General features: G+C 69.8%; 45 protein-coding genes and 4 pseudogenes (2 of these 49 only partly in view). 23 read left to right on the forward strand and 26 right to left on the reverse strand.

The genetic code is table 11. The features are described 5' to 3' along the window. The 6 genes in view from ACZ7SW_RS29055 to ACZ7SW_RS29080 are tightly spaced (at most 55 nt apart) and all read left to right on the forward strand, a layout consistent with a single transcriptional unit that may run on beyond the window. On the forward strand, nt 1-1,610 hold the 3' portion of the coding sequence (locus tag ACZ7SW_RS29055) for a long-chain fatty acid--CoA ligase (RefSeq protein ID WP_470233537.1). It extends 52 nt beyond the left edge of the window; the window shows 1,610 of its 1,662 coding nt (coding positions 53-1,662); its start codon lies off the left edge, out of view; it ends in the stop codon at nt 1,608-1,610. Nucleotides 1,611-1,665: 55 nt separating this feature from the next. After that, nucleotides 1,666-1,986, forward strand: coding sequence for a hypothetical protein (locus tag ACZ7SW_RS29060; RefSeq protein WP_470233538.1), 321 nt, complete (start codon nt 1,666-1,668; stop codon nt 1,984-1,986). Further along, entirely contained in the window at nt 1,973-3,043 is a 1,071-nt protein-coding gene (locus ACZ7SW_RS29065; RefSeq protein WP_470233539.1) for an alpha/beta fold hydrolase, read from the forward strand. Before ACZ7SW_RS29060 ends, ACZ7SW_RS29065 begins: the two co-directional genes overlap by 14 nt. Nucleotides 3,044-3,088: 45 nt before the next feature. Next, entirely contained in the window at nt 3,089-4,642 is a 1,554-nt protein-coding gene (locus ACZ7SW_RS29070) for an AMP-binding protein (RefSeq protein ID WP_470233540.1), read from the forward strand. Between the two features lie 53 nt (nt 4,643-4,695). Beyond that, nucleotides 4,696-4,995 (forward strand): hypothetical protein, encoded by a 300-nt coding sequence (locus tag ACZ7SW_RS29075; protein WP_470233541.1) that lies wholly within the window; start codon nt 4,696-4,698, stop codon nt 4,993-4,995. Next, entirely contained in the window at nt 4,992-5,798 is an 807-nt protein-coding gene (locus ACZ7SW_RS29080; protein WP_470233542.1) for an alpha/beta fold hydrolase, read from the forward strand. The genes ACZ7SW_RS29075 and ACZ7SW_RS29080 overlap by 4 nt, the downstream gene beginning before the upstream one ends. Here ACZ7SW_RS29080 and ACZ7SW_RS29085 read toward each other — a convergent pair. Further along, complete coding sequence (locus ACZ7SW_RS29085) at nt 5,749-6,420, reverse strand: TetR/AcrR family transcriptional regulator (protein WP_470233543.1); 672 nt, start codon at nt 6,418-6,420, stop codon at nt 5,749-5,751. The two genes, ACZ7SW_RS29080 and ACZ7SW_RS29085, sit on opposite strands and share 50 nt — an antisense overlap. Before the next feature lie 148 nt (nt 6,421-6,568). Here ACZ7SW_RS29085 and ACZ7SW_RS29090 point away from each other — a divergent pair, with 148 nt between their 5' ends. Continuing rightward, nucleotides 6,569-7,378, forward strand: coding sequence for an enoyl-CoA hydratase/isomerase family protein (locus tag ACZ7SW_RS29090; protein WP_470233544.1), 810 nt, complete (start codon nt 6,569-6,571; stop codon nt 7,376-7,378). A 13-nt stretch (nt 7,379-7,391) separates the two neighbouring features. On the opposite strand, the gene ACZ7SW_RS29095 is transcribed toward ACZ7SW_RS29090, so the two are convergent. Beyond that, the gene (locus ACZ7SW_RS29095) at nt 7,392-8,027 is read right to left on the reverse strand and encodes a TetR/AcrR family transcriptional regulator (protein WP_470233545.1); all 636 of its coding nucleotides are present in this window, start codon (nt 8,025-8,027) and stop codon (nt 7,392-7,394) included. Nucleotides 8,028-8,177: 150 nt separating this feature from the next. Here ACZ7SW_RS29095 and ACZ7SW_RS29100 point away from each other — a divergent pair, with 150 nt between their 5' ends. Continuing rightward, nucleotides 8,178-8,936, forward strand: a complete 759-nt coding sequence (locus ACZ7SW_RS29100) for an SDR family NAD(P)-dependent oxidoreductase (RefSeq protein ID WP_470233546.1) — start codon at nt 8,178-8,180, stop codon at nt 8,934-8,936. 539 nt (nt 8,937-9,475) lie between these two features. Here ACZ7SW_RS29100 and ACZ7SW_RS29105 read toward each other — a convergent pair. Beyond that, the gene (locus ACZ7SW_RS29105; RefSeq protein ID WP_470233547.1) at nt 9,476-10,237 is read right to left on the reverse strand and encodes an SDR family NAD(P)-dependent oxidoreductase; all 762 of its coding nucleotides are present in this window, start codon (nt 10,235-10,237) and stop codon (nt 9,476-9,478) included. Nucleotides 10,238-10,379: 142 nt separating this feature from the next. Here ACZ7SW_RS29105 and ACZ7SW_RS29110 point away from each other — a divergent pair, with 142 nt between their 5' ends. The 8 genes from ACZ7SW_RS29110 to ACZ7SW_RS29145 are packed head-to-tail and all read left to right on the forward strand — an operon-like array spanning nt 10,380 to nt 18,516. After that, on the forward strand, nt 10,380-11,555 hold the full coding sequence (locus ACZ7SW_RS29110) for a thiolase family protein (RefSeq protein WP_470233548.1): 1,176 nt from the start codon (nt 10,380-10,382) through the stop codon (nt 11,553-11,555). Nucleotide 11,556: 1 nt separating this feature from the next. Beyond that, nucleotides 11,557-12,735, forward strand: a complete 1,179-nt coding sequence (locus ACZ7SW_RS29115; protein WP_470233549.1) for an acyl-CoA dehydrogenase family protein — start codon at nt 11,557-11,559, stop codon at nt 12,733-12,735. Next, nucleotides 12,732-13,535: a crotonase/enoyl-CoA hydratase family protein gene (locus ACZ7SW_RS29120; RefSeq protein ID WP_470233550.1), complete on the forward strand. Its 804-nt coding sequence runs from the start codon at nt 12,732-12,734 to the stop codon at nt 13,533-13,535. The genes ACZ7SW_RS29115 and ACZ7SW_RS29120 overlap by 4 nt, the downstream gene beginning before the upstream one ends. Continuing rightward, nucleotides 13,532-14,692, forward strand: a complete 1,161-nt coding sequence (locus tag ACZ7SW_RS29125) for a thiolase family protein (RefSeq protein WP_470233551.1) — start codon at nt 13,532-13,534, stop codon at nt 14,690-14,692. The genes ACZ7SW_RS29120 and ACZ7SW_RS29125 overlap by 4 nt, the downstream gene beginning before the upstream one ends. Further along, complete coding sequence (locus ACZ7SW_RS29130; RefSeq protein ID WP_470233552.1) at nt 14,689-15,105, forward strand: Zn-ribbon domain-containing OB-fold protein; 417 nt, start codon at nt 14,689-14,691, stop codon at nt 15,103-15,105. Before ACZ7SW_RS29125 ends, ACZ7SW_RS29130 begins: the two co-directional genes overlap by 4 nt. After that, nucleotides 15,102-16,280: a CaiB/BaiF CoA transferase family protein gene (locus tag ACZ7SW_RS29135; RefSeq protein ID WP_470233553.1), complete on the forward strand. Its 1,179-nt coding sequence runs from the start codon at nt 15,102-15,104 to the stop codon at nt 16,278-16,280. Before ACZ7SW_RS29130 ends, ACZ7SW_RS29135 begins: the two co-directional genes overlap by 4 nt. A gap of 5 nt (nt 16,281-16,285) precedes the next feature. Further along, nucleotides 16,286-17,467 (forward strand): acyl-CoA dehydrogenase family protein, encoded by a 1,182-nt coding sequence (locus ACZ7SW_RS29140; RefSeq protein WP_470233554.1) that lies wholly within the window; start codon nt 16,286-16,288, stop codon nt 17,465-17,467. Beyond that, the gene (locus ACZ7SW_RS29145; protein ID WP_470233555.1) at nt 17,464-18,516 is read left to right on the forward strand and encodes a phosphotransferase family protein; all 1,053 of its coding nucleotides are present in this window, start codon (nt 17,464-17,466) and stop codon (nt 18,514-18,516) included. The genes ACZ7SW_RS29140 and ACZ7SW_RS29145 overlap by 4 nt, the downstream gene beginning before the upstream one ends. A 483-nt stretch (nt 18,517-18,999) precedes the next feature. Here the strand turns inward: ACZ7SW_RS29145 and ACZ7SW_RS29150 are convergent, their stop codons facing one another. Both ACZ7SW_RS29150 and ACZ7SW_RS29155 read right to left on the reverse strand, forming a co-directional pair. Further along, nucleotides 19,000-19,722: an enoyl-CoA hydratase/isomerase family protein gene (locus ACZ7SW_RS29150; protein WP_470233556.1), complete on the reverse strand. Its 723-nt coding sequence runs from the start codon at nt 19,720-19,722 to the stop codon at nt 19,000-19,002. Nucleotides 19,723-19,820: 98 nt separating this feature from the next. Continuing rightward, nucleotides 19,821-20,678, reverse strand: a complete 858-nt coding sequence (locus ACZ7SW_RS29155; protein WP_470233557.1) for an SMP-30/gluconolactonase/LRE family protein — start codon at nt 20,676-20,678, stop codon at nt 19,821-19,823. 685 nt (nt 20,679-21,363) lie between these two features. On the opposite strand from ACZ7SW_RS29155, the gene ACZ7SW_RS29160 reads away from it, so the two are divergent. After that, nucleotides 21,364-22,344 carry an IS3 family transposase gene (locus ACZ7SW_RS29160; protein WP_470233558.1) on the forward strand — a complete coding sequence of 327 codons (981 nt, stop codon included), beginning with the start codon at nt 21,364-21,366 and terminating at the stop codon, nt 22,342-22,344. Nucleotides 22,345-22,403: 59 nt separating this feature from the next. Here the strand turns inward: ACZ7SW_RS29160 and ACZ7SW_RS29165 are convergent, their stop codons facing one another. From ACZ7SW_RS29165 to ACZ7SW_RS29220, 12 genes and pseudogenes are all read right to left on the reverse strand, one after another. Next, nucleotides 22,404-22,748 carry a hypothetical protein gene (locus ACZ7SW_RS29165; RefSeq protein WP_470233559.1) on the reverse strand — a complete coding sequence of 115 codons (345 nt, stop codon included), beginning with the start codon at nt 22,746-22,748 and terminating at the stop codon, nt 22,404-22,406. A 158-nt stretch (nt 22,749-22,906) separates the two neighbouring features. Further along, nucleotides 22,907-24,382, reverse strand: coding sequence for a CoA transferase (locus tag ACZ7SW_RS29170; protein WP_470233560.1), 1,476 nt, complete (start codon nt 24,380-24,382; stop codon nt 22,907-22,909). 225 nt (nt 24,383-24,607) lie between these two features. Then, the gene (locus tag ACZ7SW_RS29175; RefSeq protein ID WP_470233561.1) at nt 24,608-26,092 is read right to left on the reverse strand and encodes a UbiD family decarboxylase domain-containing protein; all 1,485 of its coding nucleotides are present in this window, start codon (nt 26,090-26,092) and stop codon (nt 24,608-24,610) included. A 130-nt stretch (nt 26,093-26,222) separates the two neighbouring features. After that, a complete protein-coding gene (locus ACZ7SW_RS29180) occupies nt 26,223-27,353 on the reverse strand; it encodes an LLM class flavin-dependent oxidoreductase (protein ID WP_470233562.1) in 1,131 nt (376 codons plus the stop codon). Between the two features lie 244 nt (nt 27,354-27,597). After that, nucleotides 27,598-28,170, reverse strand: coding sequence for a UbiX family flavin prenyltransferase (locus tag ACZ7SW_RS29185; protein WP_470233563.1), 573 nt, complete (start codon nt 28,168-28,170; stop codon nt 27,598-27,600). Beyond that, nucleotides 28,167-28,565 (reverse strand): hypothetical protein, encoded by a 399-nt coding sequence (locus ACZ7SW_RS29190; RefSeq protein ID WP_470233564.1) that lies wholly within the window; start codon nt 28,563-28,565, stop codon nt 28,167-28,169. Before ACZ7SW_RS29190 ends, ACZ7SW_RS29185 begins: the two co-directional genes overlap by 4 nt. A gap of 775 nt (nt 28,566-29,340) precedes the next feature. Next, nucleotides 29,341-29,478 carry a hypothetical protein gene (locus ACZ7SW_RS29195; RefSeq protein ID WP_470233565.1) on the reverse strand — a complete coding sequence of 46 codons (138 nt, stop codon included), beginning with the start codon at nt 29,476-29,478 and terminating at the stop codon, nt 29,341-29,343. Between the two features lie 9 nt (nt 29,479-29,487). Beyond that, entirely contained in the window at nt 29,488-29,610 is a 123-nt protein-coding gene (locus tag ACZ7SW_RS29200; RefSeq protein ID WP_470233566.1) for a hypothetical protein, read from the reverse strand. Between the two features lie 383 nt (nt 29,611-29,993). Continuing rightward, nucleotides 29,994-30,362: pseudogene (locus ACZ7SW_RS29205) on the reverse strand (M20/M25/M40 family metallo-hydrolase); the annotation flags it as partial. Between the two features lie 935 nt (nt 30,363-31,297). Beyond that, nucleotides 31,298-32,433: pseudogene (locus ACZ7SW_RS29210) on the reverse strand (APC family permease); the annotation flags it as partial. Between the two features lie 200 nt (nt 32,434-32,633). Beyond that, nucleotides 32,634-33,602, reverse strand: coding sequence for a cutinase family protein (locus ACZ7SW_RS29215; RefSeq protein WP_470233567.1), 969 nt, complete (start codon nt 33,600-33,602; stop codon nt 32,634-32,636). Nucleotides 33,603-33,764: 162 nt separating this feature from the next. After that, nucleotides 33,765-36,596, reverse strand: coding sequence for an AfsR/SARP family transcriptional regulator (locus tag ACZ7SW_RS29220; RefSeq protein WP_470233568.1), 2,832 nt, complete (start codon nt 36,594-36,596; stop codon nt 33,765-33,767). A 1,017-nt stretch (nt 36,597-37,613) separates the two neighbouring features. Between ACZ7SW_RS29220 and ACZ7SW_RS29225 the strand changes: the two are divergent. Continuing rightward, nucleotides 37,614-38,699: pseudogene (locus ACZ7SW_RS29225) on the forward strand (AMP-binding protein). Between the two features lie 267 nt (nt 38,700-38,966). On the opposite strand, the gene ACZ7SW_RS29230 reads toward ACZ7SW_RS29225, so the two are convergent. Together ACZ7SW_RS29230 and ACZ7SW_RS29235 are read right to left on the reverse strand one after the other, a co-directional pair. Further along, the gene (locus ACZ7SW_RS29230) at nt 38,967-40,409 is read right to left on the reverse strand and encodes an MFS transporter (protein ID WP_470233569.1); all 1,443 of its coding nucleotides are present in this window, start codon (nt 40,407-40,409) and stop codon (nt 38,967-38,969) included. Nucleotides 40,410-40,420: 11 nt separating this feature from the next. Next, nucleotides 40,421-41,626, reverse strand: a complete 1,206-nt coding sequence (locus tag ACZ7SW_RS29235; RefSeq protein WP_470233570.1) for a M20 metallopeptidase family protein — start codon at nt 41,624-41,626, stop codon at nt 40,421-40,423. Between the two features lie 98 nt (nt 41,627-41,724). Between ACZ7SW_RS29235 and ACZ7SW_RS29240 the strand changes: the two genes are divergently transcribed. Then, nucleotides 41,725-42,765: an Lrp/AsnC family transcriptional regulator gene (locus ACZ7SW_RS29240; protein ID WP_470233571.1), complete on the forward strand. Its 1,041-nt coding sequence runs from the start codon at nt 41,725-41,727 to the stop codon at nt 42,763-42,765. Between the two features lie 573 nt (nt 42,766-43,338). Then, nucleotides 43,339-44,028 (forward strand): annotated as a pseudogene (locus ACZ7SW_RS29245) (superoxide dismutase). Between the two features lie 323 nt (nt 44,029-44,351). On the opposite strand, the gene ACZ7SW_RS29250 reads toward ACZ7SW_RS29245, so the two are convergent. Continuing rightward, nucleotides 44,352-44,813, reverse strand: coding sequence for an acyl-CoA thioesterase (locus ACZ7SW_RS29250; RefSeq protein ID WP_470233572.1), 462 nt, complete (start codon nt 44,811-44,813; stop codon nt 44,352-44,354). 410 nt (nt 44,814-45,223) lie between these two features. Between ACZ7SW_RS29250 and ACZ7SW_RS29255 the strand changes: the two genes are divergently transcribed. Next, nucleotides 45,224-45,877 (forward strand): response regulator transcription factor, encoded by a 654-nt coding sequence (locus ACZ7SW_RS29255; protein ID WP_470233573.1) that lies wholly within the window; start codon nt 45,224-45,226, stop codon nt 45,875-45,877. Nucleotides 45,878-46,029: 152 nt separating this feature from the next. After that, the gene (locus ACZ7SW_RS29260) at nt 46,030-48,354 is read left to right on the forward strand and encodes a LuxR C-terminal-related transcriptional regulator (protein WP_470233574.1); all 2,325 of its coding nucleotides are present in this window, start codon (nt 46,030-46,032) and stop codon (nt 48,352-48,354) included. A gap of 26 nt (nt 48,355-48,380) precedes the next feature. Here ACZ7SW_RS29260 and ACZ7SW_RS29265 read toward each other — a convergent pair whose 3' ends face one another. Further along, nucleotides 48,381-49,562, reverse strand: coding sequence for a saccharopine dehydrogenase family protein (locus ACZ7SW_RS29265; RefSeq protein ID WP_470233575.1), 1,182 nt, complete (start codon nt 49,560-49,562; stop codon nt 48,381-48,383). Nucleotides 49,563-49,864: 302 nt separating this feature from the next. On the opposite strand from ACZ7SW_RS29265, the gene ACZ7SW_RS29270 reads away from it, so the two are divergent. Further along, the gene (locus ACZ7SW_RS29270; protein ID WP_470233576.1) at nt 49,865-51,604 is read left to right on the forward strand and encodes an MFS transporter; all 1,740 of its coding nucleotides are present in this window, start codon (nt 49,865-49,867) and stop codon (nt 51,602-51,604) included. A gap of 61 nt (nt 51,605-51,665) precedes the next feature. On the opposite strand, the gene ACZ7SW_RS29275 is transcribed toward ACZ7SW_RS29270, so the two are convergent. The 5 genes from ACZ7SW_RS29275 to ACZ7SW_RS29295 form a co-directional block, all read right to left on the reverse strand. Further along, entirely contained in the window at nt 51,666-52,853 is a 1,188-nt protein-coding gene (locus tag ACZ7SW_RS29275; RefSeq protein ID WP_470233577.1) for a saccharopine dehydrogenase family protein, read from the reverse strand. After that, nucleotides 52,846-54,183: an NAD(P)/FAD-dependent oxidoreductase gene (locus ACZ7SW_RS29280; RefSeq protein ID WP_470233643.1), complete on the reverse strand. Its 1,338-nt coding sequence runs from the start codon at nt 54,181-54,183 to the stop codon at nt 52,846-52,848. Before ACZ7SW_RS29280 ends, ACZ7SW_RS29275 begins: the two co-directional genes overlap by 8 nt. Nucleotides 54,184-54,220: 37 nt before the next feature. Continuing rightward, entirely contained in the window at nt 54,221-55,420 is a 1,200-nt protein-coding gene (locus ACZ7SW_RS29285; RefSeq protein ID WP_470233578.1) for a saccharopine dehydrogenase family protein, read from the reverse strand. A gap of 135 nt (nt 55,421-55,555) precedes the next feature. Then, on the reverse strand, nt 55,556-56,662 hold the full coding sequence (locus ACZ7SW_RS29290) for an NDMA-dependent alcohol dehydrogenase (RefSeq protein ID WP_470233579.1): 1,107 nt from the start codon (nt 56,660-56,662) through the stop codon (nt 55,556-55,558). A 184-nt stretch (nt 56,663-56,846) separates the two neighbouring features. Then, nucleotides 56,847-57,671, reverse strand: partial view of an NAD(P)-dependent oxidoreductase gene (locus ACZ7SW_RS29295; protein WP_470233580.1) — the 3' portion only. 69 nt of this gene lie beyond the right edge of the window; the window shows 825 of its 894 coding nt (coding positions 70-894); the start codon falls outside the window, past its right edge; the stop codon is at nt 56,847-56,849.

Here is a 57,671-nt window from a genome sequence, read left to right on the forward strand (position 1 = left end):
ACGGTCAGCGCTGGCACGCCGATCGTCAGGTGATCACCTGGTCGGAGTCCGGGGAGCACCGGCGCACCGCGTTCTCCGAGGTGGCGGCCCGCGCCGCGCGGCTGGCCCACGGCCTTGCCGGACTGGGGATCACCGGCGACCAGCGAGTCGGCACCTACCAATGGAACAACCAGGAGCACCTCGAGGCCTACCTCGCGGTGCCGGCGATGGGCGCGGTGCTGCACACCGCGAACATCCGCCTGTTCCCCGACCAGCTGGCGTACACGATCAACGGCGCCAAGGACCGGGTCATGATCGTGGACGCGTCGCTCGCCGCCCAGTTCGCGCCGCTGCTGCCGGAACTGCCGACAGTTCACACCGTCGTGGTCAACGGCGCCGTCGACCATGCTCTCTTCGAAGGCTCCGGCCGGCGAGTGGTCGCCTACGGCGATCTCATCGCGGACCGCCCGGATGCCTACGAGTGGGCGGATGTCGACGAGCGTGACGCCGCGACTATCTGCTACACGACGGGAACCACGGGCAACCCCAAGGGGGTCGCCTACAGCCACCGTTCGATCCTCATCCACTCGCTGTCTTCGTGCACGCAGAACGCGCTGCGGATCGGGTTCGAGGACCGGATGCTGATCTGCGTCCCGATGTTCCACGCCAATGCCTGGGGCTACCCGTTCACGGCCTGGTGGCACGGAGCCGACATGGTGCTGCTCGACCGATTCCTGAAGCCCGACACCATCGCGAGCGCTGTCGAGCAGGAGCGCGTCTCCTTCGCCAACGGTGTGCCGACGGTGTGGAACGACGTGCTCCAGCTGGTGCGACGCGAACCCCATCGTGATCTCTCCTCGCTGCGCATGGTGGTCGTCGGGGGAGCGGCGGTCACCCCGTCGCTGCTGGAGTCCTTCGACCGCGAGGTCGGCGCGCCCATCGTGCAGGGCTACGGCATGACTGAGACCTCGCCGCTGGTGAGCGTCGCCCTGTCTCCCCGCGGTGCGGCGAAGCACGAAGAGCTCTCGGCCCGGCTCTCCCAAGGCCGGGTCGTGGCCGGTGTCGACGTGCGGCTCGTCGAGCCGGACACGCTCGAGCAGCTGCCGGCCGACGGCGAGACCGTCGGGGAGATCTTGCTGCGCGGGCCTTGGATTTCCGGCAGCTACCTCGGCGACGAGGGACCGGACAAGTTCCACGAGGGCTGGTTGCGCACCGGCGATCTGGGCACGCTGGACCCGCACGGCTGCCTCCGGCTGACCGACCGGGCAAAGGACGTCATCAAGTCGGGCGGCGAGTGGATCTCCTCGGTCGAGCTGGAGGGCGTGCTGCTCGGCCACCCGGAGATCGCCGCGGTCACCGTGATCGGGATCCCCGACTCGCGGTGGGACGAACGACCGTGCGCGGTCGTCGTACCCGCCGAGGGCGCGGACCCGGATCCGGAGGCGTTGCGCGCCTGGCTGGTCGGGAAGGTCGCTCGCTGGTGGATCCCGGAGTACTGGGCGTTCCTCGACGCGCTTCCGCTCACCAGCGTCGGGAAGATCGACAAGAAGACGCTGCGCGTCCGCCGCCGGCACGGCGACCTCGCCGTCGCCCGTCAGACCTCGGCTCTCCCGGCCTCGGCCGGCGCGTGACCGCCGAGGCAGGCGATCAGTCAGTGAATGCGGCGAACCCACCAGGAGGCGTGCGATGGCAAGGAAACAGCAGCCGCTGCTCGTGAAGGGCGTCGGTCTCGTCGACGCCGTCATCAGGCCGAAGCTCACCAGCATCGCGCAGAGCGAGGTCGTGGGCCTCAGCATCGCGGTCGGGGTGCGCGTGCGGCGCGGCCTGATGGCCCGCGCCGAGCGGCTGTCCCGGCACGCGCTGCACGCGGTCAACCTGCCGGCGGGCAGCGACGTGCGGCGTCTGCTGGCGCAAGTCGCACTGGTGGAACGCGAGGTTCGCGAACTCGGGAAGACCGTCGACGAGGTCAAGGCGCTCTCCGAGGGCGAGCGCGATGAGCGGGAGTGAACCGCGGGGGCTCCGACGGCTGGCCCTCGACGGTTCCCGTGCCCTGAGGAGGCGCGCGATCAACACGTTGCGCCACCTCAGCGACGCCCCGGTCGACGACGTGGCGTGCACGCCGCGGGAAGCGGTGTGGGCCCGCGACACCGTCACGCTGTACCGCTACCAGGGCGGCGGCCTCGAACGGCGTCCTCCCGTCGTTCTCGTGATGTCGCTGGTCACCCGGGCGCACGTCTTCGACCTGCGCCCGGGCAGCAGCCTGGTCGAGGACCTGCTGGCGGCCGGTTTCGACGTCTTCCTCCTGGACTGGGGCGTGCCGTCGGCCGCCGAAGCCGGCAACGGACTGTCCGCCTACTGCGACGAGTACCTCCCGCTGGCGGCCCGCGCGGCCCTCGGAATCTCGGGCGAGGACCGAACGCACCTGCTCGGGTACTGCCTCGGCGGCGTGCTCGCGATGCTCGCCGTCGCCGGCCGCCCGGACCTGCCGATCCGCAGCCTCGTCCTCCTCGCCACTCCTCTCGACTTCACCCGGATGCCTCCGTTGCCGACGATGTTCGGTCCCGGCCGCCTGGAACCCGAGATGGTGTTCGACGACACCGGCAACGTTCCCGCCTCGGCGGTCAAGGACATCTTCTCCCTGGTCCAGCCGACCGCGAAGCTCACCACCGCGGCCAGCAGGTGGGCCAGCACCGGCGACGACGAGGCCACCCGTGCGCACCAGGCGCTGATCGGCTGGTCGAACGAGCACATCCCGTTCCCCGGCGCGGCGTTCGCCGACATGGTGCACCTGCTGCTGCGGGAGTCACGGCTGGTCTCGGGGCGCGTCCCGGTCGGCGGCCGGGAGGTGGACCTGCGCGGGATTCGGTGCCCGGTGCTGAACGTGGTGGGGGACCAGGACGCGCTCGTGCCTCCCGAAGCGAATGCCGTCATCGAGGAAGCGCTGGCCGGCGTCGCCCTCGACAGCATCCACCTCCCGGCCGGGCACGCCGGCCTGTTCGTGGGCCGGTCGGCGCGCAAGAACTGCGTCCCCTCGATCGTCTCCTGGCTGGCGGCGCGGGACTGAACCCGCCGCGTCCGGCGAGTACAGCGGAAAGTGAGGAATGAGACCGTGAACGTCCTTCACCAGGCGCGGGACTGGAGCGTCGTCCTGCGCGCCAGCACCGTCCCGTTCGAGCGTCCGGACCGGCTGGCCCGAGCGATGCTCGCCTCCCGGTCCTACGGTTCGTCGGCGCTGGGCGCCGTCGCCGCGGCATCGGCCCGCTACCCGGAGGCAACGGCCCTGATCGCGGGAGAGGAGCGGCTCACTTACCGGGAGCTGTGGCGGTCGGCGACGGCACTCGCGCACCTGCTGCGGGACGAAGGCCTCAGCGAGGCAAGCCGCGTGGGAGTGCTCTGCCGCAACGGTCCGCCGTTCGTCCGGGCGATGCTCGCCGTGTCGATGATCGGCGCCGACCTGGTTCTGCTGAACACCGGGATGGCAGGTCCTCAGCTCGCGGACGTCATCAGGGCCGAAGATCTCGCCCTCGTCGTCCACGACGACGAGTTCGCCGGCGGCGTCGCGCTGGCGGGTGTACCCGGTCTCGGCTCCGGAAGCGCTCGCCACCGCGCGGGATCCGTCGAGGAGCTTCCGCCGCCGCCCCGCAACAGCAGGTTCGTCGTCCTGACCTCCGGCACGACCGGCCGTCCCAAGGGCGCGATCCGGTCTGCCGAGGGAAACGTGTCCGGCGTCGCCGCGCTGCTCGCCCGCATCCCGCTGCGGGCGCGGGACACCGTCGTGCTGCCCGCGCCGTTTTTCCACGCCTGGGGCCTGGGCACGCTGCTGATCAGCCTGTCCCTGTCGGGCACGATCGTCACGCGGGCGGAGTTCGACGCGGAGAAGACGCTGATCGACATCGCCGCCTGCCGCGCCGACGCGCTCGTGGTCGTGCCGGCGATGCTGCAGCGGATCTGCGACCTCGAGCCGTCCCTTCCTGGCGGGCACGACGCGCGATCGCTGCGGATCATCGCCTCCGGCGGCTCCGCACTGCCGGCCCGCGTCGTCGGGCAGGCTCTCGAACGGTTCGGCCCGGTCCTTTACAACACCTACGGGTCCACCGAGGTCTCGACAGCCACTGTCGCGGTGCCGGCCGATCTGCGGGTCGCGCCCTCGACGGCGGGCCGGCCCGCTCCCGGCGTGCGCGTCGAGGTGGTCGACTCGCTCGGAGACCCGGTGCCCGCGGGGGAGACCGGCCGCATCGTCGTCGGGAACAAGGACCGTTTCGTCTCCTACACCAACGGCGCCGCCAAGGAGGTCGTCCGCGGCCTCGTCGTCACCGGCGACCTGGGCCATTTCGACCGCAAAGGCCGGTTGTTCGTCGACGGCCGGGAGGACGACATGATCGTCTCCGGCGGCGAGAACGTCTATCCGATCGAGGTGGAGGACCTCCTCGGCGCCCACCCCGACGTGGCCGAGGCAGTCGTGGTCGGCGTTCCCGACGAGCGCTTCGGCCAGGCGCTCAAGGCCTTCGTCGTGCTCAAGCCGCAGCGGTCGGCCGAACCCGAATCGCTTCGCGCTTTCGTGCGGGAGCGTCTCGCGAACTACAAGGTCCCGCGCACGGTCGAGCTCGTCGACGAGTTGCCGCGCACCGCCACCGGCAAGGTCCTGCGGCGGGAACTGCGATGAGACCGGACCTCGCGGTTCGAACCGCCAGTCAGCGAGACGAGGAGCAGCACCCCGTGAACTTCCCTGATCCGCGTGCCGGCGGGGCCGCCCGGGCATTCGCGGCCGGCGCCCGCGTCGTCGCGAGGCAGGCCGGCCGTACTCCCTTCGCCGCCGCGGTCGCGGCGGGAATCTCGGCCGAGGCGTTCGTCCGAAAGGCTGTCGCCCAGCACCAGGCCCGCGTGGCGCGTTGGTGCGGTGTCGCGTCCCGGCAGGAGGTTCTCCGGCTTCGCGAACTCGTCCGTGCGCTGGAGCACCGCCTGGAGCAGCTCGACGCGCAAGGGGCCGGGTCCGAGCCCGAAGAGGGAGCCAGATGAACACTACGCACATCCACTGGCATGCCGGCGGTCGCGGTGACGAGGTCGTGCTGCTGATCAACGGGTGGAGCGCCAGCGGGCTGGTCTGGCCGAGAGCCTGGCTGGACCGGCTGGAGGCGCGGTTCCGCGTGATCCGTCCGGACAACCGCGGCAGCGGCTGGTCGCGCACCGCGCCGCGACCGTTCTCGGTCGGGACGATGGCCGACGACGCCTACGCGGTGCTGCGCTCGGCCGGAGCCGCCCGAGCCCGGGTGCTCGGGCTCTCGATGGGCGGGATGATCGCGCAGGAGTTCGCCGTGCGCTACCCGGACGCTGTCGACGCTCTGGTGCTGGCCGGCACCCGCCCGCCTGCTCCGCGGGCCCGGATCGGCGATCTCGCCTTGGTCACGAGCGCCCTGCGCGGCCCGGTCGGGGAAGAGACGGCCGCCGGCTATTTCCGGCGTGTCTGGGGCAGCTTCACCGCACCCGGCTTCGCCGCGGCCCGCCCCGGCGTGCTGGAGGAGATCGTCGCTCAGATCATGCGCAGGCCCACCCCTCGTCGTGGCGTGCTCGACCAGGTCCGCGCGATGTCTTCCTGGCACGGAGCCGGACGGCTGGCGCACATCAGCGCCCCGACCACCGTGCTGCACGGCGAACTGGACCCGTTGATCCCGGTGGCCAACGGGCGGGCACTGAGCGCCCTGGTCCCCGGATCTCGTTACGTTGAGTTGCCGGGGGTGGGGCACCTCGTGCCGCACGAGGCCGGACAAGCCCTCATCGACGCGCTCGGGCGCGCCGGCGCGGCGCGGCCGGCTTCCGGGTGACAGCGGCGGCGCCGACGAGGTTCAGCGCGGTGTCGACGTACGCCTCCGCGATCTCCTCCGGAGCGGACGGCCCGCCCGGGCGGTACCAGTCGGTGATCGCGAGCAGCATGCCGAGCAGGGCACGCGCGGTGAAGCGGCTGTCCTGGTGGGCGAAGACGCCCTCCTCGGCGCCGCGGTCGAGCACGGCCACGAGGCGGTCGTAGACGCGGTCCCGCTTGGCGACGTAGGACTTGCGGCCCTCCGCGCCGAGGAACCGGTACTCGGGGTGGAGGGACGCGAGATCGCGCCGATAGGTCGTGTGGAGCGCCACGACGGTCACGAAATTGACGAACTGCTGCCGGACGTCGTCCCCGGCCTCGGCGAGCCCCGCCTCGACATGCGCCGTGACGTCGTTCATCGCGATGTCGAGAAGGGCGATCAGGATGCCCTCTTTGTTGCCGTGGTGGTAGTAGAGCGCGGGCATGGTCAGGTTCGCGCGCTTGGCGATGTCGCGCACCACCGTGCCGTGGTAACCCTTGTCCTGGAACGCGTCTAGCGCGGCCTCGAGGATCGGAGTGAGAGACAGGTCGTCGTACCGGCCCCACCACTCCGTCGGCGGTGCTTCGGTCTCCTGCGCGGACATAGGTCTCCCCGGGGAACTGAGCGAACGCTCCATCAGACTAACGCAGTCTACCCGCGTCGGCACACGCTCGTCGGCTCGTCCTTGCGGGACGCCGCGGAACCGTTAGGCTATATCTAACGATCGCTATATTCACTGCGCGGAGGATTTCATGACTGATCGCTCAGCCGGGACAGGGTCGCCCGCGGCCGGTCCGGTGCTCGTCGGCCGGGACGGCCACGTCTTGACCGTGACCATCAACCGCCCGCACCGCAAGAACGCGCTCGACGCCGAGACGTTCGCCGGTCTGCACGAGGCGTTCGGCAACGCGGCACGCGACGAGTCGGTGCGCGTCGTCGTCCTCGCCGGGGCAGGCGGCGACTTCTGCGCCGGCGCCGACCTCGCCGGTCCTCCGGCGACGGATCACCCGCTGCATCGGATGCGCTGGTACGCGGAGATCGCCGAGACGCTGAGCCATTTGCCGCAGCCGACCATCGCCAAGGTCGAGGGCGTTGCCGTCGGGGCCGGGTGCAACCTCGCGCTCGGGTGCGACTTCGTGGCGGCCTCCACGACCGCGCGGTTTTCGCAGATCTTCGCGCGGCGCGGCCTCTCGCTCGACTTCGGCGGCTCCTGGCTGCTGCCGCGCACGGTCGGTCTCCTGCAAGCGAAGCGGCTCGCACTGCTGGGCGAGATCGTCGACGCCGGGGAGGCGTTGCGCATCGGCCTGGCGACCTGGGTGAAGCCGCCGGAGGAGATCGACGAGTTCGTCGCCGGACTGGCCGGCCGCCTCGCGTCCGGTCCGCCGGTCGCGCTGGCGCAGTCCAAGGCCCTCCTGAACGAGGCGAGCAGCCAGACGCTGCGCGAGGCGCTGGAGAGCGAGGCGCGGGCGCAGCTGGTCAACCTCGCGACCGACGCGCCCGCGGCGAAGCGGGCCTTCCTCGACAAAGCCGAACCCGCCTTCGAGGGGACTTGGCAGCTCTGACCGCGGCCGTCCGCTAGCGTCCGGGCGTCGTCCGGGCGCCGGCGAGGAGCAGGGCCGCGGCGACGTACTCTTCCGCGATCCCCTCCGGAGCGTGCGGCCCGTCCGGCCGGTGCCAGTCGGCGATCGCCTGCAGCATGCCGAGCATGGCCCGGGCTGTGAACCGGACGTCCTGTTCGCGGAAGACGCCGTCGCCGACGCCGGTCGCGAGGACGTCGACCAGCGAGACGGTCAGCTCGGCGCGCTTGGTCAGATAGCGCCGGCGCCGCTCGGCGCCCAGGAAGCGATGCTCGGGGTGCAGTTTCGCCAGCCGCTGGCGGTGCGTCATGTGCATGACGACCGCAGTGGTCAGGTTGGCGAGCTTCGCGTGCGCGGACCGCCCGGCGGCGTCGAGCCCGCCGCGGACGTGCGAGAGGACGTCGTCCATCGCGATGTCGAGGAGAGCCATCAGGATGCCCTCCTTGTTGCCGTGGTGGTAATAGAGCGCGGGCATGGACAGGCCGGCCCGGTTGGCGATGTCGCGCACGGCGGTGCCGTGGTAGCCCTGCTCCTGAATGGAGTCCAGGGCGGCTTCGAGGATCGGCGTGAGAGCGAGGTCCTCGTACCGGTCCCAGCGATCCGCCGGCAGCACGTTCGTTGGTCGCGTGGACACGGGGGCCTCCCGGGGCTGCGGAGCACGCGTCCCGGCGCCTGGCGGGACGGCGACGCGGAATCCTTCCCTCCGCGGTCGCGAGGACATAGTCTATAGCGAACGTTAAATCAGTCGACTCGGCGAGTCGTCAACAGGAGACAGGGAACGGCCATGAACATCGAAGGCAAGAGCGCACTGGTGACCGGCGGCGCGTCCGGACTCGGCCTCGCGACCGTGGGACGGCTGGCCGCGGCGGGCGCGCGGGTGGTGGCGATCGACCTGCCCGGTGCGGACACCGCCGCGCTCGACGCGCTCGGGGACCGGGTCGAGTTCGCCGCCGCCGACGTGACGAGCGAGGAGGCGGTGGAGGCCGCGGCGGAACTCGCCAACGAGCGCGGCGACCTGGCGGTCGCGGTGAACTGCGCCGGCATCGGCAACGCCGTCAAGACGGTCGGCAAGGCGGGCCCGTTCCCGCTGGCCGACTTCGGCCGGATCGTGCAGGTGAACCTCATCGGCACGTTCAACGTCATCCGGTTGGCCGCCGCCGCGATGGCGGCGAACGAGCCCGCCGGCGCGGAGCGCGGCGTCATCGTCAACACGGCATCGGTCGCCGCCTTCGACGGCCAGGTCGGGCAGGCCGCCTATTCGGCGTCGAAGGGCGGGGTGGTCGGCCTGACCCTGCCGGTCGCGCGCGACCTCGCGCAGTTCAAGATCCGCGTGATGACCATCGCGCCCGGGTTGTTCGAGACTCCGCTGCTCGGCTCGCTGCCCGAGGACGTGCGCGCCTCCCTCGGCGCCCAGGTGCCGCACCCGAGCCGGCTCGGCTCGCCGGACGAGTACGCGAGGCTGGCGATGGCGATCATCGACAACCCGATGCTCAACGGAGAGACGATCCGCCTCGACGGGGCGATCCGGATGGCCCCGCGATGACCTCCGGAGCGGCTGGTCCGCCGCGCCGGCCGCGGGCCTCCGCCGGTTCCTGAGCGGTCTTGCCGGGCGGGTGCCGCGTCAGCCTCGGCCGGACGCGACCGCCGCTCGCGCCGTGTCCCGGGGATCCGGCGCCGAGCTTGCGCGCGATCGTGCGGATCGTCTCGAACTCGTTCGGGCGTCCGCCGGGAGCCACCGGCTCGGCTGCCGCCCTGACCGTGCGCTCACGCAGCTCCTCGAAGGCGTGACCGCCCTTCCGCGGTACGGCAGGGGCCCGTTTCCCGGCCGCCGCCGTACCGGCGGGGTCCTGATCCGCGGCCCTCAGCGGGAACTTAAGCCGCGTCGAGTCAGCCCGCTGACTGTCCACAAGAGACGCCGCTGCCGCCGAAATGCCCGATTGCTCACCATCTGGCCGCATCTTCACGTCCGTGAGGGGAACCCTGAGGGCATCAGATTCCCTCAGGGTTCCCCTCACGGACGACAACCCTGCTCCCGCCGCCCGCTGGACCCCCAGCGCCGCCTCAAGTTCCTGGCATTGGCCCTCAGAGGGCCGCCATGCCCCCGTCGACGAGCAGGCTGGTGCCGGTGACGTAGGACGACGCGGGCGAGGCGAGGAACAGGAGGGCGGCGTCGAGTTCGGGCTGCTCGCCGAACCTGCCGAGCATGCTTTCGGTCGCGACCATGTCCCGCAGCACCTGGTCGTCGCCCTCGGTCATCTCGCTGGCGAAGTAGCCGGGGCACAGGGCGTTCACGCGGATGCCCTTGCGGCCCGACCACTGCTGCGCCAGGTCGCGGGTGAGGCCGAGCACGCCGGCCTTGCTCGCGGCGTAGGACGCCTGGGGGAAGCGCGGCGCGATGTGGCCGAGGACGCTCGCGACGTTCACGATCGACGAACCGGCGGGCATGCGGCCCGCGCAGGCGCGGGCCATCCAGAAGCAGCCGCCGAGGTTCACGTCGATCACCGCGGCGAACGACTCGGGCGTCTCCCGGGAAGCCGGGACGGCGCCGCCGATCCCGGCGTTGTTGACCAGCACGTCGACCCGGCCGAACTCCGCGACCGCGGCGCGCACGGCCTCCTCGCACTGGCGCGGATCGCTCACGTCGGTGGCATGCGTGGCCACACGGCGGCCCGAGTCCCGAAGCTCCGCCGCGAGCGCGTCGAGGCGGTCGGCGCGCCGGGCGAGCAGGACCAGGTCCGCTCCCGCGGCCGCGAGTGCCCGGGCGAAGCCGGCGCCGAGGCCGGAGCTGGCTCCCGTGACGACAACGACCTTGCCGTCGAGGCGAAAGCGGCTCAAGGGATCCACGGGAACTCCTTCGGGTCGGGCGGGGGGTTGCTTGACGTGACGACGGGTGCGCTGCTAAATCTACTTAGCGAGCGTTAGGTAAGCAAGGTGCGGAAGCAGAGCATTCGACCCTGCTCGCTCACCTCCAGGAAGGAACCCCGGCATGACCACCGCCGTGATCGTCGACCTCGTCCGCACCGCGTCCGGCAAGGGAAAGCCCGGCGGGGCGCTGTCCGGCGTCCACCCGGCCGACCTGCTCGCCGGCGTGCTCGACGCGCTCATCGCGCGGACCGGCGTCGACCCCGCGCTCGTCGACGACGTGATCGCGGGCTGTGTCGGCCAGGCGGGCGACCAGGCGCTCAACATCGGCCGCACCGCACTGCTCAAGGCAGGCTTCCCGGTTTCGGTTCCCGCCGCCACCATCGACCGGCAGTGCGGCTCCAGCCAGCAGGCGGTTCATTTCGCGGCGCAAGGCGTCATCGCCGGCGCCTACGACATCGCCATCGCCTGCGGCGTCGAGTCGATGAGCCGGGTGCCGATGGGCGCCGCGGCCGCCGGCGGCGACCCGCACGGTCCGCTGGCGGCGCGGTTCGCCAGCCTTCCGCACCAGGGAATCGGCGCCGAGGTGATCGCGGCGCGCTGGAAGATCGGCCGCGACGAGCTCGACGAGTACGCCGCGCGGTCGCACCAGCGGGCTGCCGCGGCAGCGGCCGAAGGGCTCTTCGACAGCGAGATCGTCCCGGTCGTCCTTCCCGACGGGAGCCTGCACACCGTCGACGAGACCGTGCGCGCCATGACCTCCGCCGAGGGGCTCGCCGCCCTGCCCGCGGCCTTCCGCACAGAGGAGTTCTCGGCGCGCTACCCCGAGATCGGCTGGGTGATCACCCCTGGCAACTCCTCGCCGCTCACCGACGGCGCCTCGGCGGCGCTCATCATGAGCGAGGAGAAAGCAGCCCGGCTCGGCCTCGCCCCGCGCGCCCGCCTGCACAGCTTCGCGGTCGTCGGTTCAGACCCCGAGATCATGCTCACCGGCCCGATCCCGGCGACCCGCAAGATCCTCGAGCGATCCGGGCTCTCGCTCGACGACATCGACGCGTTCGAGGTCAACGAGGCCTTCGCGCCGGTCCCGATGGCCTGGGCGGCCGAGTTCGGCGCCGACCCGGCCAAGCTGAACCCGCGCGGCGGCGCCATCGCGCTGGGGCACCCGCTCGGCGGTTCCGGCACCCGCTTGCTGACGACGCTGGTCAACCATCTGGAGGCCACCGGAGGCCGCTACGGCCTGCAGACCATGTGCGAGGGCGCGGGCATGGCCAACGCGACCGTCATCGAGAGGCTCTGACATGACTGATCTGTACGCCCGTCGCGCGCTCTTCGACGGGGAGCACGAGTCGTTCCGGGCCGCCGTGCGCGAGTTCCTCGCCCGCGAGGTGATCCCGTACGTCGAGGAGTGGGAGGAGGCCGGCGGCATTCCGCGCTCCGTCTGGGCGCGCGCGGGGGAGAAGGACCTGCTCGCGTTCCCCGTGCCGGAGGAGCACGGCGGATCCGGCGTGGACGACTTCCGGTTCCGGACGGCGATGATCGAGGAGTTCGCCCGCGCCGGTGCGGCGTCGCTCGCGGCGGGCTTCTCCGTCCACACGGACGTCCTCCTCCCGTACTTCGTCGATCTCGCCACGCCCGAGCAGGCCAAACGCTGGCTGCCGAAGCTGGCGTCCGGGGAGCACATCAGCGCCATCGCGATGACCGAGCCGGGCACCGGGTCCGACCTTCAAGGAATCCGCACCACCGCGCGCCGGGCCGGCGACGGCTGGGTTCTCAACGGCTCGAAGACGTTCATCAGCAACGGCATCAACGCCGACGTCGTGATCGTCGTCGCCCGGACCAGCGCGGACTCCTCCGCCGGGAGCCGAGCGTTCAGTCTTTTCGTCGTCGAGGACGGAATGCCCGGGTTCACTCGCGGCCGGCGGCTCAAGAAGGTCGGGCTGAAAGCCCAGGACACCGCCGAGCTCAGCTTCGACGACGTGCGGCTCGGGCCGGATTCGTTGCTGGGCAAGGAGGGCGAGGGGCTCTACGCGCTCATGTCCCACCTGCCGCTCGAGCGGCTCAGCATCGCCGTCACCGCCTGCGCCGGCACTCGCGCCGCCTTGGCCTGGACGCTCGGCTACGTCCGCCAGCGCAGGGCGTTCGGGAAGGAGATCGCCGAGTTCCAGAACACCCAGTTCGCCGTGGCCGAGATGGTCACCGAACTGGAGATCACCCAGGCCTACGTGGACGACGCGGTCCTGAGGCTCAACCGGGGCGAGCTGTCGGCGGTCGACGCGGCCAAGGCGAAGTGGTGGGCCACCGAGATGCACAAACGGACCGTCGACCGGTGCGTTCAGCTGCACGGCGGCTACGGGTACATGCTCGAATACCCGATCGCCCGCGCCTACGCCGACACCCGGGTCACCACCATTTTCGGAGGGACTACCGAAATCATGAAAACCATCATCGCCCGCGACGTCCTGGGGCGGCGCCGATGAGCGCCGAACCCGCCGCGCGGTACGAGGTGCGCGAGGGCGTCGGCGTCATCACGTTCAATCGTCCGCATGCGCTCAACGCGGTGAACGCGGCTCTCTCGACCGCGGTCGGCGACGCGCTCGAGGCCGCCGCCGCCGATCCGGAGGTGCGTGCCGTCGTCGTGACCGGCACCGGCCGGGCCTTCTGCGCCGGGGCCGACCTCAAGGAGATCGCCCGGAATCGCCCGATCCACGCCGCCGGAAATCCCGAGTGGGGCTTCGCGGGCCTCGTCCGGCACTGGATCGACAAACCGGTCATCGCCGCGGTGAACGGTTTCGCGATGGGAGGCGGCGCCGAGATCGCGCTCGCCTGCGATCTGGTCGTCGCCGCCGATACGGCCGCGTTCGGCCTGCCCGAGGTCAAACGCGGACTGCTCGCCGCCGCGGGCGGTGTCGTCCGTCTCCAGCGGCAACTGCCGATCAAGCGCGCTCTCGAGCTCGCCCTGACCGGCGACGGCGTCGACGCGCGGACCGCGGAAGCCTGGGGGCTGGTGAACAAGGTCGTCCCGGCCGGGGCGGTTCTCGACGAGTCGCTCGCCTTGGCGCGGCGGATCGCCGCGAACGCGCCGTTGTCGGTCCAGCACACCAAGCGGATGATCCACCGCACCGCCACCGGCCCCTCGGACTGGAACCCCGAGTGGGCGGGCGAGGATCCGTGGCAGGTCAACGCGGCGGCCGCGCGGGCGGTCTTCGACAGCGAGGACGCGCTGGAGGGTCCGCGTGCCTTCGCCGAAAAGCGCGATCCGAAGTGGGCCGGAAAGTGACCGCGTCCGCCATCGTCGGGCTGGGGATGTCCGAACTCGGCAAGGTCTACGGCCAGAGCACCGAGGAACTGGCGGTCACCGCGATCCACCGGGCCGCGGCCGACGCCGGCCTCGACCTCGGGCAGGTCGACGGGCTCCTGGTGAGTTCGGGCGTCAAACAGGAGCTGAATCCTCAGCTGGCAGGCGCTCTCGGCATGTCCGAGCTGTCGTTGCTGGCCTCGGTCAACACCTACGGGGCCAGCGCGGGCGTGATGGTTGGCGCCGCCGCGCGGGCGATCGCCGACGGCGTAGCGAGCGTCGTGGTGTGCGTTTTCGCCGATACGCCGCTGCGCCAGGACCGCCGTGCCGGCACCGCGTGGACTGCCTCCGCCCAGGAGCTCACCGGCTTCCGCGGCGCGCAGACCGCGAGCGGCGCGGTCACGCCGAACATTCTCTACGCGATGGCGGCGCGCCGGCACATGGAGGCCTACGGCACCACCTCGCGGCAACTCGGCGAGATCGCCGTCGGCCAGCGTGCCTGGGCGACGGAGAACCCGCTGGCCCAGATGCGGGAACCGATGACCCTCGCGGACCACCAGTCCTCGCCGTGGATCGCCGACCCGCTGCGGCGGCTCGACTGCTGTCTGGTCAGCAACGGCGCCGTCGCCGTGGTGGTGACTTCGCGCGAGCGAGCGGCGGACCTGCCGCGGCCGCCGGTGCATGTGTGGGGCTACGGGCAGGCGCACCGCCCGCGCCGCCTGGCCGCCGGGTCAGGCTGGGGCATCGAGACGCCCGCGGTCGTTTCGGGCCGGCAGGCGCTTAAAGCCGCCGGCGTCACCGTCGGCGACATCGACTTCCTCGAACTCTACGACTGCTACACCTACACCGTGCTGGTCACGCTCGAGGACTACGGCTTCTGCGCCAAGGGGGAAGGCGGGGCGTTCGTCGAGGGCGGACGGCTCGCCCCGGGAGGCGATTTGCCCTGCAACACCGGGGGCGGCCAGCTGTCGTCGTACTACATGTGGGGATTCACCCCGCTGAGCGAGGCGGTCATCCAGCTCCGGGGAGCCGGCGGCTCCCGCCAGGTCGCTCGCAACGACCTGGCGATGGTCAGCGGCAACGGCGGGATCCTCGAATACCACTCCACGCTCGTCCTCGGTCGGGAGGCCCGCTCGTGAACCCGTTTCCCGTCCCGGTGCGGCGCGGCGCGGACAGTGCCGAGTTCTTCGACTTCGCTGCCCGGGGCGTGCTGCTTCTGCGCCGCTGCGCCGTCTGCTCCGGCGTTCGAGGGCCCCAGGAGCGGTTCTGCCCGGCTTGCCACGCTGCCGAGCACGTCGCCGTCGCCGCCCGCGGCACCGGTCGCTTGATCAGCTGGTGCGTCGTCCACCGCTCACCCGTTCCAGGCATTGAACCGCCGTACACGGCGGCGGTTGTCGAGTGCGACGAAGGTCCCTGGGTTTTCGTCCGCCTGCTCGGCGCCGAAGGGGCGGCCCTGCGCGCCGGAACGCCGGTCGAACTGGTCACCGCGCGCACCGGGGACGACGGGGAAACGATCGTGGCCGCGCGCCCCGCGCGGGCGGTGGCACAGTGAGCGGTCCGCTGCACGGAGTGCGGGTTCTCGAGGTGGGCGGGATCGGTCCGGGGCCGTTCGCGGGCATGCTGCTGGCCGATCTCGGCGCGGAGGTGATCCGGATCGACCGCCCCGGAGGCATCGACTCCGGGTCGCACCGCGTCCTGCTGCGCGGGCGGCGCTCGCTCGTCCTCGACCTGAAGCACGAGACGGCGCGCGACCTCGTGCTGCGGCTCGCCGCGACCAGCGACGCCCTCGTCGAAGGTTTCCGCCCGGGCGTCATGGAGCGCCTCGGACTCGGGCCGGACGACGTGCTGCCGCACAATCCGCGGCTGGTCTACGGCCGGATGACCGGCTGGGGACAGGACGGCCCGCTGTCCGCCGCCGCCGGGCACGACATCAACTACATCGCCGTGGCCGGCGCCCTTGAGCCGCTCGCCGGGGCGGACCTGGCCCCCAGCCCGCCCCACAACATGCTGGGCGACTTCGGCGGCGGCGGGATGCTGCTCGCCTGCGGAGTGCTCGCAGCGCTCCTGCACGCCCGCGAGAGCGGCGCCGGGCAGGTAGTCGACGCGGCCATCGTCGACGGCACCGCACTCCTGACCGCGATGCTGCACTCGATGCGGGCCATGGGCGACTGGCCCGGGCCGCGCAGAGAGAACCTCCTGGACGGCGGTGCGCCGTTCTACGGTGTCTACGAGACTGCCGACGGCGCCTGGATCGCGGTCGGCGCCATCGAGCCCCAGTTCTACGCGCAGCTCCTCGACGGACTCGGCCTGGCCGACGAGTTCGGCGCCGTCGAACAAGGGGACCGGTCGCGCTGGCCCGAGCTCCGGCAGCGGTTCGCCGAACGCGTCCGGCAGCGCACCCGTACGGACTGGATGGCGGTGTTCGAGGGCACCGATGCCTGCGTCAGCCCGGTGATCGCGCCTGACGACGTCCTGGCGCACCCGCACCTCGCGGCGCGCGGCACCTATGTCGAGGAGGACGGACTGGTGCAGCCTGCGCCGGCTCCCCGCTTCGGCGCGACGCCGCTCGGTCCGCCGGCCCCCGCGCCCGCCCCCGGGGACGACAGCAGGGCCGTCCTCGCCGAGCTCGGCTTGGCAGCCGAGGAGATCGACCGGCTCCTCGCCGACGGAGTCTTCGGCGTCCCGGCTCCCGATCGGGCCGGAACTCCCGCGTACAAGGAGCAGTGAACACGATGGCCGACCACGACACCGACCTGGCCGCGCGCGTCCGGGCGTTCATCCGGGAATCCGTGCTGGGCGCGGACGACGAGTTCGACGGAGACATCGAGGCCGCCGGGGGAGAGGCGACGCGGCTGCGGCTCCAGGGGCTGGCCCGCGAGGCCGGGCTGCTCACGCCGCACGGGCCGCGCGAGTACGGCGGTCTCGGACTGTCGATGGCTGAGCGCGCCCCGGTCTTCGAGGAAGCCGGCTATTCCCTCTTCGGCCCGATGGCGCTCAACGTCAACGCCCCCGACGAGGGCAATGTCCACCTGCTCGAGCGCATCGCCTCGGCGGACCAGCGCGAGCGCTACCTCAAGCCGCTCACGCGAGCGGAAGTGCGTTCCGCGTTCGCGATGACCGAGCCGGCGCCGGGCGCCGGGGCGGACCCGTCGGCGCTGCGCACGACGGCGAGCCGGGCGGACGGCGGCTGGGTGATCAACGGCCGCAAGCACTTCATCACCGGAGCGGACGGCGCGGGGTTCTTCATCGTCTTCGCCCGCACCAGCGGCGAGCCCGGCGACAACGGCGGCGCCACGATGTTCCTCGCCCCCGCGCGGCGCGAGGGCATCACCCTGGTCCGGCACCTGCGCACGACCGACCGCTCCATGCTCGGCGGCCACTGCGAACTGCTCTTCGAGGACCTCTTCGTTCCCGACGAGGATGTCCTGGGCGAGGTCGACGAGGGCTTCCGGTACGTGCAGGTCAGGCTCGGCCCCGCCCGGATGACGCACGTCATGCGCTGGACCGGCGCCGCCCGCCGGGCCCACGAGGCCGCGGTCCGGTACGCGGCGGAGCGCAGTGCGTTCGGAGGCAGGCTCGCCGGCCTCGGCATGGCGCAGCAACTGATCGCCGACAACGAGATCGACCTCGCCGCGACCCGCGCCCTGCTGCGGGAAGCGTGTGCCGAACTCGACGCCGGAGGCAAGGGCGCCAAGATCACCTCCATCACCAAGACCTTCGCGGCAGAGGCGCTCAACAGGGTCGCGGACCGGGCCACCCAGCTCTGCGGCGGCATGGGACTCTCCGCCGATCTCCCGGTCGCCCGGATCGCGCGCGAACTCCGGGCGTTCCGGATCTACGACGGGCCGTCGGAGGTGCACCGCTGGTCGCTGGCCAAGCGCGCGGTGCGCGACCTCGAGAGGACGGTCCGGTGAACGCTCCGCCAGTCGCACCAGCGCAGCTGACCGAGATCGAACTGGCGCGCGTCGCGTCCGTCCTCGCCGGTGCCGGCGAGGCGCCGCGCGGCGACCTGGAGTCGCGTCTCATCGCCGGCGGGCGTTCGAACCTGACCTTCCGCATCAGCGACGGCGACGCGTCCTGGGTGCTGCGGACGCCGCCCCGGGCCGGCCGCACGCCGTCGGCGCACGACGTGGCCCGGGAGCACCGGGTGACCGCTGCCCTCGCGGGCACCGGGGTGCCGGTGGCCCGCGCAGTGGCGCTGTGCGAGGACGATTCGCTGATCGGCGGCCCGTTCGCGATCGCCGAGTACGTCGAAGGGCGCGCGATCCAGACCCGGCACGAGCTGGCCGCCCTGGACGACGACGCCGTGCGGGGAACCGTCGACGACCTGCTGCGCACGCTCGCCGCGCTGCACCGCGTCGACCACGCCGCGATCGGGCTGGAGCGGTTCGGACGGCCGGACGGCTACGCCCGGCGCCAGGTCGACCGCTGGTCACGGCAGTGGGAGCTGATCGGCGACCCCGCGCTCGGTCCGCTGGCGAAAGAGGTGGCCGCCGGCCTTCGCGCTCGCCTGCCCCGCCAGACGGCCTCCGGAATCGTGCACGGAGACTTCCGCATCGACAACACCCTGCTCAGGGTCGAGGCCGGCGTCCCGCGGGTGGCGGCTGTCGTCGACTGGGAACTCTCCACGATCGGCGATCCGGTCGCGGACGTCGCGATGATGTGCGGCTACCGCGCCCCCGCGTTCGACCTGATCGTCGGTTCCGCGAGCGCGTGGACCAGCGACCGGATCCCCGGCGTCGACCGGCTCGCCGCGCGCTACGAGGAACTGGGCGGCGTCGTGCTGGCGGAGTGGGATCGCCACCTCGCGATCGCGTATTTCAAGATCGCGGTCATCGCGGCCGGCATCGCGGCGCGGACCCGGGCCGGGGCCGCCTCCGGACCTGGCTTCGACACCGCCGGGGAGGCGGTGGAGCCCTATCTCGAACTCGCCCGCGCCGCGAGCGATGGCGAGCGCGGTTAGCGACTGGCCCGGCGGATCGTCCGGCCGTTCCGGACGGCGTGGTCGCGGGCGCTGCCCACGACCGCGACACTGCCGGTCGTGGTCGCCGGCATCGGGACTCGCTGCCAGCGGGCTTTGACTCGGTGGCACTGGCCCGCGCCCGCCGCGCGTGTCAGGCGAACCGCGCGGCGCCAGTTTCGGCTTGCCGCGCACCTGTTGTTCGGTGCGTCGCGACAGGAACAGGGCCGTGGACGCGTTCATGACGCTGATCGAGGCGGCCAGTCCGCAGCCGAGGACGAAGACCGCATACCGCGCGATCGCGTGCGCGATCCCCGCGGGCAAGAACGACACGCACCGCGGATCGACAACGAAGCTCAGGTCCGGGGAGCCCGGTCCGAGGCGACAGTCGCGCCCGTTCGCCGGGTCAGCTCGCGGCACCGCAAGGGAGAAGCCGGCGGCGATCTCCCGAGCTTCCAGCGTCTTTCGCCTTCGGACCGTACGGGATCAGCGCGCAGAGCGGCGTTCGTGCGCGTCCTCGGGCACGCCGTACGGCATGGAGCGTTCGTGGCCGAGTGCGTCCTGCCGGTGCCTGTCGTGCCGATCGCGCATGAGCGCTTTGACGATGCGGTTGCTGTCACGGGAGTTCGTGCTGATTTCCGCGGCGAGAGCGGTGACCGCGTCGTCGAACCGGTCCTCGGGGACGACCTGGTCGACGAGCCCGATCCGGAGCGCCTCCGCGGCGGTGACCCGCCTGGCGGTGAAGGAAAGCAACTTGGCCTGGGCGGTGCCGATCCGTTCCGGCAGCCGCACTGACATCCCCCACACCGGGACCAGCCCCCGCTCGCTGTGCGTGTCCGCCAGTTGAGCGCCCTCGCCGGCGACGATCAGATCGCAGCCGAGGGCGAGCTCCAGTCCGCCGGTCAGGCAGTAGCCGCGGATCGCGGCGACCACCGGCTGCGGCAGCCGCTCGAGCGCGTCGACGGTCTCGGCCTCGAACGACGGATCGTACGGAACGGTGTTCAGCGCGGCGAGGTCGTGGCCGGCGCAGAAAGCCCGGCCGGCTCCGGTGAGCACCACGCAGCCGACTGACGGGTCCCGCGCGATGTCGTCGACGTGCCGGCGCAACGCGTGGAAAACGTCGGGATTGAGCGCGTTGAGCTTGTCCGGACGGTTCAGCGTCAGCGTGGCGACGCCGTCGGAGTCCGAACGGAGGACGAGGTCTGTCATGGAGAGGCACCTCAATCGACTTGTGGAGACTGAGCGATCGACAGATACGGCCGCTGGTGCAGGGACCGGGCCGGCCCTGGCGAGAGCGGGAGGCTCGTTCACGGCCGCCCGCGGCGACCGACGTCCGCTTTCGCCAGCACCGAAGAGGAGATGCCGTCGTGGAACTGCTCCGCGGTCGTGGTGGTGCAGGCCAGGTACAGCGTGTCGAGTCCCGCGCCGCCGAACGCGCAGGTCACCGCCCAAGCTCCGGTCACGGGCACGACGTCCGTGATCTCGCCGCCTTCGACGACCCGGTAGAACCCGCTGTCGGCTTCAAGCGAGAGCGCGTTGCCGAACCACAGCCCGCCGTCCGCGTCGAGCGCGACCCCGTCAGGGTGCAGCGACTCGTCGAGTTGTGCCCAGATCCGGTGATTCGAGACGGAGCCGTCGGGCGCCAGGTCGAAGGCGCTGATTCGATGGCCCCACGTCTCCGCTACCAGCAGCACCGACTCCGGGGTGATGGCCATTCCGTTGGGGAACAACAGTTCGCCCTCGACCGGATCGACTCCGCCGTCCGGCCGTACGTGCGCGATCCGCGTCGGCTTGGGGTCCTCCTCGCCCACCGCGAAGCCGAAGTTGCCGACGTAAGCGTGTCCTGTCGGCGAGACCACCATGTCGTTGCCCAGGCCGCCGGCGACCGCGCTGAAATCCGCGTGCAGCGTGACGGCGCCCTCGCGGTCGATCCGGCGCACCGTCGTGTCGGCCTGCGAGACGACGAGGATCGAATCGTCGCCGAGGAACCCCAGCCCGGAGGGCGCTCCCGCGATCTGAGCCACCGCCCGCCAGGACCCGTCGGCGGAGAACCTCTTGACTTCCTTGGTGAAGAAGTCGCTGGCCCACACGCTGCCGTCGTGCCAGCGCAGGCCTTCCAGGAAACAGTGTCCTTCGGAGAACGTTTCGAGCTGATGCCGTTTCATCGTTCGCTCCAATCCGCGACGACGTCCGCCGTCGCGCCGGTCATCCGTGATGCGCGGGAGCGGGCGGAGGCCCGGCACGATGGTGCCGGGCGCTGTCCCGCTGAGGCGCCGCGGGCATGCTCCCTGGGGCACCCGTCGCCGGGCTGCCGTCCTGTGCCCGGTCGCTTAGTTCCCGCACGCGAGGTACCGGAAGCGGCAGGTCCGGCGCCGCCTTCGGGATTCGGTGCCGCTGCGACGCCGACCCTTCTTCTCCTGGCTGCCAAAGCCGCTTGGCGGTCGGCACCCGCACACGGCTCCTTGTCGGTATTCCGAGCCTGACGGTATATAGCTATCGCTAGATAATCAACCGTCGGCCGATCGCGCTCGGGTTCGCGGATCACTCTGCTGGCCAGTTGTGCCCGGGAAGCAGCCATGCCTTCGGGTTCCCGCTCAGGGCCTCGTGCACGCCGGGCGGCACGACGAGGTGATCTGGCCGGATTCGCGGTCCGGGTCTGCCGGCCTCAAGCTGCGTCGCGGCGCTGACACTGGATCGCAATGCCTATTCAGCGGTCAGCACAAGGGTGCGGGGCAGGGGCCAGGCCTCCTGAACCATCGAGGGCCGCCAGCAGGAAAGCCATCCCCGCTCCGCGCCCGCACACCCCGATCATTCCGGACAGCCAGGGGCACGCCTGGAAGGCAGTTCGGCATGACAGTCCGTAACGAGGTCCGCGCCTGGCCGGCCGGGCTTTGGTCGCCCGCGGCCGATCTGAGCGCGTTCCGGGAGACCGCCGTCGAGGCGGGCTGCTGGAGCCGCCAGTGGTTCAGTCGTGAGCTGTCAGTGGCCGACGCGCAGGTCGTGGGGAGGAGTTCGACCCCATCAAGCGAGCAGCGACGGGCCGAGCTGGACGCGGCGGTCGCCGAGGCGTTCGACGCCGCGCATGGCCTGCACGGCTCTCCGCGTATTCTCGTCGATTTACGCGCTGCCGGGTGGACGGTGAGCGAGAAGACGGTGGCGAAGTCGATGGCCCGCCAGGGATTGGTCGCACGCCCCAAGAAGCGGCGGAAGAACCTGGCCCGGCCGGACAAACGGGCGGTGCCGTTCCCGGATCTGGTGAAACGGGACTTCACCGCGCTGGCGCCGAGCATAAAGTGGGTAGGCGACATGACCGAAATCCTCACCGACGAGAGCAAACTCTGCCTCTCGACCGCGATCGACCTGTTCTCCCGCCGGCTGCTCGGCTACTCCACCAGTAGTCACCCGGACGCCGAACTCGCTGGTGAGACCATCAAGATGGCCGTCGCCGCGCGTGGCGGGAAGGACCGGGTGGCCGGAGTGATCTTCCACTCCGACCGCGGGTCGACCTACACCGCGCATACCTTCACCGTGCTCTGCGACAAGCTCGACATTCGGCAATCGATGGGTCGGACCGGGTCGTGTTTCGACAACGCCGCGGCAGAATCGTTCTTCTCAACATTGGAACACGAAGTACTCTCCCGGCATAATTTCAAACCCGGAAAGAAGCGCAGCAGACTATTGTTAAACGGGTCGTCGACCTCTATAATCGACGACGTCGCCTCAGTTCCTGTGGCATGCAGTCCCCGATCGACTACGAGACCGCCGCGGCCAACCGAGCCGCATAGAGGAGTCCTCCACGATTCGGGGGGAAGCTGCACAAAGCACTATTAGCCAAGCGGGCGGTCCGAGGCTCGGCTTCCTGTATTCGTCGGAGCGACCGCGCGGACAGTTCACGAAGTACGCCGCACCGCTCCATCGCAGCAGAAGCCGAGCCGATCGAGCAACGTGCGCTTGCCCTGCCGCGACGTCGCCATCGAGCGGACCCCTATCAGATCGATGTCCGGCTTCCCCATCCGAGCACAGGTACCTGCCGCCGGAAGCAGGACGCGGCCTGTTACCGCGGCGCGCAGCTCGACGGCGTCGAGGAACTCGTCCCGATCCCGCGGCCCGAGTCCCACCGCGTCCGCGACCAACGATGCCCGTTCGCAGTTCTGCTGCCGGGCAAGGAGGAGCGCATCGCAGATTCCGATGATCTCTCGGCCCGGCACACCGTCAGCACGCAGTCGATCTTCCATCGTCTCCCTGATCGGCTCGACGTAGCGCCACCATCGCCGGACTATGCCGCGCTCCCGCGGAGGTCAGCGATGACACCCGCGGCTTCGGCGTACCCCGGCCCGGTGGCGATGAGCATGCCACCAAGGCTCTGCACCAGCAGGCCGCGCGGATCGACCGTTCACAGCCACTCCGGTTCCCCATAGCCGATGGGGGAGACGATCGGGCCACCGCCGGGGATTTCCCATCGGCTCGGAGTCTTCGAGAAGGTGATGCCTGGCTGAAGGTGCACCTGCTTGCCGTAGCCCCCGCGGAATTCGAAGGTTCGAACCGGGTTGGCCTGATGGTCGGGGTGTTTGACCGCATCGCGCAGGTAGGCGTTGTCGAACAGTCCGAGCTGCGAATACCACATCGAGAACCGCGCCAGGGAGGTTCGGACGTGGTAGCTGCCGCCGTGTTCGGCCCGCAGTTTCAGGGCCGCCAGGACGCCTGCGGCGGTGAGGTATCCGGCGAGGTAGTCGTTGAGGACCACGGTCGGCGGAAGTTTCGGAGCGTGGGGGGTGCCTTCCAGACTCATGTAGCCGGTGCAGGCGTTGGCGTCGGGGTCGAAGGCTCCGCGGTCGAACCACGGCCCGTCCCAGCCGAATCCGCGCAGTGACGTGTAGATGATCCCGGGCCGCAGTTCGGCAGCCTCCTCCGCCGAGAGCCCGAACTGGGCGATTCTGCGGCCGCGGTAGTTCTCCACGAACACGTCCGCGGACCGGAGCAAGTCCTTGGCTCGGTCACGGTCCTCGGCGCGGTTCAGATTCGACCAGGCGCTGCGGAAGCCGAGCCGGCAGTCCAGCACAGCTCCCGGTCGTTCCTCGAAGTCCGGCCCGTAAAGATCGAGGACCTGTGCGCCCTGTTCGGCGAGAGTGCGGGCGGTGATCGGGCCGGCGATGACGTGGGCCATGGTGAGCACCTTCAACCCGGACAGCGGCCGGTCTGGCCGCGGCAGCGGGGGCAGCTCGGGGTCGGAGTCTCCGATCTTGACGATCTCGATCATCGGAACCTCAGCGAGGTGGCCGCCCTGAGGGTGTGCGTACCATTCCTCAGGCGTCAGGCACGGCGCTCCGATCATGCCGCGCTCGGCCACCACCGCGTCGAGTTCATCGGCATCCCAAGTCGAGAAGGCTTGCCCGACAGCGGCTTTCGTGAAGTCGCAACGCAGCAATCCCAGCCAATCGGTGACCATCTTCGGGTAGATCGCCGTCGGCATGTACCAGCGCTCTCCCTTGGTCGGGTAGACCGCCATCCCCAGGGGATTCTCGAACATGGCCTTGAAGTACGGGTATCCCGCCACGGTCGGCGAGAAGTACGTCTGGGGGAAGATCTGGGTGACCGCATCGCGCAGGTCGACCGACAGATCCTGGGCTGGCCCGCCCATCATCCGGTACAGGATCTGGGTTCCGACGGCTGGCGCCATCATGCCCATCGCCATGATGGCGCCGAGGCGGTGTTTGCTCGGCAGGATCGGATCCTCGCCGGTGAACGCGACCTGGCCTCCCGTGTCCCGGATGTCCAGGCCCAGCGGCTCGAGGATCCTGGCGAAATCGGCGTAGATGTCCGGCGACGACGTCAACCCCTTCGGGATCGGCACAGGCGTGGTGGCGGTCATGTCATGTCCTCTCAGGTTCGGCGACCGGATCCTCGCCTCGGAGTCTCAGTCAGGCCAGTGCGTGGTGGATCGTGATGGCGTGTGCATCACTGCCGAGGAGGCACCGGGCAGCAGCTGTCCTTGGACTGTCGAGCCGAGGCCCGATCGAATGCACCGAAACCGTAGCTCGTCGAAGGAATCCAGCTTCGGGCGCGGAGAGCGCGGGGGCGAACCGGCAGTTCTCAGCTATCGATTCTGCGCGGTGGTGCCGTCAATGATGTCCTTCATCTTCCGCTGGACGTCGGGGGGATAGATTTCGGTAAAGGACGCAGGGGTGGACTGCAGTGACCACCCCTGCTGCAGCCCGTTGTAGAAGTTGTGTTTCCCGTTGAGGGCATTGTGTTCTTCCAGGCTGAACCCGACGGACAGTTCTGTGGCGTAGCCGTCAAGAGTCAGCATCTCGTTTGCCGGAGCGCGGCTGCACCACCCCCACAGCACATCCCGGGGGTCGGTGGGGTTGATATCGTCTTCAAGGACGACCGTGTGGATCACGCACGGGATCTTTCCTTCCTTTATGAGCAGGTTTGCGATTTCGGTGAACAAGCTGACGCGATCACCGGAGTAACGCGACGGCCAGTTCTTGTCCACGGTGACGGTGCATTGGGATCCGGCACTCTCGGGACTGACCCAGCAGTGGGAGACGGGCAGGCCGGCATCCCGAAGCAGTTGGGTGTTGACCATCGAGTGCGCGATGAAGATGAGTGTGTGGTCGTCGTCGACCGGCTTGCCGGCCGGCACCGCGCTCACGGTCGGTTCGGGCACCGAGGAGATCGCGGTGACGTGCCCGACGAGTTCCTCGCAGACCAACGACGGGATCAGATAGCCGGCGCATTCGCCGAACGGCCCTTCGCTGTGCCGTTCGTCGATATTGATGTACCCCTCGACGACGACCTGCGAAGTAGCGGGGACATGCAGGTCCACGGTGTCGCACGGACTCACTTCCAGTGCTTCGCCGAACCATCCGCCCAGGAACGCCGCTTCGTCGACCTGCGCGGGCACGCGCATCCCGGAAACCACAGTGGCGGCTGGCTCGGGCGCCTGGCAGAAGGCGAACGGCATGGGCTTGCCGATCTCCTTCCACATGTTGTAGATCTGGCCGAAATGCTGAAAGTCGCGGGTCCAAATGGTCAGTCGCGTGGCATCTACCCGCATCACTCGACAGACATGCCAGTTGGTCCATGCGCCATCGGGAGTTCGCGCGACCATCGTGCCGAGGGTATTGAGGTACTCGCCGCCGTCGCCGTCGTGCAACAACGGTGCCGGCAACGAGAAAAGATCAACCGTCTCGTGACTGGTGCGAGTGGTGTTTTCGACGACGACCGGCGGGATCAAACGGTGATCTTGCTGGAATTCCATCAGGAACTCCAGGATTTCGAGAGGCTTGGTCTCCCAGGGAAGGCCGAGCGCGGCAGACAGCCGGCCGTAGGGGTTTCGCGAATCCGACGAGAACGGGGTGCAGCCACCCATGAGCTTGTATCGCGGATAGCCTTCGACGGACGTGTACAACACCGCCGGCAGGTTGTTTTCATACGCGTAGCGGATCCCGGCGCCTGCCTCCAGTTGCAACGACACCGGCGCCGTCACGACCTGCACATCGTTATGGCCTTCGAGGACTCCGATGAATTCGTCGATCGATTTCAGACGCCTCATATCCGAACGGGTGTTCGTCATCGCATCCACCTTTCACTCATCTGGTTTCGGCTTGCCGGTCTTGTCACGGGTCGCGTTGCTGGCTGAGCAACTGGCACAGGCCGGCGCTGCTGTGACCCAAGACAGCAAGCGGGCATGTGCTGCACCGTCGTCATCGGGGTTGCGCGTCGACGGCCATTCCCGGTGGCACATCGCAGGATTCTCCGCACCGCGGCAGCACGGCCGTGGCCAGCAAGCGGACCGACCGCTGCCAGGTTTCGCGTTCGTCGGCGGTGTCGTAGCAGTTGAGCAGCACCGTTCCGAAACCGCCCGTCGTGCGGGACAGTTCATTGAGCTTTTCGGTGACGGTTTCGGGAGACCCGACCAGCCAGAGGTGCTCGAGCAGATGATCGAGGCCGATCTCGTCGTCCGGAACGACGGTGCCGTCCGGCAGCGCACCCAGGAGCGGTCCGAGTCCCAGGTGCAGGTACAGCGGCAGCAAGAATTCACTCCAGCAACGAGCCATCGCACTGTCCCGAGCCAGCTGGCGCGCCTCCGCGTCGGTCGGCGCGACCAAGATGTCCTGGACGATCCGCCACTGCCCGCGGTCGGCGGTCCGGCCCGCCGCGGCGGCACCTTCTGCGACGGTGTCGAACTGCCGGGCCAGCTGCCGGCCGTCAGGGGTGATCGCGAGGCTCACCGGGAGATAGCCACGGGCTCCCGCGAGCCGCAGGTTTGCCGAACCGGCGGTCATGCCCGCCATCGCGATCGGCGGTCGGGGGCGTTGCAACGGCTCGAGGAAGTAGCCGAGTGTCGGCAGGGAACCGACCGGGCGGTCCATGTTCCAGAATCGGCCGCGGTACTCAGTCGGTCCCTGCGCCCAGAGGCCGTCGATGATGTCAAGGGCTTCGAACGTCATCTCGCGGTTGAGGCCGGACTGATGCTCAATGGCGAACAGTTGCCGATCCGTGGGCAACGCGCTGATCGCGGCGCCGAACTGATACCGGCCTCCGCTGAGGTGGTCGAGATAGGCTGCCCGGTGGGCCAGTTCGACTGGGTGGTGGTAAGGCAGCAAGTGGCCGAGCGGGCCAAGTTTGATCCGGCGCGTGAGCATCAACGCCTGGGCGATCAAGAGGTCGGGTGCTGGGCATGGGGACCATCGGGCCGTGTAGTGCTCCCCGATCCAGACTTCGTCCAGCCCGGCTTGCTCAAGAAACTGAATCTGAGCCAGGTCCTGTTCGTGCCCGTCGACGACGGACCGCTCCGGCGGGTGGGAGTTGATCAGAAATGCTCCGAGTTTCATCGGTACACGCCTTCCGGTGCGAATCACGCGTCGTTCTGGTGGTGCGGAACGTCTTCGGCCGACTGGCCGCGGGGCCGCACGGTCTTCGCCGTCCCGCCGGGTCGGGGTTGACCCGGCGGGACGGCGGATCGCCAAGAGCACCCCGCCCACCGGGTCATCGGCCTGCTCAACAAGAACGGATACCGGCGGCAACGTCGTCCGCATCGAGCATCACGCGCCGAACGCAACGATATGCCGGTGTCCATTACGCCCAACGCTGAAACAGGCTGTGTGTGATGCCGAACTGATCGAGCACTTTGCCCGCAGTCTGTTTCAGCAAATCCTCGATCGTGTTCGGGCGGTGGTAGAAAGCCGGCATCGGCGGGAGCACCACTGCCCCCGCGAGCGTGGCTGTCTCCATGTTGCGGATATGGACCAGGTTCAGCGGTGTCTCGCGGGTGACCAGCACCAGTTTGCGTCGTTCCTTGAGGCACACGTCGGCGGCGCGGGCGACCAGGTCGACGGTGATTCCGTTGGCGATGCAGCCCAGTGTTTTCATCGAGCACGGGATCACGACCATTCCCATGGTGGTAAACGATCCTGAAGATATCGCGGCGCCAAGGTTGCCGGCGTCATGGACGACGTCGGCCAGCAGCTCGAATTCACCGACGTCCATGTCCATCTCCATCTTGATGGACAGTTCGGCGCCCCGGGTCACCACCAGGTGCGTCTGCACGTCGGGGATCTCGCGCAGGGCTCGCAACAATGTGTAGGCAAGGTGGGGTGCGCTCGACCCGGACATCCCCACGACGAGCCGCTGGCTGCCTGCCTGGCTCATCCGGACTGCCCCGCTCGGGCGGACGGCAGCTTCTCCAGTGCCGCAACCCGCACTTCGGGCGGATAGTTCACCTCGAACTTGGTTCGCGGCGGAATCGCCACCCCGGGCGGCGGCAAGAGGTTGAAGACCACCTTGTCCACGCCGGACGCTCCGTCGAAACCGCTGATGAACGGCGATACGGCCCAGATTTTTTGATTGCGGAAAACCCCGTTGGAACGCGAATGAGAATGACGCGTGGCGGGTGCCCCGATCAATTCGTTCGGATCGTGTATATCGAGGTCGTCGGTCACGACAAGGATGGTCTTGAGGGGGAAGCCGGCCTTGGAGTGGAAAAAGAGTTCACCCAGCCCGCGAAGCTTCTCGAGAAACTCGCGCAAGTCCGGCGTTCCTGCCATTCCGGGCACCCCAATCCAGCACTGTTCGGCAGGCACCGATGTTACGGCCGAGCCGGTGTCTGGACCATGCCACGATCGATGTTTCCGACGCCCAGCGCCGCTCGGAAGAACAGCACCGTGAGTGGTCATATCACCCTTGTGAGTCCACGGAAGCGTGACGGGAGACCGGTGCCGCTGTCGCCGGAGCAGCCTGCCGCGGCGATGGCGGACCGAGGCGCGGGGCTGGCGTTTGGGCGGTCCCGACAGGCTGCCGATGCTGTTCGCCGTGAACGTTCCGGAAACGGTGCCGCACGAGGAAATGACCGAACATCTCGGACGCAAGAAACACCGGGACAATCCTGGCCGTGCTTCGAAGACTGTGGTATCGGACGCTGCAGGCGAAGTACGGACCGACGTTCCACTGAATCGAGAAATCACGTTCGAACCCAAGATTAGGAAGAAGTGGCAACGTCGGATGTGGACCGGGCAGAGAATTCCAGAACGCCGTACGCGACTGGTTTGCCCGCTCGAACCGGTCGCGACGAGCGCCGCTGAACTTCGGAGGTTTCCGACGTCGTCGGCGGGGGCGTCGAGGCTGTCGGCCTCGGCCCGCGCCTCGACGCACATCGGCACCCAGGTCGCGGTCAGCGTGGCCACCGCCCTCTACGCCCCGGCCGGGCACCCCGCTTCGCAGTTCGATCTGTCGTCGGTGCCCGGGGCGGCCACGAAGACCTACGACGCGGCTGGCCGCGTCAGCACCAGCACCGATCCCGACGGGCCACGTCACCACATTCGCCTACGACGCGAACAACCAGGTGACGACGAAGACGGTCGCGAACGGGACTGTCACCGAGCAGACCGAGTACGGCGACGACACCCTCGGCGACCAGACCACCCAATCCGTGCACAAGGGCGCCGCCGTCCTCACCACCACCACCGCCACCTACGGCCAGCGCGGCAAGCTGACCGGCGTCACCGACCCGCGAGGGAACGCCGCCGGCGCGAACCCGAGCGACGACACCACGACCGTCGCCACCGACGCCGCCGGCCGGGCCGTCACCGTCATCGCCCCCGCGGTGGCTACCGAAACGAGCGGCGGCGCACCCGCCTCGACCCACCCGATCAGCCAATACGGCTACAACACCTTCGGCGACAAGACGACCGTCTCCGACCCCGACGGCAACATCACCACCAGCACCTACGACGCCGACTCCGAACTGCTCGGCGTCTCCCGACCCGCCTGCACCCCACGGGGTTCCACGACCTCGATCACCCCGCTGACCACGTACACCTACAACTCGCTCGGCCAGCAGACCTCCGCTACGGACCAAGCCGCCTACGACGAACTCGGCCAAACCCTCACCGCCACGCAGATCGTGCGCCGGCCGACCAGCACCGCCTACACCTACGACCCCACTCAGACCCTGGGACCCGATCCGCTGGGCAAACCGCTCGCGGTGACTGGCAGGTCATGTGCATGTCGTGGCCGCAGGCGTGCGCCACCGGCACCTCCTCGCCGCCGGTGCCTGTTCCGGTGGCGGTGCTGGCATAGGGCAGCCCGGTCTGTTCTCGCACCGGCAGGGCGTCCATGTCGGCGCGCACCGCGATCACCGGTCCCTCGCCGTTGCGCAGCACGCCGACCACACCCGTGCGGCCGATACCGGTATGTACCTCGAGGCCCAGCGCGGTCAGCCGATCGGCGACGATGCCGGCGGTCCGGTTCTCGGCGAATGACAGTTCCGGATGAGCGTGGAGATCCTTGTACAGCGACTCCAGTTCCTGCTGGAATGCCGGGTCGAGCGTGGTAACCCAGTCCATAGCCTGCCCTCTCCCTGCTCACTGACGCGCCGGGTCCACTACAGAACAGTCCGAGCTTCAATGCTTCCCTCGACGATATCCAAGGTACCCGCTGACTTCGCGGGCAGCGCGCGGCCGTGGAGCCGAATATCCCGTCGACTGCGACTGAACCACCGGCTTATCTGAATGCGGCATCTTCCCTTCCTGGCTTGGTTGAGACAAAAGCCCGCCTTGATCTGAGAGGACGGTTCGCGAGCCTTTATTGACCCGAGCCCCATGGGGTTCACTCGTTCGATGATGCAAGCGGACGTGCCTGCCGCCGAAAGCGTCCGCGCACGAGGCCGCCTGACCGACCGCCTCAACCGGGCCGAACCCTCCCCGGTCGTCGTGGGACGCCGCCAGCCCGGCACGACAGCCGGGCCATCGGTCTGCCCGCACCCCGCTCACCTGCCCGAAACGGGCAACGCCCCTTCTGCCTCCTTCCTCTGGGGCCATGATGGGACACCGAGGTGCAGAAACCCCGGCACCAAGACCGCGCACAACGCTGTCCTGAGCATCGGATCGCGCCAAGGCACCGAGCCAAGGCACCGACTACGCAGCCGCCCAGGCGCTCGAGGCATGCGCCGTGGAACTGACCGTGAACCCCCAGGACGCGAAGGCCGTGGCCGACGCAAAGACGAAGGCGGAAAGTTTCCCGGCTAACCGCAACAAACACACCCGCGACTCGCGCTGTGTGTCGTCCGCGTGGGTGGCCGTGTGCGACCTGGCCGCCGGGGCTGGGCGGTCCGTCTGGACGACATCGATTCCTTCACCGACCGGCACGTCTCCACGACCGAGGACCCGGAAGGCGAATCCGGGTTCGTGGAGTAGACGTCAATCTGGGAGCCCTTTCACTCACCCTCCGGGGCCCGGCACGGACGCGCGCTCTGAGCACCGGCGGGAAGACCGATGCGAAATCAGCCGTCCTCGCGCGGTTTTTCCGCGGAGGGGGAAGCGAGCAGGGAATTGCGGCGTCCGTAGGCGAAATAGATCGCCAGTCCGACCGCGAGCCAGATCCCGAACCGCAACCACGTGTGCGGGTCGAGGAAGGTGACCAGCCGCAGCGAGAAACGATCCCGACGATCGGCACGAACGGCATCCCGGGACACTTGAAACCGCGGGGCAGGTCCGGGCGCCGGTAGCGCAGGACGATCACCGAAACGCAGACGACGACGAACGCGAGCAGGATGCCGATGTTGGTCAGCTCGGCCGCTTCGCCGATCGGCAGCAGGCCCGCGATGACCGCGGAAGCGGCGCCGAGCAGCCAGGTCATCCGGGTCGGGACCTGCTTGCTCCGGTGCGTCTTGCCGAACCACTTCGGCAAGAGCCCGTCCCGGCTCATGGAGTAGCCCACTCGCGAGGCGCTCATCATGAAGGTGAACAACACCGTGAGGATGCCCAGGATCGCGCCGATCGCGATCACCGCGCCGAGGACGGGAAGCCCGACCGAGCCGAACGCGCTGGAGAAGGCGCTTTCGGAGTTGATGTCGGTGTACTTGACCATGCCGGTCAGCACCAGGCAGGCCAGGATGTACAGCACCATCGAGATCGCGAGCGAGTACAGGATCGCCTTGGGCATGTGCTTTTGCGAGTCCTTCGACTCCTGCGCGGCCGTGCTCATCGCGTCGTAGCCGAACGCCGCGAAGAACACACGGTGGCCGCGCCCGCGAACGCGCCGGAAATCCCGAAGGGGAAGAACGGGTTGTAGTTCCCGGTCTTGATGTGGAACGCGCCGACCACGATGACGACGAGGACCACGGCGACCTTGAGGTAGACCAGCGCGGTCTCGAACCGGGCTGCCTTCTGCGTGCCGAGGTTCAGGATCCAGGCGATGAGCAGGCAGAGGAGCACCCGCGAACAGGTTGATCTTGTACGGTCCCGCGGCGACGCTGGCCGGTTCGGTTCTCGGCGCGCCCATCATCCACTGCGGCAGGCCGATGTGCAGGAAACCGATCAGATCGTTGAAGTAGCCCGAAATGCCGATCGCCACCACGGCGACGATGGCGGTGTACTCCAGCAGGAGATCCCAGCCGATCGCCCAGCCGACGATCTCGCTGCGGAGGTCGATCGGGTCGCGTGGCCGTTCAGTTACGGGCGGCGGGTCCTTTGGCCGTGGAACGGGCAGGTCGGCTCGAACCGGGTTGGGGCGGACGCGCCGGGTGGATGCGGCCGGTCGAGGGGCGTGCGGACGCGCGCGGCACCCGGGGAGCAGGCGCTGGGCGCCGCGCGCGGGTCAGCTGTGCCGCTAGGGGGTCACCAGTACTTTCCGGCGGCTTCGAGCGCGGCGATCATCTCGTGGGTGGCCTGGTCGCCGGGAAGGCCGAAGGAGTTGAGCACGTTCGCCCAGTCGAGAGTGTCCCCGGACTGGCTGAGGCCGTTGATCACGCCCTGGTAGAGCGGGTTGGGGTTCAGCACGTCGCGCGGCATGGGGGCGGGGAAAGCGGGGCCGCCCCAGGTGATCGGGGCGGACGGGGCGAGCATGAGGTCGCCGGAGTTTTCGAAGGCGGCCGGGTTGTGCCACGGGCTGCGGTCGGGGTTCTGGTCGCCGTAGGCGGTGTGCGCGGTGTTGAAGCGCTGCATTTCGCCGATGAAGCCCTGCGCGTTGGAGACCGGGTTGACCGCGTTGCAGATGATGTCGTCGTGCCGGCAGATGTTCGCGACCTTGATGTCGCCGAAGTTCCGCGGCCCGGTGGTGTGCATGCCGGGGCCGTCCGGGGCGACCGACATGATGCCGCCGGCCGGGCCCTCGACGCCGGTCGTGTGCACGGCGTGCCGCGGGTCCGCGATCAGCACGGCGTTGAGCAGATTGTGCGGTACGGCGTTCTTGCTCGCGAGGCTCGCGACGACGTTGCCGGAGATCAGCGCGCCGAACGAGTAGCCGACGAGCGTGATCGGGGCGCCGGGGCAGGACTGGTGGAAGTCGGTGACCTTCTTCTCCAGCGCGGGGCCCGCGTATTTCTGCGTGGTGTCGAGGTCGTGCGGTTCGACGACCGGGATGATGCCGTCGTCGTAAAGGAATTTCTCCAGGTGCGCCCCGGGCGGCGGGACAGTGCCGTTCCTGTCCCAGGTGCCGCCGGTGGTGCCGTTGGTGTGGCCGTCGGTGAGGAAGTACACGTGGCTGCAGTCGGCCGCCGACGCCGGTGCGCCCGCGCCGAGGACGGTCACGCCGGCCGCGGTCACCGCTCCGGCGAGGAGCAGGCAGGTTTTTTTGAGAAGTCGCAAGATCTGGTCCCTCCAGTGGTCCCGGGCGCGGCTGCCCGGGGCGTGCCAGCAGTTTCCGGGCGCGGTGATCGTCTGGTCAAGAGTGTGCGGAGGGGGAAAATCACTGGCGGCGGCCGATTTCATCCAGATTCCATCTCGCGAGACTGGGCCGGCGGGACGAGCTCACGGGCAGCGGGACAATCCGGCGAGTGCGCGCGTGCGGGCCACCGGGTTCGGCGCCCGGTCGGTCAATGCCAGCACCGCCGTGAACTGGTCCGCCGCCTGCTGTTCGCGCCGAGCGGCCAGGTAAGCCTCGCCAAGGTGGGTGCGAAGCATGATCATTGTCTCGAGCGCGTCCGTGTCCACCATCTCCAGCGCGGCGAGCTGGTGGCGGATCGCGGTGTCCGGGTCGCCCCGCAGCGACGACACCGCGCCCAATTCGGTCAGCGCCTGCGCGTGCACCCGGACGTTGCCGGTGCGGTGCGCGAGCTCGACGGTGTCGGTGAGGACCCGCGCCGCTTCGGCGAGCTCGCCCGAGTCGCGCAGCAGCTGGCCGAGCAGTCCGAGCATGGAGCAGAGCCGGCGGTTGTCGCCGATGTCCGCGGCCAGCTCCACGGCGGCGCGGGCCTGCTCCAGCGCCTGGTCGTAGCGGCCGTTGTGCTCATGGACCATCGCGAGGTTCGGCAGCAGGGTGAACTTCGGGATCGCGTATCCGAGCCGGTCGGCTTCGGCGAGTGCGCGTTCGAGGTATCCGGCGGCTTCGCGGTATCGGCCCAGTGCCCGCGCCGCGGCGCCGAGGCCGGCCAGCGCGCGGGTCGCGCCCTCGTCGTCGCCGCTGCGGGCGAATCCTTCCTCCGCACGGACGAAACAGTCCCACGCCTGCCGGTACGCGCCGCGCATGCCGTGCACGTGCGCCAGTTCCATCCACAATGGAGCGTCGTCGGAAGGCCGGGCGGCGAGGACGGATTCGTGGATCCGGCGGGCGTCGCTGAACCAGGCGTGCATGGTGAACGGCTCGGAGAGGATCGTCGCGATCCGGGCCGCCGCGGCGAGCCGGTCATTCGCCGCGGCGTACTCGACCAGTTCCACGAGCGCGACCCGGTTGCCGGTCAGCCACGCGTTCGCGTCGGCGACGTCTCCGTCGCCGGTCAGGCACCCGCGGACGTCGCGGGCGGCGGCTTCGTAGTGGGCGAGAACTCGGTCCAGCGCATGCGGATCCGGGATTTCGCGGGCAAGGCGCCGGGCGTAGTCGGCGGCCAGGTCGTGCAGGCGGTACCGGTCGAGCGAGACGAGGTCGAGCAGACTCGCGTCGACGATGTTCTCCAGCAGTTCTTCGGCCTCGGCCGGGGAGACGGCGGCGAGGGCGGCCACGCAATTCTTGTCCAGAGTCGTGCCGGGGATCTCGCCCAGCAACCGGAACACTCGTTGCTCTGCTTCCGGAAGTCGTTGATAAGAAAGGGAAAACGCGGCCTCGATGCTGCGCGGCCCGTCGGCCAGTTCGGTGAGCCGCCGCTCGGCCAGCCGGGCGGCGAGGTGTGCGAATGTCCATTGAGGACGGCTGCGCATCCGGGCCGCGACGATTCGCAGCGCGAGCGGCAGGCCGCCGCACAGCCGGGCGGCGGCGCGCACCTGCTCGGGTTCGGCGGCGGCGCGGGAGTCGTCGACCAACGCGGTCATCAGCTGCGCCGCGACCTCTTCGGACAAGGCGTCGAGGGTGAGCTGGCGGTCGGCGTCGAGACCGGCCAGCCGGCCGCGGCTGCTCACCAGGACCGCGTTGCCGCTCCCGCCGGGCAGCAGCAGCCGGACCTGATCGGCCGACGCGGCGTTGTCGAGGACGAGCAGAAACCGGGCGCCGGCGGTCCGCGCGCGCCATAGAGCGGCGCGTTCGTCGAGGTCGTCGGGCACTTCGCGGTCGGCGATGCCGACGGTCCGCAGGAGCCGGCCGAGCGCGTCCGGCGCGGTCAGCGGCGCGCGGCCCGCGGTGTAGCCGTGCAGGTCGAGGAAGAGCGCGCCGTCCGGGTACGCCGGGCGCAGCCGGTGCGCGATGTGCACGACGGCCGCCGTTTTTCCGACTCCGGCGATGCCGTCGACCGCGGCGAGCCGGGGTGTGTCGCCGGGGTGCCCGACCAGCGAGTCGGCGATCTCCTCGACCGCGGCCTCCCGCCCGGCGAGCAAGACGTCAGGCGGCAGTTCGTCGCGGCCCGCGCCGCGTGGGGTTTCGACGGCCGCGGCGTCGTCCCGCAGGATCGCTTCGTGCAGAGCGCGCAGCGTGTGACCCGGCTCGACGCCCAGTCCGGCGACCATCCGACGGCGCAGGCCGCGATAGTCGGCCAAGGCGTCGGACGCCCAGCCGCCGCGGTAGCGGGCCCGCATGAGGAGCGCGACGAGCGGCTCGTCGTGCGGATGCGCGGCGACCAGTTTGGTCAGCGCGTCGATGGCGGTCGTCAGCCGGTTCTGGCGGAGCCACAGCTCGGCCAGCTGCCGCCACGCGGCGAGACCGCGGCCGGCGAGCCGTTCGCGTTCCGCGGCGGCGTGGTCGCCCGGCAACCCGGCCAGGGGTTCACCGCCGAGCAGTCCGGTCGCCTGGGCGAGAGCGGCCTCCTCGTCGGTGACGCGGCGGGCGGCACGCGCTGTTTCGAGCAGCTCGTCGAGATGCGCGGCGTCGAGGTAGGCGTCCGCGGCGAACCGGTACCCGGCGGGGCCGCTGCTGATCACCTCGCCCGGCACGCCGGCCGCGCGGAAGGCGGCGCGCAGCCGGTAGAGGTACACCGAAACCAGGTTGGATTTGCTCGACGGCGGCCTGCCGCCCCAGACCATGCGCAGGAGGTCGTCCGCGGTGCGCGCGCGGCCGCGGTCGAGCAGGAGGACGGCCAGCACCGCTTGCTGCCGAGCCGGGCCGAGCGCGATCGGCCGGTCGCGGTAGCGGGCGCGGACCGGCCCGAGCACGGTGAACCGCAACACCGGACCGGACTCGTCGCTGCCGATGACTGCCCCCACGTGCCGGATCACCCGCATGGGTGACGCTGCTGGTACGGGTGATCATTCTAAGTCACCACGGCAAGGAAATCAGGCCAGCTCCGCTTCGGGCATGCCGGGCGGGCTCGCGCAAAGACGACAGTGAGATTTCGGGGCATCGGGTTTCCTGCCTCCGCTGCTCGTCGGATCAGGACAGCGTGTGGGCAGGCCCCATCACGCGGCCCGCTTTGGCTGGCACACGTCCTCAGCCGGGTGAGGCCGGCGCGGGGGTGCTCGGTGCGTCCGTCGCGCGCGAGCGATCATCGGCCGGCTCGCTCGCGCGAAGCTCAGGGCTGTCAGCTCTCATCTCCGCGATGATCGCATCGAAAATGGGGGTGCCGGGCAGGTCGGCGGACTTCCGTGTCATGGCGCTCCGGTTGTTAAGCCGAAAGTTTCTCATTCGGCGAAGAGGTCGTACCGGGACGTTCTCGTCGATGCACTCGAATGAGATCGCCCGTGAGGGGGAGATCGGCACTGTGCGTTTGTCACGGGGTAACGCCCCGTGGTCGCGGATCGCGGTCTCATTGTCCCGCGCGAAAGCCCAAAAGGGGAAAGGCCATGGGTTTCCTGCGCTCGACGGGTTTCCGCGAATTCTAACCGAGCGCGGCGCCCGCACCCGGCCGCGCGGTCTTTCGGAGGTTCAGATTCCGCTTCCAGGTTCGCGGTGTGGAAACGCCCTGGAAATGCTTTTCCGGGAACGACATCATTCCGGTCGTCGCGCGCCGAGGAGAGGCGAGGTCCGGGGGGTGCTGCAGGAGATCATCTTTTTCGCAACCGGGGTGATGCGTCATCTTGATTTCCGGCGACCGCTCCACTGTCGCCTTGGCGGGAGCTTCCGCTTGGGAGGCGGCCGAGTCCCACGATCGGCTCCTCGCCGAGCCGGGAGGCGCCGCGGTCGCCGACGTGAGAGAGCGCAGTCATGCGCTGATCACGTACCCGTCGGGGCCACCGGGCACCCGACGGGCGCGATGCTGACCCATCAGAACCTGCTTCCCCGAGCTTGACCTGCATCTCGGTGTGCCATCTGGAAACGGCCACGAGGTCAACCTCGTCGCCGCGCCGACGTTCCACATCGGCGGCACTATCGTCGTCCAGCGGTCGGGCGTGTTCGACTCCGGGCAGGTGCGGAGGTTTCTTGAACGGGAGCTGGTCAACAGTGTCTTCCTCGTGCCGGTCCAGTGGCAGGCGCTGTGCGACGAACCCTCAGCTGGCGTGCGCGATCTGTCTGCGCTGCGCTGGCTGAGCCGGGGCGCGGCTCCGGCGACGGATGCGTTGCTCCGGCGGATGGCCGCGACTTTCCCCGCCGCGCAGAACGTGTCGCTGTTCGGCTAGACCGAGATGTCGTCGGTGGCGTGCGCTCTCGACGGCAATGACGCGCTGCGCAAGCTGGGGTCGATCGGGAAGCCGGTGTCCTCGGTCGCGATCGGGATCGGGATCGTCGACCCGGACATGAACGACGTCCCTGACGGAGGGGTCGGCGAGATCGGTTACCGCGGCGCCGGCCTGATGAGCGGCTACTGGAACAAGCCGGAGGCGGTGCTCGACCCGGGGGAGTTCACTTCCCGGCGGGAAAGGGAAGGCGCACGAGTGACGGCTGCCGCAATGCAGGACGAGGGATTCCACGTCCGGGTTCTCGCTGCGGCGGGCCGAGAACCTGACTGCCGCCGAGGCGGCTGGTCATGGCGAGCTGGGGTTCTCGGCTCAGACCCGCATCGCCGAGCGGCGCGCGGCCGGCCAGTGAATGACCAGCCTGTGTCGCGCGTCCACAAGCGCCCCGCAGGATCCAGAATTCGACGAATCCATGCGCCGCGACGTATTCGACGAGGACCACGAGTCCTTCCGCACGGCCCTTCGGCGTTCATCCAGTCGGGGTCGCGTCGTATCACGACAAGCGGTTCACCGCCCGGCATCGCGCCGCGCGAGCGGTACCGCAAGGTCGGCGAACTGTGCATCTTCGGCATCAGCGTGCGAGTGAGACCTCTCCGGGAACGCATGGGATCCCCGCACTCGACTCGGCACGCTGTACCGCATGGAGCGACGCCGGCGGCGGGCGGCGAAGAGGTGCCGCGAACATCGCGAGATTCGGCGGCACGGTCGTCCTGACCACCGGCGGAAGGTGCGGTCGGGTGCTGGCTTCGGCGACGATGCCATCTCCAGGGCGCGGGCCAGGCTCGTGGCTTCCCCGCATCGTCTCGGCGAGCGGCTGGTGCCGTGCGGCTCCAGCCGTCGCGGTCGCACCGGTGCCGGCTGATTGTGTCAACGTCAAGCCAGTGCAGCGCCGGTGCGTTCATCGGCTGCGACGAACTCACCGGCACCGGCGTCTGCGACCACCGTCGGATGGTCGTCGGGCCGAGTTGACGGTGTGGGCTCCTACACCCGTGCCCGGCCGTCGCGGACGGCGTGCACGACGGCTGCGACTGCGGCGACCACGCCGAGCCCGGCCATCGTCGTCCAGACGAGCACGAAGGCGTGCTCGGAGGGCGCCCGCGCGAGGGTGTGGGCCGACAGGATGCCGCCTAGTACGGCGGCGCCGAGTGCCGAGCCGAGGACGGTGGACAGCTCGTAGATCCCCTGGCCCATCGATACCTCGCCGTCGCGCAGTTCGCCGACGACGACGGCGCGCGTCGACCCCTCGACGAAGCCGAGGCCAGCACCGGCGAGAGTGACGAGTGGAAGGTACTGACCGACCGAGCCGTGGAACAGGATCAGCCCGACTGCGCTCAAGCATGCGCATGCGGCCCCGAGCGCCATCACCCACGAGTACCCGATACGACGTCCGAGCGGTGCCGTCAGCGTCGCCATCGCCGCGGCGACCCCGAGGATCGGCAGGAACATCAGAGCGATGTGCGAGGCGTCCAAGCCCAGACCGTAGCCGAGCTTGCCGCGCGGCAGTGCCATGAACGTGGCGCTGGCGACCTGGCCGCCGACGATGCCGAAGTAGACGCCGACTCCGACCAGGTAGACGGGCACCAGCGTCGGCCGGAACAGGAACCGCAGGTCGGCCAGCGGCTGCGCGACGCGCAGTTCGACCACCACCCACACGGCGAGGACGGCGACCCCGCCGACCACGGCGGCGACGCTGCGGGCCGACGTCCAGCCCCAGGTCGGGCCCTCGTCGAGCCCGAGCAGCAGCGCGGCCAGCCCGACCCCGAGCAGCGCGATGCCCAGCCAGTCGATCCGTACGTCGAGGTTGCGCACGAACCCGGTCTCCCGCCCGGCCCGCAAGGCAGCGAACCCGGCGATCAGGCCGGCCGCCGGCAGCCAGGTCACCAGCTGCGGCCCGTCCGAGAGCTTCACCAGGAGACTTGTGCTGACCGCGCCGACGGCCGTGCCGAAGAGCAGCACCGACGACAGGTACGCGACCGCCCGTCGGGTCGTGTCCGCGCTGTGGCGGGTGCGGACGATGCCGAACATGAGCGGCAGGAACGCCGGGAAAGTGCCCTGCAGGAAGCGCCCGGCGAGCAGAACCGGGAAGCTCGGCGCCGCGGCGATCAGGATCGTGCCGACGAGGACCACGCCGACCTCGACCTTGAGTACCTTCCGGTGGCCGTATACGTCGCCGAGCGCCGCGAACACCGGGGTGGCGATCGCACCGGCGAGCGTGAAGACGATCAGCGCCCACGACAGCGTCGCGATGTCGATGTGGTACTTGGCCGCGAAGGTTGGATAGAGCGGACTGAAGTACAGCTGCAGCACGCCGCTGAACAGCTCGACGAGCATCAGCGGGACGAGCAGCGTGCCCAGTCCGGCGATGCGCGCGGCGGCGTGCGGCTGTGCGGTGGGGACCGCGTCGCCGGGGGTGTTGGTGGTCATCACGGTCTCCTTCAGACCGGGTCGACGTGGCCGGCCAGCCGACGGAGCGCGAGTTCGCTGTAGACGGCCGCGCCGTCCGCGAGCACGCCGTCGTCGAACTCGGCGAGCGGGGAGTGGTTGTACGGCGCCGTCGCCGGGTCGCGCTCGCCCGGGCATGCGCCGAGGAAGACGAACGACCCGGGAACCTCGTCGAGCACCCGGGAGAAGTCCTCCGAACCCATCGCCGGGTCCGGCCGCCACTTGAACCGCTCCTCGCCGTGCACCTCCGCGATGACGTTCGCGGCGAACTCGGCCTCGGCGACGTCGTTGACGGTCACCGGGTACTGCTCCTGGTAGTCGACGTCGACCTCGAGGCCGTGCGCGGCCCCGACTCCCTGGCAGACACGGGCGAACCCGTCGCGCACCCGGGCCTGGTTCTCCTTGGAGAACGAGCGGACCGTGGCCGAGAACGCCGCCTCGGCGGGGATCACGTTGGTCGTCGTACCCGACGCGAACCGGCAGACCGACAGCACGACCGGGTCGAACGGGTCGAAGGTGCGCGTCACGAATGCCTGCAGCGCGGTCACCATCTCGCACGCGCCCGGGATCGGGTCGCGCGCCGTGTGGGGCGCCGAACCGTGGCCGCCCGCCCCGCGCACGGTGACGTGCACGGCGTCGCAAGCGGCCAGCGCCGGGCCCCGCCGGGTGGCGAACAGCCCGGCGGGGAGGCCGGCTGAGCTGACGTGCATCCCGTACGCCGCGACCGCGCGGGAGCCGGAGGCGTCCAGGACGCCCTCCTCGACCATCAGCCGCGCACCGTCGCAGCCTTCCTCGCCGGGCTGGAACATGAAGACCACGTCACCGGCGAGCCGGTCGCGCCGGCCGGCGAGCAGGTGCGCGGCGCCGACCAGCATCGAAGTGTGCAGGTCGTGCCCACACGCGTGCATCGTCCCGGTGGCGGCAGCGAAATCGACGCCGGTGCGCTCCGCGACCGGCAGCGCGTCCATGTCGGCGCGGAGCAGCACGGCCGGGCCAGGCCTGGCCCCGCGCAGGACACCGGTGATCGAGGTCAGGCCGGTGCCCAGCTTCAGCTCCAGCGGAAGACCGTCGAGCGCCGCGAGCACTCGCTCCTGGGTGCGAGGCAGGTTCAGGCCCACCTCCGGGTGTGCGTGCAGCTCGCGGCGGAGCCGCACGAGGTCTCCGCGGAGCTCGCGCGCGTCATCGAGTACGACAGACAAAGCAGCTTCTCCCTCTTCGGCCGCCTGACATCCAGCGGGTGGGGGAGTATGGGCATGTCATCTACTCGGGTACTCCGGAATCGCAGGATTCGTCCATTATGAAAGCCGCAAATCACGATTTTGCCGAGCTCGACGAAGTCGACCTCGCGCTGATCAACACCCTCCAGCTCGACGCCCGGGCGTCGTGGGCCACGGTCGGCCGAGCCCTCGGCCTTGACCCGGTGACCGTCGCCCGGCGATGGTCCCGCCTGACCGGGTCCGGCCTCGCCTGGGTCACCGTGCAACCGACCTTCGGCGGCTGCGCCGCGTTCATCGAGCTCGACTGCGCGTCGGAGCTGGTCCGTGAGACGGCCGCCCGCCTCGCGAACTGGCCGCACGTGCTCACCGTGGAGTTCACGAGCGGCGGCCGCGACCTTCTGCTGACAGTCGACGTGGCGGACCTGACCGCGATGTCCCGCTACGTGCTCGGCCCGATCAGCGGCTTGGACGGTGTCCGCTCGACCCGCACCCATCTGGTCACACGCGTGTATTCCTACGGCAGTGACTGGAAGCTGCGCGCGCTCGACCCGCAGCAGCGCGCCGGGATCGGCGAGGTGCCGCGGTCCCCCGGCGCCGCGGCACGACCGGTCACCGCGATGGAGCGCCACCTGCTACGGCTCTTGTCGGAGGACGGCCGTGCGCCGCTGACACGTCTGGCCGCCAGGCTCGGCTGCAGCGTCAACACGGTCCGCCGAAGGATCAAGGAGATGGTCGGGCATCGGCTGATCACCTTCCGGTGCGACGTCGCCCAGCCGATGTCGGGCTGGCCTGTGTCGTTCTGGCTGTGGGCGAGCATCCCGCCGGCCAGCGCCGAGGACGCCGCCCGGCTGCTGGCGACCTTGCCGGAGACCCGGGCGTGCGTAGGCCTCACCGGCGGCACCAGCAACTTCTTGTACTGCGCGTGGTTGCGTTCTCTCGAGGATGCCCAGCGGCTGGAGGCGGTACTGGTCGAGCGGATGCCCGGCCTGGCGGTGACCGACCGCGCCGTGTCCCTTGGCTTCGCCAAGCGGATGGGGCGGCTGCTGGACGACTGGGGGCGCAGCACCGGCTGCGTGCCGATGGACTTCTGGGCCGACCCCGTCGAGGCCACCCGGCGCTGACGCGACGAGCGCGCTGGCAAGGGCGCCGCCGACCGCTTCCGGCCACAATGGACAGTCGCGGCGGGTCCGCGACGGACCGCGCGCCATCGCTGGCGAACTCGCCGCGCCCGAGCGGCCGCACGAAATCCGCACCGGCCGTCGTGATCCCGGCAAACACGCCCAGCGACGCGGCGACGGCCTTGGTGACCGCCAGTCCTGCCGCAATGCCCAGGACAGCTGCGCTGACAAGCCGATACGTCGGCGAGGTGAGAATCCTGGACGGCATCGTGCGACGGTATCCGGGATCATCGCGTCGCAGTCGCGCGACGTTACCGAACCAAGGTTTGGCGGGGAAAACAAGATTTACTGTGCCGCGGAACAATGCCGCGGGAATGGATGACGCGCCTGGGTTCCCGGTGTCCGGCCGCGATGCCGGGAAACTATTCGCGAGCGCGAGGTCGCGTGCCGGTGCTGCCGCGCGACATGGGCGTGTCGGCTAACGGAGAAGTGTTCTGGTGTCGATTACCGCGCCGAGTTCGCGAGCGTTCGGCTGGTCTCCTGTCGCGTCCCGCCCGCGGATCGCGTGAAAGGGGACTGTGTTTTGTCGTTTACAGCTTGCCTGAGCTGCCGTACGACTACGCGGCACTGGAGCCTCACATCTCAGCCAAAATCATGCAGCTGCATCACGACAAGCACCACGCGGCCTACGTGGCGAGGGCGAACGCGGCGCCGGACAAGCTTGACGAGGGCCCGGGCGCACGAGGACTTCGCCGCCGTGGACCTGCATGAGAAGAACCTGGCATTCAATCTGGGCGGGCACACGAACCACAGCGTGTTCTGGCAGAACCTTTCACCGGACGGAGGCGGTGAGCCCAGGGCGAAGCGGCGGATGCCATCGCCGAGCAGTTCGGATCCTTCGCTGCCTTTCAAGGGCAGTCCGCCGCCGCCGCGACCGGTATCCGAGGCTCCGGCTGGGCGGTGCTGGGATAGGACTCGATCGGGCAGCGGATGTCGGTGTTCCAGGTGTTCGACCAGCAAAGCAACGTTCCGGTCGGGATCACACCGCTGTTCATGCTCGACATGTGGGAGCACGCCTTCTATCTCGACTACCTCAACGTCAAGACAGACTACGTCAACGCAGTCTGGAACATCGCCGACTGGCGCGATGTCGCGCGCCGTCTGGACCGTGCTCGCTCGGCTGCCTACGGGCTGATCGAATGCTTGGGCTGCATTTATCTGATGTGGCTGCGTGAAAAGTTTGTCAAGATCACCAAATCCTGTTGACGGTTTACCTGCGCCGATCGCCCGCTCGGGAAAGCTGGTCCACTGCCTAAGTGCGGGCCCGAAGCTTTCCGCTGCAGAAAGACCACGCGGTTTGCGTTCGGTGGTCGAAAAGATTCGGGTCCCGCTCGTGCCCGAGACGGCGGCTCGATCGGTGCGGGCAGACGGTGCATTGGTATCTGGCTCGGCTTTGGCGAGGCACGACCAATATTTGATTCGACGGCTCTGAGGATCTGTCTGCGCAGTCGCGGGTCCCGAGGGCGTGGTCGTGACCGGTGCCGCCGCCGTCTCACCGCGGCAGTGCTGACTGTTGAGGACGCGACTGCTCAGCTCCTCGCCCGACCGTCGCTGACTGGCTGGACGCACTCCCGGCTCGCGTATTCTCGGGCCGAGGTCCGCCTGCCCGGCGGGACGAAGGCTGCCAGCGACGAGCGCTCGTGCTCGGTCATCGGGCGAGCGGTGCGGAGCTGTCCGTCCCACATGACCAGCACCGCCTCCGACCTCGCGCGGACGGTTCCGCCGGCCGAGATCGCCTCGGATATCAGCACGCTGGACGTGCCCAGTTGCAGGACTGCCAGGGTCACGGTCACCGTGCCGTCCGCGGGCGTGATTTCGCGCTGGTAGTCGATGTGCTGAGACCGGAGGACGCACGGCGGGTGCTGTGTGCCGAGACTTTTGACCAGCCACGCGGCCCGGGCTTCTTCCAGCAAGCCGAGATACGCGGTCGCAGTGAGGTGGCCCATCGCGTCTATCTCGTTGGGCCGGAGTTGATAGTCGCTTCGCCACATGGACGCACGGTATTCAACCCCGGCCGCGTTGTTCGGACGGCGGGCGGGTTCTCCGCCCGGTCGGGGGAAGCATCCCCCAGCCGGGCGCAGTCAGGGAGAGGTTCCGGCTTGGAACGGGCGCGTACGCCACGGTCAGGCGTGCTCGGCTCGGCGCTGTCCCGACGTCGCGGGCTGTCATTTCGCCGGTGTGAAGCACCCCCGCCGACTCGCGCGGAGCGGGCGCCGCCGGAACCGGGGACAGGTACTACCCGGGTAGTTCCCCGGGTGTCCGGACACCTGTGACCAGCAATGATTCACATCACAGGTGGATGGCTCACCCCGTCGAGGCGGGTGGTGCAGTGCCCGGCGCGGCGCTGCGGGAGCCGTCCCGTGGGTCGGCGTTGACCGCACGAGCAGCCGGAGGTGCCCGGATGACAGTCATGGCCATGGAGCGGCCGGTTCCAGCCGGGGAGGTCCCGCGCGACCGGTGCCAGGCGCAGCGGGTGTTGATCGTCGAGGAACACGAATTGCTGCAGGCCGGGTTGCGGGCGGTGCTGCACGGCGAATCGTGGGTGGCGTCGTGTCTCGGGGTCTCGACGGCCGATCTGGCCTGGCAGGTGGCTCGGCGGTACCAGCCGCAGCTGGTACTGGTGAGCACGTCGTTGCCGGGCCGGTCCGGGCTCGAGCTGTGCCGCGAATTCCACGCGCAGATGCCGCATGTCCGGGTCGTGCTGATGTCGGCGGAGGGGCGGGTATCCGCCGCGCTGGGCTTGGTGAACGGCGCCGTCGCGGCCTTGCCGAAGCAGATGCCGACCGCGGCGCTGGTCGCTTCGGTGAAGCGCGTCGCGGAGGGCGGGCGGGTGTTTCCGAAGGACACCGGGCCGTTGCCGGTGCAGCTTTCCAAGCGCGAGCTGGACGTGTTGCAGCACCTTGTGTCCGGTCAGAGCAATCCCGAAATGGCGCTGTCGCTGAACCTTTCGCGGCACACCGTCAAACAGCACACGAGCGCGGTCTACCGCAAGCTCGGCGTCCGCAACCGGGCGCAGGCCGCCAGCCGTGCGCAAGAACTCGGGCTCGTCGCCTGACCTCGCGTGCAGCGCTGCGGTCCGACGGGGCAACGGCGCGCAATTCGGGCAACGGCGCGCTGGGGCGGCATCCCGGTTCCGATGCCTGGTGAGCCGGGAACCGGAGACGTACGATGACGCGCGTCCCGGCCACCCATACACGCAGGATGCCCATGGCTTCACCGCAAGGGAGAGCGCCGACGACCGTGCCGGCGGACTTGACGAGTTTCGTGGGCCGGCGGCACGACGTCACCGCGGTCCGGCAACTCATCGCCGCGGCGCGGTTGGTCACGCTCACCGGCATCGGCGGCGTCGGCAAGACCCGGCTGGCCTACCGTGTCGCGGCTGACGTGCGGCGTGCGTTCCCGGACGGTGTGTGCCTGGTCGAACTGGCGGCTCTCGAGGATCCGGCGTTGCTGCCGCACGCGGTGCTGGGCGCCCTGGCCGTCCGGGAGCAGTCCGCGCGCGAACCGGTCGAGGCGCTGTGCGATCAGCTGCGGACCTCGCGGATGCTGCTGGTCTTCGACAACTGCGAGCATCTGGTGGCGGCTGTCGGCGACCTCGCGGACGCGGTGCTGCGCGCGGCGCCCGAGATCCGGATTCTGGCCACCAGCAGGCACTCCTTGAAGATTGCGGGCGAGCATGTCTTTTCGGTGCCGCCGTTGCCGGTGCCGGACCCGGAGGAGCCGAGCACGCCGGGCGCGGCGACGCACTATCCGGCCGTCGCGCTGCTGACCGAGCGCGCGGCGGCCGCAGTGCCCGGTTTCGCCCTTACCGCGGAGAACGAGGCGGCGGTCGTGCGGCTGTGCCACCGGCTCGACGGCATTCCGCTGGCGATTGAGCTGGCCGCGGCGCGGCTGCGGGTGCTGTCCATCGACGATCTCGTGAGCCGGCTCGACGACCGCTTCGCGATGCTGCGCGAGGGCAACCGGAACGTGCCGGAGCGGCATCGGACGCTGCAGGCGCTCGTCGACTGGAGCTACGAGCTGTGCACCCCGGCTGAGCGCCTGTTGTGGGCCCGTGCGTCGGTGTTCGCGGGCGGATTCGACACCGAGGCGCTGGAAGAGGTCTGCGCGGACCTGGGTCTGCCCCGGGAGGCCGTCCTCGACACGGTCGCCGGTTTGCTGGACAAATCGATCTTCACTCGCGACTTGCACGCGCGACACGCTCGGTTCGGGATGCTCGACACGGTCCGGGCGTATGGGCAGTCCCGGCTCGCGGAGGCCGACGAGCGGACGCATCTGGAGCGGCGGCATCGCGACTGGTGCCTGAAACTCTTCGAAGCGGCGGGCGAGAAATGGGTCGGCCCGCGGCAGCAGGAGTGGACGGACCGGGTGCTGGCAGAACACGCCAATCTTCGCCGGGCGCTGGAGTTCTCCTTTTCCGTGCCGGGGGAAGCGCGAACCGGCCTGCGCTTGGCGGCGATGCCCTGGTTCTGGGGAGCCATCACGTCGGTGTCCGAGGGAAGGCTCTGGCTGGAGCGCGGGCTGGCCTTGGACGAGGAGCCGAGTCACGAACGAGCCTGGGCCCTGGCGACCGCTGCCTACGTCGGCGCCTTTCTCGGCGACCAGGACGCGCTCACTGCCGCGCCGGAGCAGGCTCGTGACCTCGCCCGGCAGCTCGGCGACACGGCGGCGCTCGCGTACGCCACGCACGTCATGGGGATGCGGCTCGTGGTGTCCGACGATCCCGCCGGAGCGGTGCCGGTGCTGACCGAGGCGCTGGCGCTGTACGAGCGCGCCTGCGTGAACTCCCAGTACCCGGACAGTTTGAGGGTCGAGCTGGGAGCGGCGCATTTGCGCGCGGGCGAGGTCGGCCGCGCGGCCGACCTGTTCGCCGAACTGTTCGAGCACTGCAAAGCCAACGGGGACCAGTGGAATCTCTCGTACGCGTTGTGGGGGAGGGGTTTCGCGGAACTGCTCCAAGGCGACGTCGCCCGCGCCGAATCGGACTTGCGGGCCGCGCTGCGGATCAAGTGGACGTTCCACGACACACTGGGCATGGCCTTCGCGATGGAGCAGTTGGCGTGTGCGACCGCGGCGAAGGGGGACAGTCAGCGCGCGGCGATGCTCTTCGGCGGTGCGGAAAAGCTGTGGCAGGCCATCGGAGCCCCACAGCCCGGCGCTGGCGCCCGCCAGTTCGGTCCGCAGCGGGAGAAGTACGAATCCGCGGCGCGGAAGGATCTCGGGGACGAGCGGTTCGAAACCGCGTTCGTCCGCGGGGCTGGGCAGCCGCGGGCGGAGATCGTGGCGCTGGCGTTGCTCGACGCTTCGCCGGACAGCGGTCCGGAGCCGGTTCCGGCGGACGTATCAGTGCTGACCCGGCGACAGCGCGAGGTCGCGGAACTCGTCGCCGAGGGGTTGTCGAACAAGGAGATCGCCAAGAAGCTGGTGATCTCCTTGCGGACCGCGGAAGGGCATGTGGAGAGCATTCTCGCGAAACTGGGTTTTTCGACCCGGACCCAGATCGCGAACTGGATGGTGCGGCCCTCGCGGTGACGCGCGGGCCGCGGTGCCGGGCACCGTCAGATCTCCTCGGAGACGACCTCGACGACCGGCCCGGCGGGGCGGTTTTCGACGAACAGGGACAGCTCGCCGAAATATGCGTCCGGGTCCACCGCGCCCTCCGGCCCGTGCACGCCGGGTTTGTCGACCACGCCGCGCGCCATCAACAGCGTCGCGACGGCGAGCGGGTACCCGGTCATCTCTCCCATGTTCGCGTTGGGCAGCACGATGGGCTGAGCACCGACCCGGATTCCCTTGCCGTCCTTGGTTCCTTCGGCGACCGCGAAGAGGTTCGGCAGCGTCGGGGACGGGCCCGCGACGGCACCCCCGGTGTTCGGTTCGCGCAGGATCTGCCTGGCCGCGCCGGCAACATCCAGTTCGCCGGCCCGAACGCGCTCGGCGACGCGGACCATGCCGTCCATCAACCCGCGGCGGGCCACCATGAGGTTGAGCGAGTCGCGCACCTCGGGGCGGACGCGCGGGAGAGTGAGCGGCTCGGGATGCCCGCAGACCCAGACGGAGCCTGCTTCGCGGCCGGGGTAGGCGAGAGTCGTCTCCTCGAGTGCGTAGGCGTCGACGAGCCCGCCGTCGCGCCAGGTCTTGATCGGCTCGGTGCAGTTGTGGACCCAGTGCTCCAAGGCGGCATTCGGTTTCGGGTCGGGATCCTCGGCGGTCGGGTACGGCAGCGCTCCGGCGCGCCACGCGGTGTAGACCCGGTCGACGGTGTCGCACTGGTTCATCGCCAGCAGTGCGAGGAGGTTGCTTGTGCCGGGGCTCGCGCCCATCCCGATCACCGCGGTGACCCCGGCGGCGCGGGCTGCGTCGTCGAGGCCGAGCATTTCGAGCGTCGGTTCCCAGTCGTCGCAGATGTCGAGGTAATTCGTCCTGGTCGCGATCGCCGCGGTGAGCACCTCGCGTCCGAAGCGGTAAAACGGCCCGGCTGTGTTGAGGACGATGTCGACCGGCGTCAGCGCGTCGTGGAGGGCGTCGGCATCAGAGATGTCGAGGTCCAGCGGCTGGGCTTTCGGGCCGAGTTCGGCGGCGAGCCGGGTGGCGCGGTTCTGGTCGCGGTCGGCGACCAGGACCGATTCCACCTCGTCGGCCTTGGCGAGGGCGCGGCAGGCGTAGGCGCCCATCTCGCCTGCACCGCCGGTCACGAGGATCCGCTTGCGCCCGCGGCGGTTCGTGGAGGAATTCGTCATGCGGCCATGGTCGGGCGCGCGACAGGCCCGGGGAGCCGGCGCAGGCGTTCTACGCCCGCTCGGGGGATTCGGGCCGCAGGTCCGCGGGATCGCCTGCGCAGCGGTGGACCGCGGACTTGCCCGGCCCCTCGGGGGCTGCCGGATATCGCCGGTTCTGCCCTGTGCCGCGAGCTTTGCGCCGGAAGGTGTGACCGGCGGCATCCCCCATCCGGTCACATCGCGAGTCCGGCGGCAGATCCGGTGCGGGGGCGCTTCTACCTTGTCCGCCACCCAGCGAGCCACTCGAAAGATCGGGATCAACGATGACCCACATGCAAGAGCCGGCGAGCCTGTCCGTCGCCGAAGACGTCGGGGCGCGGTCCGCGCCCCATCGCGCCGCGCTGATCGGGATCGCCGCGGTGCTTGCGACCGTGACCAACGCGGTGGCCTTCATGCTTCCCCCGCTGCTGCCGCTCATCACGATCAGCTACGCGCACAACTCGGTGACCGCCGCGACGTGGGTGTTCACCGCGCTCACCCTGGGCGGCGGCGCCGGGTTCGTCCTGATCCCGAGGATGACCGACGTGCTCAGCGATCGCACCGTTTCGCTGCTGTCCGGCGGATTCCTCACCGGCGGCGCACTGATCGCGGCGGTGGCCGACAACTATGTCGCCCTCGTCGCGGGCTCGGCGCTGATGGGCTTCGGCGGCGCGGCGCAGCTGGTGCCGCTGAGCTTCCTGCGCCGGCACCTGGGCGGCAACGCCGTGTCGACGGCGGTCACCGTGCTGATCATGGCCACCGGCACCGGTGTCGTGCTCGGAATGGTCGGCGGGGGTGTCTCGCTGAAGCTATGGCCGGTGCCGGATCGGCTGACCCTCGATCCGACGACGATGGCCCCGGTCATCCCGCACCAGTCGATCGCGCCGTTCTTCTATGTGCTGGCGGGGCTTTTCGTGCTCACGACAGTCGGCCTACTGGCGATCGTGCCGAACTCGCCGCCGGAGTCCCGCGGGCGGATCGGCATCTTCGGGACCGTGTGGCTGATCGGCTGGGTCGCTGTCATCCTCCTCGGCTTCAGCGCACCCGCCGACACCGCGATCGGCAAGCACGCCGACCTGGTTCTGCTGCTCGGCCTCGTGCTGGCGGTCGGCTGGGTCTTCGCCGAGCGCAAGTCCTCGAAGCCAACCTTCGACTTGGCTTTGCTGCGCAAGCCTTTCGTCGTCACGGCGTGCTTGTCGGCCGGCTTGTTCGGCTGTGTCGATGCCGCGTTCCTGGTGCTCGTCAACTACTACCTGCAGAACCCGAACGACCCGGCGATGCTGCACGGCAATCTCCCCAACCCGTTCCCGGTCGGCGGCGTGAGCCTGCCCGCGGGCGCCGGGTGGCCGGATCACGTCGCACAGTACGGCCTGAACTTCAGCCCGCTCGCGACCAGCCTCGTGATGCTGCCGTTCGCGCTGACGATGTTCCTGTCCGGCAAGGCTTCGGAGCGATTCGTCGCACGCGGACGGCCCGGAGTGGTGCTGGTCGCCGGAGCGGTGATCTGCGCGGTGGGCCTGGTTTTCCTTGCCGTCGCGCATGATCAGGTATGGGAATACGTCGTCGGTTCGGGCATCGTCGGCCTGGGCAGCCGGGCAGGCTACAGCGGCGCGTTCGCCGTGCCGCAGTTCGTCGTGCCCGAGGAGCGCGCCGGCATGGCGGCGGGCATGCCGGGCACCGTCATGGCGATCGGGTTCGCGGTCGGCGCGGCGGTGATCACCGTGGTGCAGAACGCGTCGGGCTTCGTCTACCAGTCCGTCGACGCGGCAGTGCTGACCGAACTCGGGACCAAGGCCGCGAGCGGTTCTCCGGCGGCGGTGAAGGCGTACACGGATTATGCGAGCCAGGTGAACCTGAGTACTTCGGACCTGCTGCTGGACGGCACGCATTTCCCGCTCGGGGACGTGTACACCTACGGGTATTGGATCACGCTGGTCTTCCCGGTGCTCGTCATCGTGGCGACGCTGGTGTCCCGGTTGCGGCACCCGCACGGCTTCAGCCTGCTGGTGGGCGCCAGCGACTGACCAGTCCGCCTCGCCACAGCGGAAAGCCCCGGCCGATCGCGGCCGGGGCTTTCCGCTGTGCTCAGGAGATCGGTCCTTCGCGGACGATCAGCAGGTCGTCGACCGAGTCCACGGCCGGTTCGACGAACTCCAGGAACACGGAGAAGAAGTCCCGAGGCTCGATGACGCCTTCCGGTGCGTGCACGCCCGGCTTGGCGATGCGGCCCTGGCGGAGCAGTTCGAGCCCGACGGCCAGTGCCGCGCCGGTGCCGCCGCCCATCTTGCCCGGCGGCATGGACGCGGGCTCGATCGAGACCGCCAGGGGTTCGCCGTCGCGTTCTCCCCGTGCCAGCGCCCACACCTGGTGAAGCGGGTCGCGGGTTCGCGGCGTGCCTTCGGGCGGGCCGGGCATGTCTTCGAGCCGGCTGGCGCCCTCGGCGAGCGTCACCCGGCCCGCGTCGTAGTCCGCCGCGACGGAGCGGGCGTGGTCGAAGACCCAGGCCGGACCGGACGTGAGGTTGGTCGAGTTCACGACCGTGGGGAAGCAGCGAGGCAGCGTGATCGCCTCCGGGTGCCCGACTGTGTAGGCCTGAACCTGGCCTTTGCCCGGGTAAAGCAGCTCGACGGGAGCAATGGGCTCGATGTCTTTCTCGGCGCCGTCGCGGTAGGCGCGGATCGAGCCGCTGATCTGGATCAGCCAGTGCTCGACCGCCGCGCCGGCTCCTCCCGCCGACGGGTAGGCGGGCTCGTCTTCGAGCACGGCGCCGCGCATCGACCAGCCGGTGAAGATCTCGGTGACCTTGTCGAGCCGGCGGGCGGCCGCGACCGCGGCGAGATTGGAGATGCCGGGGCTGCCGCCGATGCCCTTCACGACGCGCAGGCCCTTCTCCCGGGCCGACGCGTCGAATTCGAATGCCTCGACGGTGGATTCCCAGTCGTCGTCGATGTCGAGGTAGTCGCAGCCGGATTCGCCGGCGGCTTCGAGGATCGGCCGGGCGAACTTCGAGAACGGGCCCATGGTGTTGAGCACGACGTCGCAGTCCCCGAACGCCTCGCGCAGCGCAGCCGGGTCGGTGGCGTCCAATCGCACCGCCGCGCACGGCCCGCCGACTTCGTCAGCCAGTTGCTGGGCACGGGCGAGGTCGATGTCTGCGATCAGGAGGTTGCGGGCGGAGCCGAGCTTGGCGATGCCGCGCACGGCCCAGCGGCCCATCGCGCCAGCTCCGCCGACGATGATCACGGTGCCAAGAGGCGGGTTCTGGTCAGCCACGGGTGCTCCTTCGGATCTTGTTGTGGTTCAACAGCTGGTCGGTTCGGTCGAGCGTGCGGTCGGCCAGCCAGCCCAGGCGGAGCGTCACCGGGTTCACGACGCCGGGAGCGAACCGGGGCGACTCGCGCCAGACAGCGGCGAGGTCGTCGTGCGTGCCTTTGTCGCAGAGCCTGTCGGCGAGCAGGGTGCCGAGGTACGGCGCTTGGGGAAGCCCGTGGCCGTTGCAGGCCAGCGAGAAGTGCACCCGGGGGCTGGCCTGTCCCGCGACGGCCATGTTGGAGGGGGTGAGCCCGATCCAGCCGCCCCAGGCGCGCGCCGGTGCGAGGTCGGCCAAGGTGGGGAAGCGTTCCCGGAAGCCGCGCATCAGGTCGTCGACGACCGCCTGGGCGGGCATCCGGTCGGCGCGCGCCCGGCGCGCGGTCTGCAGGCTGCGGGTGGTGAAGACGATCGTGCCGCGGTTGGTGGTCCGGAAACTCTGCATCACGAAGTGGTTCGTCGTCATGGGGACGCGGCTCGTCCAGCCCGCTTCGTCGAGTTGTGCGGCGGAGACCGGTTCGGTCTCGACGGCGGTCACGTACACCGGCGTGCTGAGGTTCCTCGGCGTGATCGGCAACTGGTTGGCGAACGCGTTGACGGTCAGGATCGCTTGGCCGGCACGGATTCTTCCACCGGGAAGGTCGATCCGGACGGCATCGCCGGTGTCGGCGATGCCGGTGACCGGGCTCTGCTCGAAGACGCGGACGTTCGAAGCACGAACCGCCTCGCGGACTCCGAGAGCGAGCTGCCCCGGGTTGAGCGTGCCGCCGACTTTGACGTGCATTCCGCCCGGAAACGCCGGGGGGATGCCCAGCTGCTGAGCGTCGCCCACGACGGATCGGCGGCCCGGCTTGGCGTGCGCCGCCATCTTGCGGAACGCGGCGACGGTCGGGGCGGCCGCGATGTTGCCGGTCGGGCGGTAGCCGCACTCGATCCCGCGGCCGTCGATCAGTTCCTCGGTGAAACTCACGGCATTGGTGGCGAACCGGTACAGACCTCGAACGCGGTCGCGGTAGAAGGTCTTCAGGATCCGGGGGTCGCTGCCCAGCGTCGGCGTGATGTACCCGGCGTTGCGCGCGCTGGCTCCCCAGCCGCACAGGTCGGCCTCGACCAGCACGACGTCCCGGCCGAGTTCGGCGAGCCGGAGCGCGGCGGCCATCCCGCCGAGCCCGCCGCCGATGACCGCGACGTCGCATGTCGTCTCGCCGGACAGAGCCGGCTCGAGCGTCTCCGGCCGGTCGACCCAGCCGGTGCCCGAGAGATAGGTGACGGACGCTCCGCCCGCGTTGTCCATTGTGGTCACTCGATTCGCTCGTCTCTGCGCGGATTGGTCAACTGTCGAGGGTTTCGGTGACGACCTCGTACACCTCGGCGCCGGGCACCGGCGGTTCGGGCGCGAACTTCGCCAGCTCGGCGAAGAAGACCTTCGGATCGATCGCGCCCTCGGGGCCGTGCACGCCCGGCTTGGCGACCTGGCCGCGCGCCGACATCAGTGCCGCGACGGCCAGCGGGATGCCGGTCATCTCGCCCATGTTCCCTTCCGGCTGCACCAGCGCCTGCGCGCCGACCCGGACCGGGGAACCGTGTTTGACGCCCTCCGCCACCGCGAAGATGTTGCTGGGCAGGTTCGGCGACGGACCCGCGGCCTTGCCGCTGAGGTTCGGCTGGCGCAGCAGTTCGTCGGAGGCCTGCCGGACATTCAGCTCGCCCGCACGGACGCGCTCGGCGATCCGGCTGATCCCGTCCATGAGGCCCCGGCGCGCGCTCATCACGTTCAGGGACTCCCGCACCTCGGGCCGGGCCCTGGGCAGGGTCAGCGGTTCGGGGTGGCCGCACACCCAGACCTGGTCTTCGCCGCGTCCCGGGTACGCGAGCGTCCGCTCCTCGAGTGCGTGCGCGTCCACGAGGCTGTTGTCGCGCCAGATCTTGATCGGCTCGGTGCAGTTGTGCACCCAGTGCTCGATGGCCGCGGTCGCCTCGGGGAACTCTTCTCCTTCGCCGGGTCGCGGGAAGTGCGCGGCGGAAGCGCGCCACGACGTGTAGACGCGGTCGACGGTGTCGCACTCGTCCATCGCCAGCACCGCGAGCAGGTTGCTGGTGCCCGGACTGGCGCCCATCCCGATCACCGCGGTGACGCCGGCCGCGCGGGCGGCGCCGTCCAGTTCGAGCATCTCCAGGGTGGGTTCCCAGTCGTCGCAGATGTCGAGGTAGTCGGTGCCGGCGGCGATGGCGCTGCTGAGCACCTCGCGGCCGAACCGGTAGAACGGGCCGGCGCAGTTGAGCACGAGGTCGACGCCGGAGAGCGCAACAGCCAGTGCATCGGAGTCCGAGATGTCGAGTGCGAGGGCCCTCGCCTTCGACCCGAGCTTGGCCGCGAGCCGGGCGGCCTTCTCCTCGTCCCGGTCTGCGATGACGAGGCTCTCGATCTCGGCGGCGCCGGCGAGTACGCCGCACGCGTACGCGCCCATCTCGCCGGCGCCGCCGGTCACCAGAACGTGCTTGGCGCCGCGCGCGGAAACTGTCGAAGTCATGGCCGCATCGTGGCGGGGAAGCGGGCAAGAGGGCAGCCGTGGCGGAGGCAGTCTGCCCGCCTGGGGGAGCAGCGGCGGACGGCGCGCGAGCGGACTTTCCTTGTCCGGCAGGTCGTTCCGCCGCTGCCGTCCCGGCTAGAAGGTCACCACGCCGCGGATCAGCTCGCCGGCGAGGAGGTCGTCGTAGCCTTGGTTGACCTCTTCGAGGCGGTATTCCCGGGTGACCAGCTCGTCCAGTTTGAGCTTGCCGGTCTGGTAAAGGCCGAGCAGCCGCGGGACGTCGCTTTGCGGGTTGAACTGGCCGAAAATGCAGCCCTTGACCGTCTTCTGGAACATCGCGAGCTGGGCGGCCGGGAGCTGGACGCTCGGGTCGTCCCACGGGCCCATGGCGGTGATCGCGATAGTGCCGGCTTTGCCGACGACGGTGAACGCGGCGGTGACGACCTCCGGGTTCACGTCGCCGACGATCACCATCGCCGATTCGGCGCCCTGGCCGTGGGTCATCTCCCACACCGACTCCAGTGCCTGGTCCGCGTCCGCGAACGCGTGGGTGGCGCCCAGCTTCAGCGCGGTTTCGCGCTTGAACTCGACCGGATCCACGACTACGACGTACTTCGCGCCGGCCGCGGCCGCGCCTTGGACCGCGTTCATGCCGACGCCGCCCGCGCCGTAGATCACCGTCGTGTCGCCCGGGCGGACGCCGGCCACGTTGACCGCGGTGCCCCAGCCGGTCGGTACACCGCAGGAGGTGAGCACCGCGCGATCGAGCGGGAGAGACCCGTCGATCTTGATGACCGAGTGCTGAGAAAGCGTGCCGTACTGGGAAAAGCTGCCGACCGAGCACATGCCGCCGGCGTCCTCGCCGTTCAGCTTGAACCGGAAGGTGCCGTCCGGGAGCTGCCCGTCGAGCAGGTTCTCGCCGAGGTCGCACAGGTTCTGCTTGCCGCTGCGGCACCAGCGGCATTCGCCGCAGCTCGGGATGAAGCTCGCCAGCACGTGGTCGCCCGGCTTGACTTTGGTGACGCCCGCGCCGACCTCCTCGACGACGCCCGCGCCTTCGTGGCCGCCGACGATCGGCAGCCGGGACGGGAAATCGCCCTTGAGCAAATGCAGATCGGAATGGCACAGGCCCGCGGCGACATAGCGGACGAGGACCTCGCCCTCCTTCGGGCCCTCCAGGTCGAGTTCGACGATCTCGAATGGCTTGCCGACCTCGGTCAGCACCGCGGCAGTGGTTTTCATTGCGCTTCCTCGGATTGGCTCGTTCGTTCGGGACGGCGAATCTAGGCCGGGCGTGCCCGTTCTCCGCCCCCGTCGTGCGGGGAATGCCCGGACGGGGGAGCCGGGGCGCGCGCCAGCGCCGCGGAAGCCGGAAGCGGGCCTGCCCCGGCGAGGCAGGCCCGCTTCGTTGGGGGCCGGCGCCGGATCAGGAACTGACGCGGGCGATCTTCGTCGAGGCGAAGAACCCGAGATTGCCCAGACCGGCTTTTTCGGCTTCGGCGAGGTTCTCCACGGCCGCGGCGAGCAGCCGGGCCTTGTGGCCCGCCGACTGCATGGCGCCGACCGTGGCGCGACATCCTTCGGCGTAGACGCTGAGCGTGGCGGTCTCGGTCTCGTGCTGACCGCTCGCGATGGCTGCCACCGCCTCCTTGCCCGTAGTGGCCAGGGTCTGGAACGCCAGCTCGCTGATCGCGTTCAGCGTCTCCGGGTCGACGCCCTGGTCAAGCGCATAGGTGGAGGCTTCGACGTATGCGCTGAGCGCTGCCGAATAGAACCCGCCGATGATCGCGGCGTCGAGAACGCTCGCCGCCTTCACGTTGTCCGAGACGAACATGGAGTACGGCCCGGGTGCGGTCAGGGTTTGCTCGTGCTCGGCCCATGCCTCGGCCGAGCCCGAATAGAGGACCATGCCCTCGTCGGTGCCGACCTGCTGCGGGTAGCAGAGCACCGCGCCGTCGAGGTAGCGAACGCCGCGGGCCTCGGCCCACGCCTTGAGCTCCTCGGCGTCGGCGGGAGTGCCGGTGCCGACGTTGACCAGAGTGGTCCCGGTCCAGTCGGGGACAGCTGCGATGGCTTCGCGAGTGGTCGCGTAGGTGGAGGTGACAGCCACTACGAGTTTCGAGGACCGGACGATTTCGCCGATGTCCGCCACGGCGCGCACGCCGTCGGCTTCGAGCGCTTGGGCCTTGGCCGGGGTGCGGTTCCAGGCGGCGGTCCGGTGGCCCTTGGCGGCGAAGTTGCGGGCGAGGGC

The sequence above is a fragment of the Amycolatopsis sp. NPDC114484 genome (assembly GCF_055633755.1).

Coding starts and splice junctions, on each gene's coding strand:
- ACZ7SW_RS29260 (WP_470233574.1), top strand. CDS start 46,030: ATGGCTTCACCGCAAGGGAGAGCGCCGACGACCGTGCCGGCGGACTTG.
- ACZ7SW_RS29270 (WP_470233576.1), top strand. CDS start 49,865: ATGACCCACATGCAAGAGCCGGCGAGCCTGTCCGTCGCCGAAGACGTC.
- ACZ7SW_RS29170 (WP_470233560.1), bottom strand. CDS start 24,382: ATGACCGCCACCACGCCTGTGCCGATCCCGAAGGGGTTGACGTCGTCG.
- ACZ7SW_RS29085 (WP_470233543.1), bottom strand. CDS start 6,420: ATGTCCGCGCAGGAGACCGAAGCACCGCCGACGGAGTGGTGGGGCCGG.
- ACZ7SW_RS29140 (WP_470233554.1), top strand. CDS start 16,286: ATGGCCGACCACGACACCGACCTGGCCGCGCGCGTCCGGGCGTTCATC.
- ACZ7SW_RS29110 (WP_470233548.1), top strand. CDS start 10,380: ATGACCACCGCCGTGATCGTCGACCTCGTCCGCACCGCGTCCGGCAAG.
- ACZ7SW_RS29060 (WP_470233538.1), top strand. CDS start 1,666: ATGGCAAGGAAACAGCAGCCGCTGCTCGTGAAGGGCGTCGGTCTCGTC.
- ACZ7SW_RS29200 (WP_470233566.1), bottom strand. CDS start 29,610: ATGACGGTGACGGCCCGGCCGGCGGCGTCGGTGGCGACGGTCGTGGTG.
- ACZ7SW_RS29150 (WP_470233556.1), bottom strand. CDS start 19,722: ATGACAGACCTCGTCCTCCGTTCGGACTCCGACGGCGTCGCCACGCTG.
- ACZ7SW_RS29185 (WP_470233563.1), bottom strand. CDS start 28,170: ATGAGCCAGGCAGGCAGCCAGCGGCTCGTCGTGGGGATGTCCGGGTCG.
- ACZ7SW_RS29250 (WP_470233572.1), bottom strand. CDS start 44,813: ATGTGGCGAAGCGACTATCAACTCCGGCCCAACGAGATAGACGCGATG.
- ACZ7SW_RS29285 (WP_470233578.1), bottom strand. CDS start 55,420: ATGACTTCGACAGTTTCCGCGCGCGGCGCCAAGCACGTTCTGGTGACC.
- ACZ7SW_RS29265 (WP_470233575.1), bottom strand. CDS start 49,562: ATGACGAATTCCTCCACGAACCGCCGCGGGCGCAAGCGGATCCTCGTG.
- ACZ7SW_RS29240 (WP_470233571.1), top strand. CDS start 41,725: ATGAAAGCCGCAAATCACGATTTTGCCGAGCTCGACGAAGTCGACCTC.
- ACZ7SW_RS29190 (WP_470233564.1), bottom strand. CDS start 28,565: ATGGCAGGAACGCCGGACTTGCGCGAGTTTCTCGAGAAGCTTCGCGGG.
- ACZ7SW_RS29290 (WP_470233579.1), bottom strand. CDS start 56,662: ATGAAAACCACTGCCGCGGTGCTGACCGAGGTCGGCAAGCCATTCGAG.
- ACZ7SW_RS29155 (WP_470233557.1), bottom strand. CDS start 20,678: ATGAAACGGCATCAGCTCGAAACGTTCTCCGAAGGACACTGTTTCCTG.
- ACZ7SW_RS29180 (WP_470233562.1), bottom strand. CDS start 27,353: ATGAAACTCGGAGCATTTCTGATCAACTCCCACCCGCCGGAGCGGTCC.
- ACZ7SW_RS29175 (WP_470233561.1), bottom strand. CDS start 26,092: ATGACGAACACCCGTTCGGATATGAGGCGTCTGAAATCGATCGACGAA.
- ACZ7SW_RS29115 (WP_470233549.1), top strand. CDS start 11,557: ATGACTGATCTGTACGCCCGTCGCGCGCTCTTCGACGGGGAGCACGAG.
- ACZ7SW_RS29280 (WP_470233643.1), bottom strand. CDS start 54,183: ATGGACAACGCGGGCGGAGCGTCCGTCACCTATCTCTCGGGCACCGGC.
- ACZ7SW_RS29090 (WP_470233544.1), top strand. CDS start 6,569: ATGACTGATCGCTCAGCCGGGACAGGGTCGCCCGCGGCCGGTCCGGTG.
- ACZ7SW_RS29065 (WP_470233539.1), top strand. CDS start 1,973: ATGAGCGGGAGTGAACCGCGGGGGCTCCGACGGCTGGCCCTCGACGGT.
- ACZ7SW_RS29080 (WP_470233542.1), top strand. CDS start 4,992: ATGAACACTACGCACATCCACTGGCATGCCGGCGGTCGCGGTGACGAG.
- ACZ7SW_RS29220 (WP_470233568.1), bottom strand. CDS start 36,596: ATGCGGGTGATCCGGCACGTGGGGGCAGTCATCGGCAGCGACGAGTCC.
- ACZ7SW_RS29255 (WP_470233573.1), top strand. CDS start 45,224: ATGACAGTCATGGCCATGGAGCGGCCGGTTCCAGCCGGGGAGGTCCCG.
- ACZ7SW_RS29100 (WP_470233546.1), top strand. CDS start 8,178: ATGAACATCGAAGGCAAGAGCGCACTGGTGACCGGCGGCGCGTCCGGA.
- ACZ7SW_RS29160 (WP_470233558.1), top strand. CDS start 21,364: ATGACAGTCCGTAACGAGGTCCGCGCCTGGCCGGCCGGGCTTTGGTCG.
- ACZ7SW_RS29230 (WP_470233569.1), bottom strand. CDS start 40,409: ATGACCACCAACACCCCCGGCGACGCGGTCCCCACCGCACAGCCGCAC.
- ACZ7SW_RS29165 (WP_470233559.1), bottom strand. CDS start 22,748: ATGGAAGATCGACTGCGTGCTGACGGTGTGCCGGGCCGAGAGATCATC.
- ACZ7SW_RS29120 (WP_470233550.1), top strand. CDS start 12,732: ATGAGCGCCGAACCCGCCGCGCGGTACGAGGTGCGCGAGGGCGTCGGC.